53 protein-coding genes and 1 tRNA gene (2 of these 54 running past the window's edge) are annotated in these 57671 nt (G+C 40.5%); 19 read left to right on the top strand and 35 right to left on the bottom strand.

Annotated features, from left to right (window positions below):
* From BUC20_RS08365 to BUC20_RS08355, 3 genes are all read right to left on the bottom strand, one after another.
* On the bottom strand, window positions 1–114 hold the 5' portion of the coding sequence (locus tag BUC20_RS08365) for a FecR family protein (RefSeq protein WP_073229933.1). 879 nt of this gene lie to the left of the window's left edge; 114 of the gene's 993 nt are visible here — the first part of the coding sequence; its start codon is at window positions 112–114; its stop codon lies off the left edge, out of view.
* Window positions 115–207: 93 nt separating this feature from the next.
* Window positions 208–795: an RNA polymerase sigma factor gene (locus tag BUC20_RS08360; protein ID WP_073229931.1), complete on the bottom strand. Its 588-nt coding sequence runs from the start codon at window positions 793–795 to the stop codon at window positions 208–210.
* A gap of 208 nt (window positions 796–1003) precedes the next feature.
* Window positions 1004–1489 carry a hypothetical protein gene (locus BUC20_RS08355; protein WP_143166747.1) on the bottom strand — a complete coding sequence of 162 codons (486 nt, stop codon included), beginning with the start codon at window positions 1487–1489 and terminating at the stop codon, window positions 1004–1006.
* 327 nt (window positions 1490–1816) lie between these two features.
* On the opposite strand from BUC20_RS08355, the gene BUC20_RS08350 reads away from it, so the two are divergent.
* Window positions 1817–2194 carry a hypothetical protein gene (locus tag BUC20_RS08350; RefSeq protein ID WP_073229927.1) on the top strand — a complete coding sequence of 126 codons (378 nt, stop codon included), beginning with the start codon at window positions 1817–1819 and terminating at the stop codon, window positions 2192–2194.
* A complete protein-coding gene (locus tag BUC20_RS08345; protein WP_073229925.1) occupies window positions 2191–2718 on the top strand; it encodes a hypothetical protein in 528 nt (175 codons plus the stop codon). The genes BUC20_RS08350 and BUC20_RS08345 overlap by 4 nt, the downstream gene beginning before the upstream one ends.
* Before the next feature lie 180 nt (window positions 2719–2898).
* Here the strand turns inward: BUC20_RS08345 and BUC20_RS08340 are convergent.
* The 3 genes from BUC20_RS08340 to BUC20_RS08330 all read right to left on the bottom strand — a co-directional run bounded on the left by BUC20_RS08340 (window position 2899) and on the right by BUC20_RS08330 (window position 4465).
* Window positions 2899–2972: transfer RNA gene (locus BUC20_RS08340), tRNA-Arg, on the bottom strand.
* Window positions 2973–3080: 108 nt separating this feature from the next.
* Complete coding sequence (locus tag BUC20_RS08335; RefSeq protein WP_073229923.1) at window positions 3081–3545, bottom strand: redoxin domain-containing protein; 465 nt, start codon at window positions 3543–3545, stop codon at window positions 3081–3083.
* Between the two features lie 11 nt (window positions 3546–3556).
* Entirely contained in the window at window positions 3557–4465 is a 909-nt protein-coding gene (locus BUC20_RS08330) for an SDR family oxidoreductase (RefSeq protein ID WP_073231727.1), read from the bottom strand.
* A 240-nt stretch (window positions 4466–4705) separates the two neighbouring features.
* Between BUC20_RS08330 and atpD the strand changes: the two genes are divergently transcribed.
* Window positions 4706–6211: a F0F1 ATP synthase subunit beta gene (gene atpD, locus BUC20_RS08325; RefSeq protein WP_073229921.1), complete on the top strand. Its 1506-nt coding sequence runs from the start codon at window positions 4706–4708 to the stop codon at window positions 6209–6211.
* A 22-nt stretch (window positions 6212–6233) separates the two neighbouring features.
* On the top strand, window positions 6234–6476 hold the full coding sequence (atpC, locus tag BUC20_RS08320; protein WP_073229919.1) for an ATP synthase F1 subunit epsilon: 243 nt from the start codon (window positions 6234–6236) through the stop codon (window positions 6474–6476).
* 63 nt (window positions 6477–6539) lie between these two features.
* On the opposite strand, the gene BUC20_RS08315 is transcribed toward atpC, so the two are convergent.
* Together BUC20_RS08315 and BUC20_RS08310 are read right to left on the bottom strand one after the other, a co-directional pair.
* A complete protein-coding gene (locus BUC20_RS08315) occupies window positions 6540–7115 on the bottom strand; it encodes an outer membrane beta-barrel protein (protein WP_073229917.1) in 576 nt (191 codons plus the stop codon).
* A 157-nt stretch (window positions 7116–7272) separates the two neighbouring features.
* Complete coding sequence (locus BUC20_RS08310) at window positions 7273–7977, bottom strand: LytR/AlgR family response regulator transcription factor (protein WP_073229914.1); 705 nt, start codon at window positions 7975–7977, stop codon at window positions 7273–7275.
* 957 nt (window positions 7978–8934) lie between these two features.
* Between BUC20_RS08310 and BUC20_RS08305 the strand changes: the two genes are divergently transcribed.
* The 11 genes from BUC20_RS08305 to ilvA all read left to right on the top strand — a co-directional run bounded on the left by BUC20_RS08305 (window position 8935) and on the right by ilvA (window position 22978).
* A complete protein-coding gene (locus tag BUC20_RS08305; protein ID WP_073229913.1) occupies window positions 8935–9825 on the top strand; it encodes a branched-chain amino acid transaminase in 891 nt (296 codons plus the stop codon).
* Window position 9826: 1 nt separating this feature from the next.
* Entirely contained in the window at window positions 9827–11524 is a 1698-nt protein-coding gene (gene ilvD / locus BUC20_RS08300; RefSeq protein ID WP_073229911.1) for a dihydroxy-acid dehydratase, read from the top strand.
* 34 nt (window positions 11525–11558) lie between these two features.
* Window positions 11559–13298, top strand: coding sequence for a biosynthetic-type acetolactate synthase large subunit (gene ilvB, locus BUC20_RS08295; protein WP_073229910.1), 1740 nt, complete (start codon window positions 11559–11561; stop codon window positions 13296–13298).
* A 10-nt stretch (window positions 13299–13308) separates the two neighbouring features.
* Window positions 13309–13920: an acetolactate synthase small subunit gene (gene ilvN / locus BUC20_RS08290; protein ID WP_073229909.1), complete on the top strand. Its 612-nt coding sequence runs from the start codon at window positions 13309–13311 to the stop codon at window positions 13918–13920.
* 82 nt (window positions 13921–14002) lie between these two features.
* The gene (gene ilvC, locus BUC20_RS08285) at window positions 14003–15484 is read left to right on the top strand and encodes a ketol-acid reductoisomerase (protein ID WP_073229908.1); all 1482 of its coding nucleotides are present in this window, start codon (window positions 14003–14005) and stop codon (window positions 15482–15484) included.
* Between the two features lie 58 nt (window positions 15485–15542).
* Window positions 15543–16958 (top strand): 3-isopropylmalate dehydratase large subunit, encoded by a 1416-nt coding sequence (leuC, locus tag BUC20_RS08280; RefSeq protein ID WP_073229907.1) that lies wholly within the window; start codon window positions 15543–15545, stop codon window positions 16956–16958.
* Between the two features lie 100 nt (window positions 16959–17058).
* Window positions 17059–17643 (top strand): 3-isopropylmalate dehydratase small subunit, encoded by a 585-nt coding sequence (leuD, locus tag BUC20_RS08275; RefSeq protein WP_073229906.1) that lies wholly within the window; start codon window positions 17059–17061, stop codon window positions 17641–17643.
* Window positions 17643–19112 (top strand): ATP-binding cassette domain-containing protein, encoded by a 1470-nt coding sequence (locus BUC20_RS08270; protein WP_200800911.1) that lies wholly within the window; start codon window positions 17643–17645, stop codon window positions 19110–19112. The genes leuD and BUC20_RS08270 overlap by 1 nt, the downstream gene beginning before the upstream one ends.
* A 4-nt stretch (window positions 19113–19116) precedes the next feature.
* Window positions 19117–20205, top strand: coding sequence for a 3-isopropylmalate dehydrogenase (gene leuB / locus BUC20_RS08265; protein ID WP_073229904.1), 1089 nt, complete (start codon window positions 19117–19119; stop codon window positions 20203–20205).
* A 12-nt stretch (window positions 20206–20217) separates the two neighbouring features.
* Window positions 20218–21726 (top strand): 2-isopropylmalate synthase, encoded by a 1509-nt coding sequence (locus BUC20_RS08260; RefSeq protein WP_073229903.1) that lies wholly within the window; start codon window positions 20218–20220, stop codon window positions 21724–21726.
* Between the two features lies 1 nt (window position 21727).
* Window positions 21728–22978, top strand: coding sequence for a threonine ammonia-lyase IlvA (gene ilvA / locus BUC20_RS08255; RefSeq protein ID WP_073229902.1), 1251 nt, complete (start codon window positions 21728–21730; stop codon window positions 22976–22978).
* A 78-nt stretch (window positions 22979–23056) separates the two neighbouring features.
* Here the strand turns inward: ilvA and BUC20_RS08250 are convergent, their stop codons facing one another.
* Window positions 23057–24196: a hypothetical protein gene (locus tag BUC20_RS08250; RefSeq protein WP_143166746.1), complete on the bottom strand. Its 1140-nt coding sequence runs from the start codon at window positions 24194–24196 to the stop codon at window positions 23057–23059.
* Between the two features lie 354 nt (window positions 24197–24550).
* Between BUC20_RS08250 and BUC20_RS08245 the strand changes: the two genes are divergently transcribed.
* Window positions 24551–25042: a YdeI/OmpD-associated family protein gene (locus BUC20_RS08245; protein ID WP_073229900.1), complete on the top strand. Its 492-nt coding sequence runs from the start codon at window positions 24551–24553 to the stop codon at window positions 25040–25042.
* Window positions 25043–25114: 72 nt separating this feature from the next.
* Here BUC20_RS08245 and BUC20_RS08240 read toward each other — a convergent pair whose 3' ends face one another.
* From BUC20_RS08240 to BUC20_RS08210, 7 genes are all read right to left on the bottom strand, one after another.
* Window positions 25115–26059 (bottom strand): glycerophosphodiester phosphodiesterase family protein, encoded by a 945-nt coding sequence (locus BUC20_RS08240; protein WP_073229899.1) that lies wholly within the window; start codon window positions 26057–26059, stop codon window positions 25115–25117.
* Window positions 26060–26072: 13 nt separating this feature from the next.
* Entirely contained in the window at window positions 26073–26957 is an 885-nt protein-coding gene (locus BUC20_RS08235; protein ID WP_073229898.1) for a glycerophosphodiester phosphodiesterase family protein, read from the bottom strand.
* An 18-nt stretch (window positions 26958–26975) separates the two neighbouring features.
* On the bottom strand, window positions 26976–28400 hold the full coding sequence (locus BUC20_RS08230; RefSeq protein WP_084528693.1) for a RagB/SusD family nutrient uptake outer membrane protein: 1425 nt from the start codon (window positions 28398–28400) through the stop codon (window positions 26976–26978).
* A gap of 4 nt (window positions 28401–28404) precedes the next feature.
* Complete coding sequence (locus tag BUC20_RS08225) at window positions 28405–31857, bottom strand: SusC/RagA family TonB-linked outer membrane protein (protein ID WP_159441071.1); 3453 nt, start codon at window positions 31855–31857, stop codon at window positions 28405–28407.
* Window positions 31858–31966: 109 nt separating this feature from the next.
* Window positions 31967–32812 carry a FecR family protein gene (locus BUC20_RS08220; RefSeq protein WP_073229897.1) on the bottom strand — a complete coding sequence of 282 codons (846 nt, stop codon included), beginning with the start codon at window positions 32810–32812 and terminating at the stop codon, window positions 31967–31969.
* A 102-nt stretch (window positions 32813–32914) separates the two neighbouring features.
* Window positions 32915–33448 carry an RNA polymerase sigma factor gene (locus BUC20_RS08215; protein ID WP_073229895.1) on the bottom strand — a complete coding sequence of 178 codons (534 nt, stop codon included), beginning with the start codon at window positions 33446–33448 and terminating at the stop codon, window positions 32915–32917.
* A gap of 189 nt (window positions 33449–33637) precedes the next feature.
* Window positions 33638–34519: a DUF6694 family lipoprotein gene (locus BUC20_RS08210; protein ID WP_073229893.1), complete on the bottom strand. Its 882-nt coding sequence runs from the start codon at window positions 34517–34519 to the stop codon at window positions 33638–33640.
* 218 nt (window positions 34520–34737) lie between these two features.
* Here BUC20_RS08210 and BUC20_RS08205 point away from each other — a divergent pair, with 218 nt between their 5' ends.
* The 3 genes from BUC20_RS08205 to BUC20_RS08195 all read left to right on the top strand — a co-directional run bounded on the left by BUC20_RS08205 (window position 34738) and on the right by BUC20_RS08195 (window position 37405).
* Window positions 34738–35316, top strand: a complete 579-nt coding sequence (locus BUC20_RS08205; protein ID WP_073229891.1) for a hypothetical protein — start codon at window positions 34738–34740, stop codon at window positions 35314–35316.
* Window positions 35317–35621: 305 nt separating this feature from the next.
* Complete coding sequence (locus BUC20_RS08200) at window positions 35622–36665, top strand: GNAT family N-acetyltransferase (protein ID WP_073229889.1); 1044 nt, start codon at window positions 35622–35624, stop codon at window positions 36663–36665.
* Between the two features lie 326 nt (window positions 36666–36991).
* The gene (locus BUC20_RS08195; RefSeq protein WP_073229888.1) at window positions 36992–37405 is read left to right on the top strand and encodes a hypothetical protein; all 414 of its coding nucleotides are present in this window, start codon (window positions 36992–36994) and stop codon (window positions 37403–37405) included.
* Between the two features lie 19 nt (window positions 37406–37424).
* Here the strand turns inward: BUC20_RS08195 and BUC20_RS08190 are convergent, their stop codons facing one another.
* The 19 genes from BUC20_RS08190 to hemC form a co-directional block, all read right to left on the bottom strand.
* Window positions 37425–38417 (bottom strand): ABC transporter ATP-binding protein, encoded by a 993-nt coding sequence (locus tag BUC20_RS08190; RefSeq protein ID WP_073229886.1) that lies wholly within the window; start codon window positions 38415–38417, stop codon window positions 37425–37427.
* Between the two features lie 42 nt (window positions 38418–38459).
* Window positions 38460–39638 (bottom strand): TlpA family protein disulfide reductase, encoded by a 1179-nt coding sequence (locus BUC20_RS08185; protein ID WP_073229884.1) that lies wholly within the window; start codon window positions 39636–39638, stop codon window positions 38460–38462.
* A gap of 1 nt (window position 39639) precedes the next feature.
* A complete protein-coding gene (locus BUC20_RS08180) occupies window positions 39640–41040 on the bottom strand; it encodes a PKD-like family lipoprotein (protein WP_159441070.1) in 1401 nt (466 codons plus the stop codon).
* 20 nt (window positions 41041–41060) lie between these two features.
* Window positions 41061–41768, bottom strand: coding sequence for a DUF4843 domain-containing protein (locus BUC20_RS08175; protein WP_159441069.1), 708 nt, complete (start codon window positions 41766–41768; stop codon window positions 41061–41063).
* 4 nt (window positions 41769–41772) lie between these two features.
* A complete protein-coding gene (locus BUC20_RS08170) occupies window positions 41773–43206 on the bottom strand; it encodes a RagB/SusD family nutrient uptake outer membrane protein (RefSeq protein WP_073229878.1) in 1434 nt (477 codons plus the stop codon).
* Between the two features lie 12 nt (window positions 43207–43218).
* Window positions 43219–46521: a SusC/RagA family TonB-linked outer membrane protein gene (locus tag BUC20_RS08165; protein ID WP_073231724.1), complete on the bottom strand. Its 3303-nt coding sequence runs from the start codon at window positions 46519–46521 to the stop codon at window positions 43219–43221.
* Between the two features lie 264 nt (window positions 46522–46785).
* Entirely contained in the window at window positions 46786–47961 is a 1176-nt protein-coding gene (locus BUC20_RS08160; RefSeq protein ID WP_073229876.1) for a FecR family protein, read from the bottom strand.
* Between the two features lie 76 nt (window positions 47962–48037).
* Window positions 48038–48634, bottom strand: a complete 597-nt coding sequence (locus BUC20_RS08155) for an RNA polymerase sigma-70 factor (protein ID WP_073229874.1) — start codon at window positions 48632–48634, stop codon at window positions 48038–48040.
* A gap of 117 nt (window positions 48635–48751) precedes the next feature.
* The gene (locus BUC20_RS08150) at window positions 48752–49558 is read right to left on the bottom strand and encodes an outer membrane beta-barrel protein (RefSeq protein ID WP_073229873.1); all 807 of its coding nucleotides are present in this window, start codon (window positions 49556–49558) and stop codon (window positions 48752–48754) included.
* 29 nt (window positions 49559–49587) lie between these two features.
* Window positions 49588–50310, bottom strand: a complete 723-nt coding sequence (locus BUC20_RS08145) for a hypothetical protein (RefSeq protein ID WP_143166745.1) — start codon at window positions 50308–50310, stop codon at window positions 49588–49590.
* The gene (locus BUC20_RS08140; RefSeq protein ID WP_073231723.1) at window positions 50291–50857 is read right to left on the bottom strand and encodes an RNA polymerase sigma factor; all 567 of its coding nucleotides are present in this window, start codon (window positions 50855–50857) and stop codon (window positions 50291–50293) included. The genes BUC20_RS08145 and BUC20_RS08140 overlap by 20 nt, the downstream gene beginning before the upstream one ends.
* Window positions 50858–50939: 82 nt before the next feature.
* Window positions 50940–51485, bottom strand: coding sequence for a CopD family protein (locus BUC20_RS08135; RefSeq protein WP_073229869.1), 546 nt, complete (start codon window positions 51483–51485; stop codon window positions 50940–50942).
* 65 nt (window positions 51486–51550) lie between these two features.
* Window positions 51551–52573, bottom strand: coding sequence for a uroporphyrinogen decarboxylase (hemE, locus tag BUC20_RS08130; protein WP_073229867.1), 1023 nt, complete (start codon window positions 52571–52573; stop codon window positions 51551–51553).
* A 15-nt stretch (window positions 52574–52588) separates the two neighbouring features.
* Window positions 52589–53104 (bottom strand): hypothetical protein, encoded by a 516-nt coding sequence (locus BUC20_RS08125; protein ID WP_073229866.1) that lies wholly within the window; start codon window positions 53102–53104, stop codon window positions 52589–52591.
* On the bottom strand, window positions 53104–53808 hold the full coding sequence (locus BUC20_RS08120; protein ID WP_073229864.1) for a response regulator transcription factor: 705 nt from the start codon (window positions 53806–53808) through the stop codon (window positions 53104–53106). Before BUC20_RS08120 ends, BUC20_RS08125 begins: the two co-directional genes overlap by 1 nt.
* A 5-nt stretch (window positions 53809–53813) precedes the next feature.
* Window positions 53814–54680, bottom strand: a complete 867-nt coding sequence (locus BUC20_RS08115; RefSeq protein ID WP_073229862.1) for a sensor histidine kinase — start codon at window positions 54678–54680, stop codon at window positions 53814–53816.
* Between the two features lie 38 nt (window positions 54681–54718).
* Window positions 54719–56092, bottom strand: coding sequence for a glutamate-1-semialdehyde 2,1-aminomutase (gene hemL / locus BUC20_RS08110; protein WP_073229861.1), 1374 nt, complete (start codon window positions 56090–56092; stop codon window positions 54719–54721).
* A 12-nt stretch (window positions 56093–56104) separates the two neighbouring features.
* Entirely contained in the window at window positions 56105–57073 is a 969-nt protein-coding gene (gene hemB, locus BUC20_RS08105) for a porphobilinogen synthase (protein WP_073229859.1), read from the bottom strand.
* Between the two features lie 11 nt (window positions 57074–57084).
* A protein-coding gene (gene hemC, locus BUC20_RS08100) for a hydroxymethylbilane synthase (RefSeq protein ID WP_200800910.1) crosses the window boundary here: on the bottom strand, window positions 57085–57671 show its end. It continues 994 nt past the right edge of the window; only the last 587 of its 1581 coding nucleotides appear in the window; its start codon lies off the right edge, out of view; the stop codon is at window positions 57085–57087.

Genomic DNA, 57671 nt, shown 5'->3' with positions numbered 1-57671 from the left:
TGCAGCTACGCTTTGAGGCTGGCCTATGATGTCCATAAGCTCCTTCTTTTCTTCAACGCTCAACCTGTCATCTATATAAGCAGAGAAGAGCTCGCTTAACCTTTGTTGTTCCATTACCTGTATGACAAATCCGAAACAGGTTTTGTCTACACGCTTACATTAAGCTTACGTTAAGTTTCATTCACAGTAATTTAATACGGTATTTAGCTAGCGAAGCAAGCTCAGCAGGATCACTACACACAGCTGATCGGAGACATTTGCTCTCAATAATTGATAGGATTTTGCCAGCTGACTGCGTACAGTACTCGGAGAAAGGTTCAATTTTGCAGCAATTTCGACGGTCGTTAATCCCTGCTCCACTTTCATGCGGTAAATGACCCTGCGCTGAGGAGAAAGCTGATCGATGAGTGCAGCAGCAATTCTTTTCAGGTCATTATATTGTACTTCTGCTTCCCCATCCAGGCTCTCCTCCTGTGCTGCCGCATATTTTTCTTCATGTGCATACCGGCGCGCAATTTCTCTAAGACTATTTAGCGACTGGTTTTTAGCCAGGGAGAATAACCAGGCAGGCAATGACTCAATCGCATTTAATGAGGCTCTTTTCTCCCATATCTTAAGAAATACATCCTGTGAGATTTCCTGGGCAAGTTCGGGAGACTTAACGATCTTTAAGGCAAACTGAAAAATGCGGGGTTCATGCCTGCGCATGAGTTCTTCGAAGGCAGATGTTGTTCCTGCTGCCATTTCCCCTAATAGTTCAGCATCCGTTTGTAGCGCAACCCTTATTTTATCCATCGTTTGCTGCAAAAATAAAGGGCCCAATGTTATGGTAATATTAAGATTGGCAATTAAAAAACAGAATAGTGGGGGGGGGGGAACAATTATCTGCTTACGTTGATATACTAGCAAAACAAGTATTAATTTTTTTTTATATGAGCCCCTTAGTAGAGATTTCAAACTTAAGAATTATAAACCTAGCCTATACCCCCTGTTACAATAATCATTATTTTGTATCAATATATCCCTCTCGTTCCACAAAAGGAATTTCATTTATTTTATAGCTAATGATATATGGAACTCCCGAAGATTTAACTTTATTTTTCTGAAAATCGCTGATGGTATATTCCTGCCCTTTTAGATTAAAAACAATTTTATCATTATTATACAATGAGTCTTTCTTATTGAGATGAATTTGAACATCGATTTTGTTTCCGCTTGTAGAATAAAGATCTAACCTACCAGTATCAATCGTGACATTATTTCTTTTTAAATAGATAGGGGTTTGCTTTATTTCTGTCTCTCTGGCATTCATTATTACGATCGGTGGAAACTCAGTTGAAAAAACCCAATTCTGATCTTTCACAGTCTTACACTGCACCAATAAAAGCATACAAATTCCAGTAATGCTATTTTTTAAACTTAATTTACCCATAATAATTGGTGTTGAAAACTTTTGATCCAAATGAGATATTCCTAAATAATTATACATACACTATGATTGATCTTAAAATTTACAGGAACTTCATGCTTCTCAAAGCTAAATCAATATGATCGCCGGAAAAATGTTTTTCATGATAAAGGAAAATATTTGGTTACAGACATTCAGTAAAAGTAGCCTGATAGTTACCCTACAAATTCAATTCCATTTTTTCCTAAATCAATAAGCATCTCCGCTTTAGATCGAAATTAAGTATGTTTGAGTAAATTGGATTGATAATGAAAGATGAGCTAACCAGCCACATCATGTTCCCGGGAAATTCCCAATATATAAACAGCTGAGGGCGTTCATCATTAATTCAGCATATGTTTTATTGAAATGAAAAAGCAAAACATTCAAAATTCAAGTTATTTACAAAGAGAAAGAAATTTTCTTAGCACAATTACTTCTGAGGACACTTTCCAGGTAATTATTGGAAACGATGGTAGTAGTACCTTACTATTATGGCAAGATGAGTATTATATGGAATCATATTTAAATTCCTGTAAAACGCCAATAAGATTGAATAAGGTTGATACTGTGTATTTTTTAAAATGGATGAAAGAAAATCATCAAGAGATGAATTATGCTATTCATCCGGCATTTGGGCAAGAATCTCCTAAGTTGTCTACAAAAGAACTGAGCGAAAAAATTATAGAAAAAATGGAAAGTGATGGTGACTTCTATGATACACTAAGAGCAAACAATTTATTATGAGAACAATAGAAGGGAATAAGATAGCTTCAAAGTTGTTTCGTGAGGATATAAGAAGCAAAGATTTCAATAAAGAATTTGAAAGGATATTTGAAATTAAGATTGAAGATTTCTTGTCTGACTATGAATATGATGAAATTGATGAATTTCCTATTGAAATTGAGAACAGGGGTATTATGATTGGCTTTATTGCTAAGACTATTAAAGTACCACCGCAAATAGCATATATTGATTTAGATGTTTATAATCATCCTCAACATATTGGTTATTTAGCAAAAAAAATCCCTGTTCCTTCTGCTTTTAAAAAGTCAGCAGATATTGACAAGCATTTAACTCCCTTTGATAATCTTAGACTTTATTACTCCCTTTATAACCCAGAACAAATAGACAGGATCATATTTCACTATGAAAATTTGCGATATGAATTATCATTAACGGGAGATCATGTTGTTTCCAGAATAAGAGTTTGTCTTGCTGAAAATGAATCAACTATAAACATGAGTACCTACTATCTTTTTGATAATTGATCATAGGTAACAGCGGGTTCTGAGACAAAAAGAGTAATTGTGGATTCGGTTTATCTTGAAAAGTGTCTTTTAACGGAAAAAATATCTAAGCCATGAAGTTAATGAAGCCGCTCTGTTTATCTCGATATAGAAAAGTATGTAAACGCAAAAAGCCTTAGATTTCTCTAAGGCTTTCTTCTGTGCACTTGTAGGGATTCGAACCCCAAACCTTCTCATCCGTAGTGAGATGCTCTATCCAATTGAGCTACAAATGCATTTCCGTTTTCGTTGTTTCGTTAACGGACTGCAAAAGTAGTGTTTGAAATTGATTTTACAAATTTTATTTGAAAAAAATCAAGATACTCAATCAGACAAAGGGCCTCTTATGCTTCTATTGAACGCTTAATCGCATCAAAGTCAGGCATATTACCTGCATCTTCCAACACTTCTGAGTGAATAATTTTTCCTTCTTCATCAATTACAAAAGCAGATCTTTTAGAGATTCCTTTCATATTGAAAGCAAAATCTTCGTACAAAGCACCGAATGCTTTAGACGTTTCTTTGTTAAAATCAGACAACAAAGGGAACTGATAGCTTTGTTCTTCTTTGAATTTAGCCAGCGTAAAAGGCGAATCTACTGAGATCCCTACTACATCTGCATTCATTCCCTGATAATAGCCAAAGCTATCTCTCATCGTGCACAGCTGTGCAGTACACACACCTGTAAAGGCCAATGGGAAGAAATGAACAACCAGTTTTCTACCTTTATAATCAGATAGAGACACTTCTTTCAGGTCTGAGCTGAATAATTTAAAATCCGGGGCTTGATCGCCAACTTGTAATGCCATAGTATTTATATTTAATTTCTTTCTTTTAATTGCTGATTCAATATCGCCAATCCTTCCTGAAAACTCCGCGGCTGATAGCCAAGATCACGAATTGTCTTATCTAAGATGAATCCTGTTCTTACCGGGCGTTTAGCCGTCTGGTTTAACGTTGCTGCGCTGATCTCTTTGATCAGGCTTTTATCCAGGCTCCAGTAATCGGCTACCTTTCCTACCAGTTCAGAGATGCTCATCATGTCCTTTCCGGAGGCGTTATAAACACCTTGCGCATTTTTCTCCACCGCAAGCAAACAGCAATCGGCGAGATCTTCTGCCAGGGTAGGCATACGCCACTGGTCATTGACTACATTAATAGGTTCTCCTTTTTCCAAAGCACCTTTTGCCCATAGTACAATATTACTACGGCTCATGTCACTGACTATACCATATACAATGATGGTTCTCAGGATTGCCCATTTTCCACCTGCTGCGATGATCGCATTTTCGGCATCTAATTTTGTTTGTCCGTAATAACTCAAAGGGCTTGGCGGAGCAAGTTCATCGTAAGGTCCGTTTGCACCATCAAAAATAAAGTCTGTAGACAAATGGATGAGTTGTATATCGAACTGTTTACAGACCTGAATTAAGGTCTCCACAGCACCTACATTCAGCTCACGTGCCAGCTCTTTTTGCGACTCGCAAGTATCCACATTGGTCATTGCTGCCGTGTGAATGATCGCATCCGGTTTATATTTCGCTACCACTTCCACTACATTTGCCGGATTCAGGATGTCCATTTCGGCATAAATATATCCTTCTTTAACAGGGAAGCGGTTCTCCCCTTTTGAGGTTGCAATCAGGTTAAAATCTTTTGTTCTCAGTACGCTTTCTGTGATCTTTTGCCCTGTAAGGCCGTTACTTCCTGTTACTAATATAGTTTTCATCAATTATTCTTTCTTTTTTATACGATCATCCGGCACTCAAAAAACTCGCTTTTTACCATCAAAAAGCCACTGTCTGAACCTCGATTTATACCTGCTAAATTATTCATTTAAAAACTGTGGAAAAACTTTTTATTTATATATGTAATTTATGTTGGAAAATCTTAACTTTGCAAACCGAATTGTGGGCTTGTAAAACAGCCTTTAACAAATTGATATTTATAATTTTACCCAAAACAATATATGCCTAACATTGGAAAAATAGCGCAGATTATAGGACCGGTAGTTGACGTGAGTTTTGCTGACGATGCTCATTTACCTCAAATTTTCTCTGCATTAGAGATTGAAAAAGAAAACGGCCAGAAGATCGTTTTAGAAGTTCAACAACATCTTGGTGAAGACCGCGTACGTGCAATTGCAATGGACTCGACCGATGGTTTAGTTCGTGGCATGAAAGCATTAGATACTGGTGCGCCTATCAAAATGCCTGTTGGTGATCAGATTAAAGGTCGTCTATTCAATGTTGTTGGTGAGGCTATCGACGGAATCAACGTAGTTGATAAAACCGGCGGAAGACCAATCCACAATGCTCCTCCTAAATTCGACGAGCTATCAACTGAATCAGAGGTACTATTTACAGGTATCAAAGTAATCGACTTATTAGAGCCTTATGCTAAAGGTGGTAAAATCGGTTTGTTCGGTGGTGCGGGTGTAGGTAAAACTGTATTGATCATGGAATTGGTAAACAACATCGCGAAAGCGTATGCTGGTTTATCAGTATTTGCCGGTGTAGGTGAGCGTACTCGTGAAGGTAATGACCTTTTACGTGAGTTTATCGAATCTGGTGTAATCAACTATGGTGAAGAGTTCCTTCATTCAATGGAAAAAGGTGGATGGGATTTAAGCAAGGTTGATACAGAAAAATTAAAAGATTCTAAAGCAACATTGGTATTCGGTCAGATGAATGAGCCTCCTGGAGCACGTGCTCGTGTGGCTTTATCAGGACTAACCGTTGCTGAATATTTCCGTGATGGTGATGGCGAAGGCGCTGGAAAAGACATCCTTTTCTTCGTTGATAACATCTTCCGTTTCACTCAGGCAGGTTCTGAAGTATCGGCACTTTTAGGTCGTATGCCTTCTGCAGTAGGTTACCAACCAACTTTGGCAACAGAGATGGGTTTAATGCAGGAACGTATTACTTCAACTAAACGTGGATCAATTACATCTGTACAGGCGGTTTATGTACCTGCGGATGATTTAACGGATCCGGCTCCGGCTACAACGTTTGCCCACTTAGATGCAACAACTGTATTGTCACGTAAAATTTCTGAGCTTGGTATTTATCCAGCGGTGGATCCATTGGATTCAACTTCAAGGATCTTATCTCCGGCAATCTTAGGTGATGAGCACTACAACACTGCTCAACGCGTAAAAGAAATCTTACAACGTTATAAAGAACTTCAGGATATCATCGCGATTCTTGGTATGGACGAGTTATCTGAAGAGGATAAACTGATCGTTCACCGTGCGCGTCGTGTTCAACGTTTCTTATCTCAACCTTTCCACGTAGCTGAGCAATTTACAGGCTTAAAAGGTGTACTTGTTGACATTAAAGATACCATCAAAGCATTCAACATGATTATGGATGGTGAAGTTGACGAATATCCAGAGGCTGCATTTAACTTAGTAGGTGGTATCGAAGATGCAATCGAAAAAGGTAAGAAACTATTAGCGGAAGCAAACGCTTAATTAAAGCGCTTATACTTTGAATATGACACTAGAAATATTAACACCAGATAAAAAAGTCTTTGAAGGCGAAGTAACAGCGGTTACGGTACCAGGTACTATGGGCTCTTTCCAAATTTTAAGAGACCATGCTCCTATTATCTCAACCTTAGAAGATGGACCAGTAATTATTAAAAGCAAAACCGGTGAAGAGACCTTTGTAATTAAAGGTGGTGTGGTTGAGGTTTTGAAAAACAAAATTATTGTCCTTGCCGAAGGGGTTGCTTAATATTTAAAGCATAATATAAAAAAGGATGTCTGAAACAGACATCCTTTTTTTTTGCCTTTTGATTTATTTTTTCATGAAGGATCGCTGAATCCCAAACTCCCAGCGGTTGATCTTGCCATGTTGGCCATCAGAAATATTTTCGAAACGCTGTATTCCCCTGTTCATCCTGAGGTACAGGCGTAAGGAACTACTCACTTTAACCTGAGCATCCAGCACAACAGACATAAAGTTTTTAAACGCTTCCTGGTCGCCATTCAGCCGGTATTTATACCGGTTGGTATGAAAATTCAATTGCGGACCTGCACCCAAACGCAGAAAAGGCAAAGCCTTAACCTGAAAAAGTACCGGCAGGGACCAATAGCCCATTCCTTTCATCCCGGTCTTCAGTCCATCAACCACTTCCGTATTTTGTACCCTTGTCCGGTTATACATAATTTCAGTTTGCACGCTAAACAGTGGTAGTGCATCAAAATTCAGGTATAACCCAAACTGGTAACTCAAGCGGTTCTTGTCTGAAAAATTGGAGTTACCACTCACATTTGTGGTCACAGCACCAAGCTTAGTGCCAATATCTATTTGAGCAACGGCGGAAAAATTAAAGAGGGCGGTTAATGTCAATAAAGCTAGTGTCTTTCTCATTTGTATATCGTATAATATTTATAGCGTTGACTTTGAATAAATCAAAGCAACTACACATAGTATACAACTGTAAATCAGAATAGGACTAGTTGAAAAAGAAAATAAATTGAGAAATTAACTATTTTATTCACTTATTTAACATAAAACCCTGATGGGTTTATTTAATTCTCTCCATAAAAGCACTTTTATAAGTGATGCCAATAGGAATGGCTCCCTTTACATTTTTCAGGCGCACCACATTCCCTTCGATCATCTGGATAATGGAGATCCTGATGATATAAGAATTATGCACACGAACAAACTGTGTAGCGGGAAGCAAGGTCTCCAGATCCTTCATATTCATTAAAGCAGGTACCAGCTCGCCATTTTTGTAAATGCCCACATAGTTTCGCATTCCCTCTACATAGTCAATTTCGTCAAAATTGATCTTGATCAGCTTTCCTTTCTGCTCCGTCTTCACAAAAATATAATCTTTACGCTCCTCTTCCACCTTTGTCTTATCCAGCCCAGACAATAAGACCATTGCCTTCTGTGCACTTTTCAGAAAGCGGGGAAAAATAATGGGCTTCAATAGAAAGTCGATCACATCATGATCAAAACCCTGCATTGCAAATTCACTATAGGCCGTGGTAAAAACCACAAGATGCTTGCCTCCTAAGGCTCTGGTAAATTCAAGCCCCGACAACTCCGGCATTTCAATATCAGAAAAAATAAGGTCAACCTCAGCCGTATTCAAAAATGCCAGTGCCTCCAGGGGATCAGTAGAACTATAAGCCAACTCCAGAAAAGGAGTCCTTTTAATATAAGACACAAGAAGGTCTACCGCATATTGCTCATCATCAAGCACTAAACATCTAATCATACAACAAGTTTATTATTCTGTAATTGGCAATCCCTATCCCCAGCTATTTGGGTTTGTTTATTAGTCGGCTAATTTCCTACTTTGTTACGCATAAAAGTTGTAAAACTTTCTTTCTCTATCAATAAAGAAATCTGAATAATTCTGGTTTGAATCAGTACATCAGCACATTAGCTGTAATTTACGGTCTTTCAGGGGATATAAACACACTCATCCTACTTATTTTGTTACAAAAGAATAATAAATCGGTACCTACAATAAGCCAATCAATGTATAAAATATGTGCGAAATAATTCAATAATTTAAATTTAATCATCAGCAACAATGGATAATCCCCCAAATCACATTGTTAGGGAGCTGATACTACAAAAAGAAATAGATTAATAACAATAATTGAAAGATAAGACAACCCCCCTAAAGTTGTTTTTATAGCCCTGTTTCAGTTCCCCCCCGGCTGAATGCAGGGCTTCTTTTTTACAGCCGGTTTTTCATTCCAATCCAATAAATTTTCAGCAATTTTTTCAGCGTTTTCCACATTTCAGGAAGAAAATCACCAAAATTACAATGCTAGCATAACACCCATACCGAATACCGATTTCATATTTGGTATAGTAGCGACCACTTAAAGATATTAAAAAGCTATAATTTGAAGAATTATATTTGTATATTACAAAATATTAAAGAATAATATTTTTTTTCATTTATTTTTAGCTGGCTATTGATAGTATAAAAGCCAAAGCCTAAATTGGATTTATAAAGTAACAACAAATAAAGAACTAAAATGAACCTTATTAGCACCGCCTTAATTATTGTCATTATTAATGTGATTCTTCTGCTGATTCTTCAGAGGGATAAGGCGCTGTAAATGAATATTTAATACAAAAATATACGCAAGCGCCCCCCAAAAGTGGCGCTTTTTTAATGAACCGATAAAAAACAAAACAACAATCTATAACCAAAATGAAATACTTTAATTCAAATACAGTGTTATACTTAGACGGCAAGTTCCAGAAAGCCGCCAACACAACCGCCGATATCTACGGGCAATCGCTCCATTATGGCTACGCTGTATTTGAAGGGATCAGGGCTTATCATACCCATAACGGAACCCGTGTATTTAAGATCAGGGAACATTTCGAAAGGTTAAAAAAATCTGCAGAACTGGTAAATATGCCCTTTCCATGGGACATCAACAACCTGATCAAACAAACCTATAAATTACTGGAATTAAACAATTTAAAGGACGCATACATTCGTCCATTGGTATATGCTGCGCCAAATATGTCGCTGGTAGCTGCAACCGATGTTTCGATCATGATCTGTGCATGGGAATGGGGAGCTTACCTTGGCAACCAACAACTAAAAGTTTGCATTTCCAGCTATGAACGCCCGAATCCGAAATCCACGCCTATTGAAGCAAAAGTAAGCGGCAACTATGTAAACTCCATCCTTGCCACTACTGAAGCAAAACGTAAAGGATTTGATGAGGCACTCTTATTAGATATGAACGGCAACATCGCCGAAGCTCCCGGAGCAAATATTTTCATCGAGAAAAACGGAAGATTATACACCCCTCCTCTTGGTAATATCCTGGCCGGAATCACCCGTGCGACAGTGATAGAACTATGCCGCATTCTGGATATAGAATTAATAGAAAAACACCTGACGGTAAACGATTTGAAACATGCAGACAGTGCTTTCTTCTGTGGAACAGCAACAGAAATTGCAGGGATTGCAACTATCGATGAATATCAATTCCCGGTAAGATGGAACGACAGTGTTGGTGCCACGATACAACGCACTTATAAATGTTTGGTATTAGAAAAACAAAACTACGAAGTAATCATATAATATGTCACAATCACCAGAATTAAACCGCTACAGTAAAGTATTCACGCAGGACCCAACCCAACCTGCAGCACAAGCCATGCTATATGGAATTGGTCTGACCAAGGAAGATATGGATAAAGCACAGGTCGGTGTTGCCAGTATGGGATACGATGGAAATACCTGCAACATGCACCTCAATGATTTAGCAAAAATTGTTAAAGATGGTGTCTGGGATAATGGAATGGTCGGTTTAACCTTCAGCACCATCGGCGTAAGCGATGGCATGTCAAACGGAACAGACGGAATGCGTTATTCACTGGTTTCCAGAGATGTAATTGCAGACTCTATTGAAACCATTTGCGGTGGACAATATTACGATGGCGTAATTGCTTTGCCAGGTTGTGATAAAAATATGCCGGGTTCTATCATGGCAATGGGACGCTTAAACCGTCCTTCAATCATGGTATACGGTGGCAGTATCCACTCCGGAAAATATAAAGGAAAATCATTGAATATCGTATCTGCTTTTGAAGCCCTGGGCGAGAAGTTGGCAGGCACCTTAAATGAAGAAGATTATCAGGGCATCATTCGCCACACTTGTCCGGGAGCCGGTGCTTGTGGTGGAATGTATACCGCAAATACCATGGCTTCGGCAATCGAAGCATTAGGCATGAGTTTGCCTTACAGTTCTTCTTATCCAGCATTGAGCGAGGAAAAAAGAAAAGAATGTTTAGATGCCGGTAAAGCAATCCGCGTGTTGTTGGAAAGAAACATCCTTCCTTCAGACATCATGACCGAAAAAGCATTCCATAATGCAATTGTAACAGTAATGGTTTTAGGTGGTTCGACCAATGCGGTACTCCACTTAATTGCCATGGCAAAATCAGTTGGATTAACCTTAAAATTAGCAGACTTCCAGGCGGTTAGCGACAGCACTCCGGTATTGGCCGATTTGAAACCAAGCGGACAATACTTAATGGAAGATGTTCATGAAATCGGTGGTGTTCCGGCGGTTTTAAAATACCTTTTGAAAGTAGGTTTAATTCATGGCGACTGCCTAACAGTAACCGGAAAAACACTTGCTGAAAATGTAGCTGAGGCAGCTGATCTGGATTTCGATGCACAGAAAGTAATCCTTCCGGTAACCAATCCGGTAAAAGCAACAGGCCATTTACAAATGTTATATGGCAACATCGCCGAAAAAGGTGCAGTAGCCAAAATCAGCGGTAAAGAAGGAGAAAGATTTGAAGGTCCGGCAAGGGTATTTGAAGGAGAAAAATCATTGATCGCCGGAATCCAGAGCGGAAAAGTAAAAAAAGGTGATGTGGTGGTGATCAGACAGGTAGGCCCTAAAGGCGCACCGGGAATGCCGGAAATGCTGAAACCAACCTCAGCCATTATTGGTGCAGGACTGGGCAAATCAGTAGCCCTGATCACAGACGGACGTTTCTCAGGAGGTACACATGGTTTTGTAGTTGGACACATCACTCCGGAAGCATGGGACGGCGGAAATATCGCTTTTGTACATGACAACGATACCATCATCATTGATGCGGTAAACAACACTTTACACCTGGACATTACTGAAGAAGAAATGGAAAAACGTAAAGCGGTTTGGAAACAGTTACCACCACCCGTCAAAGGCGGCGTCCTTTACAAGTACCTGAAACAGGTAAGCGATGCCAGTGAGGGTTGCGTTACCGATGCCTACACTCACTAATTAACCCGAAACCCCTATACCTAAAAATAAAACAATGAACACTGCACAAGAGGAAACAGCCACCTTAACGGAACCGAAGAAAACAGTAAATGTTTCTGGTTCTGTAGCTATATTGGAAGGATTAATAGCGGAAGGTACCGATACCATTTTTGGATATCCCGGTGGTGCCATCATGCCTATTTATGATGCGTTATACGATTACAAAGACAAGTTAAAACATATATTGGTTCGTCATGAGCAAGGCGGCACACATGCCGGCCAGGGCTATGCACGTTCTTCAGGCAAAGTTGGCGTGGTATTCGCCACCAGTGGTCCGGGTGCAACCAACCTGGTAACAGGATTGGCAGATGCCCAGATTGACAGTACCCCTATGGTTTGCATCACCGGTCAGGTTTACGCACACCTTTTAGGAACTGATGCTTTCCAGGAAACGGATGTAATTAACATTACTACTCCGGTAACGAAATGGAATTACCAGATCACTGATGCGACCGAAATCCCAGGTGTATTGGCGAAAGCTTTTTACATCGCCCGCAGCGGCCGGCCAGGTCCGGTATTGATCGACATCACCAAAAATGCACAATTGCAAATGTTCGATTACGAAGGTTATACTCCTTGCGACCATATCCGCAGTTACCGCCCGAAACCAAATGTCCGTAAGGAATATATTGAACAGGCAGCAGCATTGATCAATTCTGCCAAAAAACCTTTCATCCTCTTCGGACAAGGAGTTTCTTTAGGAAATGCAGAACAGGAGTTTAAAGCTTTTGTAGAAAAAACAGGAATTCCGGCTGCATGGACCATTATGGGTGCAGGTGCGATTCCTACAGATCACCCTTTAAATGTGGGAATGTTAGGAATGCATGGCAACTATGGCCCGAATGTACAAACCAATTCATGTGATGTAATGATCGCTATTGGCATGCGTTTCGACGACCGTGTAACGGGACGTTTAGATAAATATGCAAAACAGGCAAAAGTAATCCACCTGGATATTGACCCTGCAGAGATCGATAAAAACGTAAAAGCTGATGTTCCGGTATGGGGAGATTGTAAAGAAACACTACCGCTTTTAACTGCTCTGGTAGATCAGAAAGAACATAAAGAATGGTTGGCTGAATTCAGGGCCTTTGATAAAACAGAGCTGGAGACTGTCATTCATGATGAGTTAAATCCTCAAAGCGGAGAACTGACCATGGGTGAAGTGATCAACCAGTTAAATGAACTGACCAAAGGTGAGGCAATCATCGTAACCGACGTGGGCCAGCACCAGATGGTGGCTTGTCGTTATGCGAAGTTTAACCATACCAGAAGCAACATCACCAGTGGTGGATTAGGCACAATGGGCTTCGGCTTACCTGCTGCGATTGGCGCTAAATTCGGAGCACCAGACCGTACCGTAGTTGCGGTAATCGGTGATGGTGGTTTCCAGATGACGCTTCAGGAATTGGGTACGATCATGCAAAGTGGAATTGATGTGAAGATCATGATCCTGAACAACAGGTTCCTGGGCATGGTTCGCCAATGGCAGCAATTGTTTCATGAGAAACGCTACTCTTTTGTAGACATCACCAGTCCTGATTTCGTGAAACTTGCTGATTCTTACTATATCGCAGGCAAAAAGGTTTCTGAACGTGAAGACTTAGTCAGCTCATTGGAAGAAATGTTAAACCACAAAGGTTCTTACCTTTTAGAGGTAATGGTAGCCAAAGAACACAATGTATTCCCAATGGTTCCGCAAGGAAGCAGTGTAAGTGAAATCAGACTTAAATAATTAGCAGATCATGAGCAGTTCTCAAGAAATAAACGAAAAACAGGAATTTACGATAACGGTATACACAGAAAATCAAATCGGATTACTGAACCGTATTGCCATTATTTTTTCAAGAAGAAAAATCAATATAGAAAGCTTAAACACTTCTCCATCGGAGATTGAGCACATCCACCGCTTCAATATCGTGATTCACGAAACGGAAGAAGTGGTGCGCAAACTGGCCCGTCAGATTGAAAAACAGGTAGAAGTATTAAAAGTATACTTCAATACCAATGAGGATATCATCTGGCAGGAAATGGCGCTTTATAAAGTGCCTACAGACACGATCGCTGAGCTGGTATCGGTAGAACGTCTGCTTCGTGAAAACGGCGCAAGAGCGGTAGTGATCCGTAAAGATTATACGGTATTCGAAACTACCGGCCATAGGGAAGAAACAGATAAACTGATCGAAGTTTTACAACCTTACGGGCTGATCGAATTTGTCAGAAGTGCAAGGGTAGCGATCATCAAGGACAGCGATGGCTTTAACCGCAAACTAAGAGAGTTTGAGCGTAGAGAACCAGGACAGGATGTGATCGAAAACGAATTCCTTGACAAAGAGAAAAACGTATTCAGCATGTAATTTTCAAGAGCCGGATGCGCTCAGCAAAACAAGAACAAATAAATATTAAAGAATTAGAACCTATAAATAACCATTAAAAACGATGTCAAACTATTTTAACACACTACCTCTTAGAGAAAAATTAAACCAATTGGGTGTATGCGATTTCATGGACAGCTCAGAATTTCTTGACGGCGTAAATGCCCTTAAAGGAAAAAAACTGGTGATCATTGGTTGCGGTGCTCAGGGATTGAACCAGGGTTTAAATTTAAGAGATAGCGGTTTAGATGTTTCTTATACCTTGCGTAAAGAAGCAATTGAAGGTAAAAGAGATTCCTGGAAAAATGCGACAGAGAATAACTTTACAGTAGGTACTTACGAAGAATTGATCCCTACAGCTGATGTATTGATCAACCTGACTCCTGATAAACAACATACTTCAGTAGTTACTGCAGTAATGCCTTTAATGAAAAAAGGAGCGACTTTATCTTACTCACATGGTTTCAACATTGTGGAAGAAGGCATGCAGGTCCGTAAAGACATTACCGTAATCATGGTGGCTCCTAAATGCCCGGGTAGTGAAGTAAGAGCAGAATATGTACGTGGTTTTGGTGTACCTACTTTAATCGCGGTTCACCCTGAAAACGATCCTGAAGGAAAAGGTCTGGATCAGGCTAAAGCCTATTGTGTAGGAACAGGTGGCCACAAAGCGGGTGTATTAAAATCATCTTTTGTAGCGGAAGTAAAATCAGATTTAATGGGCGAGCAAACGATCCTTTGCGGATTGTTGCAAACAGGCTCTATCCTTTCATTTGATAAAATGATTGAAAAAGGAATTGATGCAGGTTACGCTTCTAAATTGGTTCAATACGGTGTGGAAGTGATCACTGAAGCCTTAAAACAAGGTGGTATCACTGCGATGATGGACAGATTGAGCAACGTCGCTAAAATCAAAGCGTTTGAGGTTTCTGAAGAATTGAAAACGATCATGCGTCCTTTATTCCAAAAACATCAGGATGACATCATGAGCGGTGAGTTCAGCCGTGTAATGATGGAAGACTGGGCTGCTGGTGATAAAAACTTATTGTCATGGCGCGCTGCAACAGGCGAAACTGCTTTCGAAAAAACTCCTGCCGGTAACGTTAAAATCGGCGAACAGGAATATTTCGACAATGCATTGCTAATGGTTGCTTTTGTAAGAGCAGGTGTGGAATTGGCTTTCGAAACGATGGTAGAGGCTGGAATTAAACCAGAGTCTGCTTACTACGAGTCATTACACGAAACTCCACTGATTGCAAACACAATTGCCCGTAAAAAATTATTCGAAATGAACAGGGTGATTTCTGATACTGCAGAATATGGTTGTTACTTATTTGACCACGCTTGTAAACCACTACTGGCAGATTTCATGACTAAAGTTGATACTGACCTGATCGGTAAAAACTTCAACGATGGTAAAGATGGTGCTGTGGATAACAGAGCATTGATCGCCGTAAATGAAGTGATCCGTTCACATCAGGTGGAAGTTGTAGGCGCTGAACTAAGAAAAGCGATGACTGCAATGAAATCTATTAAAACTGCCTAATCATAAAATTAAAGGATTCAGGTTTTAAAGATCTGAATCCTTTACAAAGCAATAAAAAATGTCAAAAACATTAGTAGAAAAAATTTGGGATGCCCATGTGGTAAAGAGTGAAGTCGGATTTCCGGATATTTTATATATCGATACGCACTTAATACATGAGGTGACCTCCCCTCAGGCTTTCGATGGTCTACGCAAAAGAGGCTTGCCTGTTTTCCGTCCACAGCAAACTGTGGCTACGGCAGATCATAATGTGCCTACCTTAAATCAGCTGCAACCCATTAAAGAAGAACTTTCCCGTTACCAGGTAGACATGTTAACCAAAAACTGTGCAGAATTTGGCATTGAGCTATATGGTTTAGGTCATCCTTTCCAGGGAATTGTACATGTGATCGGTCCGGAGTTAGGGATTACCTTACCAGGAAAAACGATGGTGTGCGGAGATAGTCATACTTCAACACATGGCGCTTTTGGTGCCATTGCATTCGGTATCGGCACTTCTCAGGTGGAGCAGGTTTTTGCCACGCAATGTTTGTTGCAGCAGAAACCAAAAACCATGAAAATTGAGGTGAATGGTGCCCTTGGACAAGGCGTCACTGCTAAAGACATTATTCTATACATCATCTCTAAAATATCTGCTGCCGGTGGTACAGGTTATTTTATTGAATATGCAGGTTCTACCATTGAGGCTTTAAGTATGGAAGCGAGAATGACGATCTGTAATATGAGCATTGAAATGGGTGCCAGAGGCGGATTAATTGCCCCTGACCAGATTACTTTCGACTACATTAAAGGAAGAGAGTTTGCACCTGCAGGTGAAGAGTGGGACAAATCACTGGCCTACTGGAAAACATTATACAGCGATGCTGATGCCACATTCGACAGCGTTTTAACTTTCGATGCAGCAGACATCAGCCCAATGATCACTTACGGAACAAATCCGGGAATGGGAATGGGAATCGCAGAACATATTCCTTCTACTGCCAGTCAGGTTGCTTCGGAGCAGGCTTCTTTCCAGAAAGCATTGGATTATATGGGCATCGAGCAGGATACTGAATTGGTAGGTAAAGCTATTGATTACGTATTTATCGGCAGCTGTACCAATTCCAGAATGGAAGATTTACGTGAAGTGGCGGAGTTTGTAAAAGGCCGTCAGAAAGCAGAAAATGTAACGGTATGGATCGTACCTGGTTCCAAACAAATCGAACAACAGGCAATTGCCGAAGGATTGGATAAAATCTTTGAAGCTGCAGGATTCCAGTTGCGCGAGCCTGGATGCAGTGCTTGTTTAGGAATGAACGAAGATAAGATCCCTGCAGGAAAATACTGTGTTTCTACTTCCAACAGAAACTTCGAAGGAAGACAAGGACCGGATTCCCGCACCTTCTTAGCCAGTCCGCTTACCGCAGCTGCTGCTGCAATTACCGGAAGGGTTACGGATGTAAGAACTTTATTGAACGAACCTGCACACGCTTAAATAGAAGTACAATGAAACCATCATGATCTTACAGATTACAAAACAATCAAAAACAAGATCATGATAGCTTCATAACCACTAAAAAGCAAATAATAAACAAATGAAAAAATTTGAAAAATTGACCTCGGCGATTGTGCCTTTAAATATAGAGAACATTGATACCGACCAGATCATTCCTGCCAGGTTTCTAAAGGCAACCACGCGTGAAGGTTTCGGTGAAAACTTATTCCGTGACTGGCGTTATAATGGTGACAATACCCTAAAAACAGATTTCGTGTTAAACAACCCTGCTTTTAAAGGCAGAATTCTGGTTGCAGGAAAGAACTTTGGTTGCGGTAGTAGTCGCGAGCACGCCGCATGGGCCATTCAGGATGCAGGTTTTGATGTAGTAATCAGCAGTTTCTTTGCAGACATTTTTAAAGGAAATGCATTGAACAATGGTTTATTACCTATTCAGGTAAGCGATGAGTTCTTAGCAGAGATCTTTAGCACAGTAGGGAAAGACAATTCGGCACAATTAGATGTGGATTTGGAAACACAAACAGTAACGAATGTAGTGACCGGATCTAAAACTGATTTCGAGATTAATCCTTATAAAAAATCCTGCCTGATCAATGGTTATGATGACATCGATTTCATCTTAAACCAAAAACAATTAGTTGAAGAATTTGAACAAAACAGATAATGTCACAACCCGTCGTCCATATCGCCCACTTTAATCTAAAGTACCACCAACAACTGGTGTTACAGGATTTGAGCTGGGCAATAAACCGCAATGACAACTGGTTGTTGTGTGGATCGAGTGGCACTGGAAAAACCTCGTTGGCCAAAGCAATTGCTGGCCTGATCCCGGTTCATGACGGGGATATTAAGATCAGTTTCGATCCGGAAAGCGCATTACCGGCAACGGTACATTATGTAGCCAACTGGTACCAGTTTAAAGACCTTGAAGGCGCTTCAAACTTCTACTATCAGCAACGTTACAACAGCTCGGTAACTGTGACTACCGCTACGGTAATCGCCGAATTGGAAATTTATGGTAAAGAATACCAGCTTCAATTTGATGAACTTGAGCGGATCTTAGCCGCTTTAGGTTTTTCAGCATTAAAAAATTCTCCACTGATCCAGTTGTCCAGCGGAGAACATAAAAAATTACAATTGGTAAAAGCCTTATGGTTAAAACCTCAATTGTTAATATTAGACCAACCCTATAATGGACTGGATACCCTTTCCCGCAAAAACCTAAATGGCTTGCTGGAAGAAATCTCTGCAGCCGGAACACAGTTGATTTTAATCAGCAATGAGACAGAATTACCAGCTGTGATCAATCGCTTTGCAGAGATCAGAGAAGGTGTGTTGACAGAAATCTCCTTTGAAGACCGGACTGTGGATCTTGTAGAAGAAATCCTTAAACCTGTTCCTGAATTTTTAAATAATGCCTCGGTTTCCACAACCTCAGATCACATCATCAAAATGATCGATGTCAATATCAGTTACAGTGGAAAACAAGTATTGAAAAACATCAACTGGGAAGTAAATTCCGGAGAGAAATGGCTTTTACAAGGCTATAACGGCTCGGGAAAATCAACTTTGTTGAGTTTAATTGCAGGTGACCATCCTCAGGCTTATACCAATAATTTTTACCTGTTCGGTAATAAAAGAGGAACAGGCGAAAGCATCTGGGAGATCAAGGAACGCATAGGCCTGATCTCACCCGAACTACACTGGTATTTTGACGCTTCTGCTACGGTATGGCAAAGCATTGCTTCCGGATTTTATGACAGCTCAGGCTTGTTCTGCAATCCGGGTGCCACCAAACATAAGCAGGTAGACGAACTGATCAGTTATTTCGGATTAACGGAATATAAAAACAGGTTGATGAATGAGCTTCCTTTGGGCAAGCAAAGGTTAACCTTACTGGCCCGGACCATTATCAAAAATCCGGAAATATTAATACTTGATGAACCATGCCAGGGCCTGGATCAGCAACAAACACAACATTTTAACAAGCTGGTGGATGAATTGTGTAAAAATGGGACAACCTTAATTTATGTTGGCCATTTTGAATCTCAACTACCAGACTGTTTAGAGAAAAGAATTTTATTAGAAAACGGAGAAGTAAAATCCGTAGAACCGATGTTACAAAGTATCTAGAACTATGAAGAAAAATATATTAGTTATTCCCGGCGACGGAATCGGACCTGAGGTGACCACCTGGGGTAAAGCAGTATTGGAAGAAATCGCAAAAGGTTTCGGACATGATTTCAGTTATGATGAGGCACTGATGGGCCACGCTGCAATTGAAGCAACAGGCAATCCACTACCCGATGAAACGCTCGAGAAAGCTAAAAAAAGTGATGCCATTCTTTTTGGTGCAGTTGGTCATGCGAAGTACGACAATGACCCTTCATTAAAAGTACGTCCTGAGCAGGGATTACTTAAAATCCGTAAGGAACTTGGTTTATATGCCAACCTCCGCCCTATTTTATTGTTCGACGAATTGTTAAATGCTTCGAGCATTAAACCTGCGATATTAAAAGGTACTGATATCCTGTTTTTCAGAGAGCTGACAGGTGATGTTTACTTCGGAGAGAAAACCCGTTCTGAAGATAGAAACACCGCTTCTGATTTAATGATCTACCACCGCTATGAGGTAGAAAGAATTGCCCGTAAAGCATTCGAAGCTGCCATGCAACGTAGAAAAAGATTGTGTTCTGTAGATAAAGCAAACGTATTGGAAAGCTCCAGATTATGGAGAGAAACGGTACAACAGATCGCTAAAGAATACCCTGAAGTACAAACGGAACACATGTTCATTGACAATGCAGCCATGCAGCTGATCAAAGATCCTAAACAGTTTGACGTGGTATTAACGGCAAACCTTTTTGGCGATATCCTTACCGATGAGGCTTCACAGATTGCAGGTTCTATGGGGATGCTGGCTTCAGCTTCTGTAGGCGAAAGCACAGGCTTCTTTGAACCGATTCACGGCTCTGCCCATGACATCACCGGAAAAAACCTGGCTAACCCGCTGGCTTCTATCCTGTCGGTATCCCTGATGCTGGAAATCGGCTTCGGACTGAAAGATGAAGCTAAGATCATCATCGATGCAGTAGATCAGGTGCTGAAAGAAGGTTTCAGAACAAATGACATTGCCGACGATACGACCAACCCTTACAAAGTTCTTGGAACTAAAGAAATGGGACAATTGGTCTTGAAATATATTACACAGAAAACTAATCCCTAATCTCCCAGAATTATGTTACACGATCCTAATAGAGTCTATGTGTTTGACACCACCTTACGTGATGGTGAGCAAGTACCGGGTTGCCAGTTGGCGACTCCAGAAAAAATTGAAATTGCAAAAGCACTGGAAGCGCTTGGAGTGGATGTAATCGAGGCCGGCTTTCCCATTTCCAGCCCTGGTGATTTTCAAAGTGTAGTAGAGCTGTCTAAAGCAGTACGTGAACCGATTATCTGTGCCTTAACCCGTGCCAACAGAAAAGATATTGATTCGGCCGTTGCCGCTTTACAATATGCCAAAAGACCAAGAATCCATACCGGAATTGGTTCTTCTGACATGCACATCAAATATAAATTCAACAGCACCAGAGAAGATATTCTTCAAAGAGCAGTTGAAGCGGTAAAATATGCGAAACAGTTTGTGGAGGATATTGAGTTCTTTGCAGAAGACGCAGGTCGGGCAGACAATGTGTTTTTAGCACAAATGATCGAAGCCGTCATTGCTGCCGGAGCTACAGTGGTAAACATTCCGGATACAAATGGATATTGCCTTCCGGATCAGTATGGTGCAAAGATCCTTTATCTGAAAGAAAACGTTAAAAATATAGATCAGGCAATTATCTCTGTACACTGCCATAATGATTTGGGTCTCGCAACGGCTAATAGCCTTGCAGGATTGATCAACGGTGCCCGCCAGGTAGAATGTACCATCAACGGAATTGGCGAGCGTGCAGGGAACACAGCGCTGGAAGAAGTGACCATGGTTTTAAAGACACACCATGCACTGAATTTGAAAACCAATATCAACAGCAAACATTTCACAGAGATCAGCTCAATGGTGAGCCGCATGATGCACATGCCGGTACAACCGAATAAAGCAATTATTGGCCAGAATGCATTTGCACACAGTTCTGGTATTCATCAGGATGGATTTTTGAAACATAGAGAAAACTATGAGATCATCAATCCGGAAGATGTGGGCCTAAATTCAGCAGATATCATTTTAACTGCACGTAGTGGCCGTCATGCCTTAAAGCATCACTTAGAGCGCTTGGGTTATGAGATCGACAGATTAAACCTGGATCAGGTATATGAACGCTTCCTGATTATGGCTGATGAAAAGAAAACGATCGGTGACGATGATATTCTTTATCTGATGAGCGATACAGAAGAAGGTGCGGTAAAAAACGGTTACAAACTGAACCTGTTACAGGTACTTTGTGGTGATCCTTTGAGCCCTACGGCCAGCATCAGATTAGAATATGATGGCGTAGAGACAGAAGCGATGGCTACCGGAAACGGACCGGTAAATGCAACGATCAAAGCGATTCAGCATATTGTTGGAAAAGACATCCTTTTAAAGGAGTTTACCATCCAGGCCATGCATGGCGGAAGTGACGATGTGAGTAAAGTAAACATGAAGGTTTCTTATGAAGGGAAATCTTATGTAGGCTATGGTTTTAGTACAGATATCGTAAAGGCTTCGGCCAATGCCTATCTGGATGCAATGAATAAATTTATCTAAGATGAGTGTAGAAAAAGAAGTTGTACTGGATTTTCTGGCGGCAGCAGAACGATTGAAAGGTACGGTAAAACGTACCCCTTTGGAATATAATGCAGGACTTTCTAAAACATACCAGGCAAATATTTATCTGAAAAGAGAAGATCTGCAATTGGTACGCTCCTATAAATTAAGAGGTGCTTACAACATGATCAGCACACTGGAGCCAGAGCAAATGGCACAGGGTGTGGTCTGTGCAAGCGCAGGAAATCATGCACAGGGTGTCGCACATTCCTGTAAAAAACTGAACATCAAAGGGGTTATTTTTATGCCGGAAATTACCCCCAGGCAAAAGGTGAAACAAACAGAAATGTTTGGTGGAGACCATATTGAAATTGTACTGGTAGGTGATACTTTTGACGATTGTTTAAAAGAAGCACTGGCCTATACCGCAGCAAACGGAATGACCTTCATCCCTCCTTTTGATAACACAAAAGTGATTGAAGGACAGGGAACAGTTGGAGTGGAAATCTTTGAAGACCTGCCTGAACTGGATATGGTGATCATGCCTATTGGTGGTGGCGGACTTGCTTCTGGTGTGGGCAGTTACTTAAGAAACCTGAAACCAGGGATTGAGCTGATTGGGGTAGAACCCGAAGGTGCTCCTTCCATGAAACAGGCCCTGAACAGTGGTGCTCCTGTCCTACTGGGCGACATCGATCGTTTTGTAGATGGTGCAGCAGTGAAAAGAGTGGGTAACCTCACTTTTGAATATTGCAGGGAGCTCCTGGATCAGATGTTATTGATCCCTGAAGGGAAAATCTGTACGACGATCCTCAAACTCTATAATGAAGATGCCATTGTAGTAGAACCAGCAGGTGCTTTAGCAGTAGCTTCTTTAGATCAGATCAAAGATCAGATCATAGGAAAAACAGTGGTTTGTATTGTGAGTGGTGGCAACAATGACATTGAAAGAATGCAGGAGATCAAAGAGAAATCTTTACTCTTTGAAGGATTGAAACATTATTTCATTGTCCGCTTTCCACAAAGACCGGGTGCACTAAAATTATTTGTGAATAATGTATTAGGTCCTCAGGACGATATTACCCGTTTTGAATTTATTAAAAAAACCAATAGGGAAAATGGTCCTGCGCTGGTAGGTATTGAGTTGGCAAAACCAACGGATTATGAATCCTTGTTACAAAGAATGAAAGAGTTTAAATTTGAGATCATTGAACTGAATAATGATCAGACACTTTTCGAATATCTGGTATAACAACAATAGATATAATCACCCTAAGGCTGTATCATAAATTTATGATACAGCCTTTTTTTGTATTTGAAGTTTTTTTAATCAGAGATCAAACTTTTTGGAGTATATATACGTCCCTCCTGTAAGCAGTTTTTTATCCTTAAGAGATTTTACTCTAAAGTAGGTAGGTTGGTCTGCCCATTGCGTGGCGTTAGGCAGATTATTTTTAGCAATATTAAGGAAATTCGCCAGGCTTTCGACCCCAGTGCTACCAATTGAGAAAAGATTGCCTAAACTATAATAAGCTCGTATAGTTGAAGTATTCACAATTTTTTTCTGCAGCTCAGTCATGGAAGTGGTGTCTTTTAAGGCTGCATTTAACGCTCCTTTTATCTGATCGTTAGAATAGAGATCCGACTCCATAGCGAACAAGCCATAACGGCCAAAAGTTACTTCAGACATATAAGCTGGCGTGTTATCGGCAAACAAGGACGGATCTATTTCTTTATCGTACAGCTTCCAGTCGGGGGCACTGTCATCCAGGAGAGCAGTGTAACTATCCTGCCGGTAAAAAAGATAAACACCAGATAGGAAGCCAATAGATTGATTATCCGGAATAAGATTATGAATGCTTTTTATCTCTTTAGACTCCATATTATACCTCAATCCGTATTTGTAATTGTTAAACAAAACTTCATTTTTAATATCCTCATACTTATTAAAAGTGGATATGGTATATTTTATCTCCCCTTTTTTCTTACTTAGCTCTTTACTTCCCCCTACAGATTCACGTGCCTCGGCTATTTGGACGCGCATACTGCTTAAGGCGAGCCTGGATATTGTTGTTTTATTTAAGATCTCTCCATTCCCACCTTTGATTATTACAATCTGATTCTCATTTTGAGGGATTTTTGGATTGAAGTAATTCAGTTGATTTTTTTCAAGAAGTTCACGGCCATTAATAGAGAATCCGTAATAATAATCTCCTGAAGAGGAATCATTTAAAATACCAAATTCAGCTGCTCCAGAAGCAGTATTTTCATAATTAAAAATTACAGATGTGCTGTCCTTGCTTAGCTCAAAAGACGTTATTTTGAAATTCTGCTCAACCAGAGATTGCTTTATTGAGTCTATTTTTTTGCTGATTATGAGCTTTTTTTTATCCTCAGCGGACCCCACAAACGGCGGATCAGGCCGGACATCCGGAGCCTTTTTACATCCATTAAAAAAAACGGAAACCAATACCGCTGAGATATAACACAATTTAACAAACTTTCTATGCTGCATAACGCTAAGGGGGATAATTTTACACCATGTACTTTTCTAATCAGACACCATATCCTACAATTCGTTACAAAATAAAGGCGAAATTTATTATTTAATTACAATAATTCACACAAAAAAAGAATATAACCGATATGATTTTCTATTATATGATATAATTATACAAATATTTTTCCAGAATGTATGTTTACTAAACATCAGAAAATAAACACCACTCCTTATAGAAATTATAATGAATCTGGCGCAGATGGGCATAGTTTTCTTTAATTTTATCCTTCATTAGCGTTTCAACAAGAAAAGCTTTGGAATAACATGGAACAACAGCACTTGATCAATGAGGACATACTTCTGGAAAAATTTCCAGGTAAGGGAGGCTGGACCTTTGCACGTCTTCCGGGTATATCAAAAGATAAACACAGACCTTTCGGAACCAGGAAAGTAAAAGGTTTCATTGATAGTTATGAAGTAAAAGATACTGCGCTGATGCCGATGAAAGAAATGTTATTCATTACCGTAAGGGCAGAAATACGCAAGCAAATTGGTAAACAGGCAGGGGATTATGTACGCATCGTATTATATGATGACGGTGATCCTGTTTCTGAGATCGTTCCTGAAGATTTTATCGAATGTTTAAAAGATGAACCGGCTGCCTGGGCTTCTTTTCAGAAACTGAGCAAGACGCGACAAGAAGAATGTTTTCAATGGTTAATGGAATCTCCGGTTGTTCAGACCAGAGTCCAGCGCATGGCAGATGCCATTACCAATTTAGCTTCAGGATTGCCTTTTCATGCGACAAAAAGATAATATCCTGAAAATATAAAAAAGGCATAAGGTCCGGACTCCTTATGCCTTCTGACATTTAGTGTTTTCTATCTGTTACCTCAATCCCTTTTTTTCCAGATACCGGATCAGTTCGGCAGGTCGGTCTGTTTGCATTACATTCGCTCCATGAGCAATTACCCAACCCCAATGTGCGTCTGCATCATCCATTGCATTTTCATCATCATGACCCGCACACAGTTCCGGCCATAGGGTATTTACCCATACTGTAACTTTCTTTTCCTGCATGAGTTTTATCGCTTCTAATACCGGCGAATCTTCGGCATTGTAAATCACTTCAAACGCAATGGGTTTAAATTCCTTGATGTACTCTTTGGTAAAAGTAACCGGTCCCTCAGTCTCTGCAGCCTTATAGATATTATAATTAACAGGCCAAACCATCGGCATGTAGATAATGCTGTCGGCCAGTTTACCTATTGCAGAACGAAGCTCCTTAAAAGACCTGTTTCCCTTAAAAATCGCCTGATTCACCGTATTTGTTTCTTTCAGAATCCGGTAAGTTTCCGGGATATAGTCCCAGGCTTTATCCAGGTTTACAAGAACAGGTTTTCCTTTTACAGCGAGCATCATTTCTTTCAGGGTAGCCATGTGATACCTGGTAGGCATTCCGGCACCGTTTCTCAGCTTTACCTTTCTAATTGAATCTAATAATAGCTCGCTCACCTTTCCTTTTCCTGTAGTGGTCCTGTCGATCGTTTTATCATGTATAATGACCAACTCACTATCCTTTGTCTTTTGCACATCAATCTCTACAATGTCGACACCCATTGCGATGGCATATTCAACCGCTTTAATGGAATTTTCAGGAGCATTTCTCCAGTCTCCCCGATGGGCAACCACCAAAATATGATCGTTTGAAGGATGCTTGAACTTCGTTAATATACTTTCCGCAGTTTTAGGTGCATGCTGACCAAAAGCATAACTGAGTGAAAGCAACAGCATAGTTAATACTGCTACCTTAAATTTTATAAATCTTTTCATATACGCTAGTTAATTATTGATGTTGACCATTCTTTTTTAAAAACCGCAGCAATTCCTGAGGCCGGTCGGTCTGAATGATATTGACTTTTTTATCTAAGAACCATTGATAAACATTTTGATTTTCCAGTACCAGGTCATCATTATGGCCAGCATTATGCTGTGGCCATAATGAGTTTACCCAAACATGATATCCTTGTTTCCTCAATGCTCCAAAGTCTATCAGATGATCTTCATTTTCTCCGACAGTAAACTCAAAGCCAAAGGGTTTATAATTCTTTGTAAAATCCAGAACTGCTTCCATTCCTTCTCCTTTATGTAACCGGATAATTGGCATATAATAGATGGAATCTAATACAGCTCCCAGCTTTCCCCTGGTCTGTTGGTAATTTTGAGCCCCTTTAAACAAAACCTGATCGGTCATCTTCCTTGCTTTGACCATTGGATACACCATTTTGATATAATCAAATCCTTTATCCAGGTTAAGCATTGCCTGATCTTTAGCAAGATCCAATGCCTGTTCCAGTGTTGGTATTGGCATCTGTGTAGGAACCCCAAGGCCATCTTTCAGGTAGAAAGCTTTCAATTCCGTATAGGTAAAATCACCAGGACGGCCTTTACCAGTCGTTGTCCGATCAATGGTACTATCGTGCATCAGAATCAAAACACTGTCTTTAGTCATTGCCAGATCTATTTCCACCATGTCTACTCCCATTGCTATGGCTTTACGAATTGCCCAAAGAGAATTCTCAGGTGCATTCCGCCAATCCCCACGATGAGAAACGACCATTACTCCCTTTCGTTCTCTACTTAAAGTCTGTTTTCCTGCCGACGTTTTTTTTACCATACAGCTGCTGAACAACACAACCGGCAGGATAAAAATTAGTAAACTCTTTTTCATCTTGATTGATTTCAGGTCTTAATTATATCCTTTATTTTGTTTGATGGCCGGATCAGTATTGACCTGGCTTTGAGGGATCGGTTGTACAAGCTGGTCCTCATTAATGCTAATGCCCTGATACCCTGGAGTAACTTTAAAATAGGCATTCATGACCTCTATCGCTTTTCCAGTCCTGATCAGGTCAAACCAGCGGCTTCCTTCTCCAACAAATTCCCATTGTCTTTCCTGAGCAATCACAGGTCTGAGGCTATTTTGATCCAGACCTGTTACTTTATCCAGTCCGGCGCGTTCCCTTACTTCATTCAGTAAGTCCATTCCTTTACCCGGATTTCCGGTTTCATTATAACATTCTGCCAGCATCAGCAAGACATCCGCATAGCGTAATACCACCACATTGCTTCCCCCATCCTCTATTGTAGAAGAGGTTTGTACCAGTTTTTTTGTAAAAGGAACCCCACCGGAAGTGATGCCCAGGTAAGCCGCTTTTCTTCGGTCTTTGGCAGTAAAGGAATTGTAGACCATACGAGTAGGTAAATTATGGCCTTTTGCACCACCTACTGATCCTGACGGGCTAAATAATTGAAATCCCCTGCTTCCTTCTTTATTCCCGTTAATACCTGAAGCAAACTGTACATCAAAAATGATCTCTTCACTGTTTTCAAATAAGGGGTCAAAAATCCTGGCAGGATCTGTAAGCAATTTATATCCCAATGGACCAACCTGAGCCAGCTGAGCGATCGCAAGATCATATTTATGGAGCGTCAGGTAAACTTTCCCTAACAAAGCCAGCGCAGAACCCTGTGTAGCTTTTCCCTTTAATGAGCGCGCCTTAGGCAGCAAAAGAATCGCCGCTTTTAAATCCTGCTCAATCTGGGTATATACTTCTGCTTTCGATGTACGCCCCTGACCGAAATAATCGTTCACATTGGTCGTCTCTTTAGTCACTAATGGAACGTCTCCAAAAATCCTGACCAGATTGAAATAAGAGAGCGCTCTGATAAATAACATCTCTCCTTTCAGGTAATCTCTGTTCTGTGCAGACATTTCAATCGCATCAATCCTGTTTAAGATGACATTCGTTTGCTGAATACCAATGTATGCAGCCTCCCAGGTATCTTTAACAAGGTCATTCAAGGCAATTGCACTAAAAAGATCCAGTTGTCCATAGTTTCCTCCGTCATTGGCAGGCACCTCATCAAAAGTATTATCAGAAGGGATTTCTCCAAATACCATATAATTGGCACCATACTGACCTTCCTTTTGCAGCATTCCATAAGCAGCATTCACACCTTCATTGATTTGTGCTTCATTTTTATAAAAGTTGGTCAGCATTTTTTCTGTTGTGGGCACAGTATCGAGTCTGCTTTTGGAACAGCTCATTACCGATCCTGCAAACAGTAACAGACCTAATGTATTTTTGAGTATAGTTTTATGACTGATCATGATCTTAAAAATTTAAGTTTAACCCCAGGACATAGGATTTGGCGACAGGATAATTGGCATTATCATAGCCTTGTGTCAACGGGTCTTCAGAGTTTTCACCCGTCTTCAATAAGTTTGGATCTGTTTTTAACGACGTTGCATCAATACTAAATCCTTTGTAAGGAGTAATCGTAAACAAGTTATTGCTGGACAGGTAAACCTGTAGTCCTGACAATCCAATGCGTTTTACAAAACTCGTTGGCAACTGATAAGCGAGGCGCAGGGTTCGTAAGCGCAGATAAGATGCATTATCGAAGAATATATTGGAAGCTCTGGTCTCTTTCCTGTTGTTTGAAAAGTTACCCATGTTCGGCGTAGCATAACGACCATCAGGATTATTTACCGGATGAAAACGGTGGTCAAAATATTCTTTGGAAGCGACAGCAAAGCCTTCACCAGAACCAAACACAGTAGAAACAGGTCTGCTATAAATCTTTTTCCCCAACTCTCCGCTCAATACGAAACTCAGATCAAAGCCTTTATAACTCAGTGAACTTGAAAAGCCAAAACTTATTTCAGGTGCCGCAGTACCGAAGCCCATTTTATCTTTGGAATCAATGATTCCATCTCCGTTTAAATCCGCAATGATGTAATCACCAACCAGCGTTCCCGCCATCTTTGGAGAATTATTCAGTTCTTCAGCTGTGCGGTAAACGCCGGTTACCTTATAACCGTACATTTCGGCTATCGGTCCGCCAACTCTTGTTCTGGCAAAGCTATTGGTTCCTGTGAGGATCTCATTCTGTCCGTTTCCAAGCGCCAGCACTTTATTTTTATTGGTAGAGAAATTTACAGAGGGCCTCCACTTAAACTCGCCCATCATGATGGCCTTGTTAAGTCCCAATTGCAATTCAAAACCCCAGTTTCTGATCTTTCCGATATTTTGGATCGAGGTGCTGTAACCAGATTGAAGCGGGACAGGCACATTTAAGAGCAGGTCGTTGGTATTCGACACGTAATAATCCGCCGAGAGGCTAAAATAATTATTGATCAGACTCATGTCCAAACCCAGGTTGATCGATTCTGCAACCTCCCATGAAAGGTTTGGATTTGGAGCAGTATTGATGCGATACCCTCCGCCGAGCACTCCATTGTTCACGTAATTCTCTTCGAATAACAAGGACTTTGCTCCATAGTTGGGGATCTGGTTATTACCCGTTCTGCCCCAACCAGCTCTTAATTTCAGATAGTTCAGATAAGGATTACTTTTATTAAAGAACGTTTCCTCACTCAAAAGCCATCCAAGAGAAACGGCCGGGAAAAGACTCCATTTGGAATTGTCCCCAAACCTGGAAGATCCGTCTCTTCTTACAGAAGCGGCAAGCAAATACCGGTTGTCGTAGTTATAGTTTACCCTTGAAAAGTAAGAGATCAATGTCCATTCTTCCTGCCTTTCCCTTGCTGAGAAACTGGTTCCACCGGAAATGTTTCTAACCTGATCATCCGGAAAATCAAAGGCATTTGTTTCATTTGACTGAATGTATTCGTATTGAAATGATTGCCCTGCAATGACATCCAGCGTATGTTTACCCAGACTTTTATTAAAAGATAGTACATTTTCATTCAGGTAGTTCTTTCTGAAAATAATCCTTCTGGTCGCTTCCGTTTTGTCCGGAGCTGCCTGACGGTAGCGCCCAACATCTGAAGGATCGAACCTGTTGGCATTATAAGAAGAAAAATCTCCGCCTAAAGAGGTTTTGAAAGTAAAATCCTTCAAAAAATTAACTGAGAGATAGGAATTTCCAAACATCTTAAACTCATTGGTTTTATTGTCGATCATCCTCATCATTGCTATTGGATTTTCAGACAGTGCTCCGTCAGTGGGCAGGTTTGTCTTGATCTGATCGGAAATATTAAGTTCACCTTTCGAATTATACACCGAAAAAAACGGATAACTGATCATTGCAATAGCCAGAGGATCAGTAGACCAGTCGCCCGTATTATCAAAAATATTTCTTTTGCTATAAGAGGGGTTTAAGGTGATCCCAAACTTAATCTTATCCGTTAAAGCAGAAGTAATGTTGATATTAGAGGAATAACGTTCGAAATTTGAACCAATCACAATTCCATCCTGTTTAAAGTAATTCCCCGTTACGGAATATTTACTTTTAAGGTCACCACCTGATACATTCAGGGTATGACTCATCATCGGTGCATTTTTGAAAACCTCATCCAGCCAATTGGTATTTTGTAAACCGGGTTGTTTTTGAAGGTAAGGCAGGATATAATCAGGAATCAACTCTCTTTTTGAAGCTCCGTTTTTTAACCTGACACTGGCATCATCAGACTCTTTTCTGTTTAACGGATCTTTGGAGACGTAACCTGTATTTCTTGCTTCCAGCATGAATTGCGCCATCTCATAAGCATCTACCAGTTTTACATTGTCTGCACGCTGCTGTATCCCATAATAGGAATTGAAGCTTACTGATGTTTTGCCTTCTTTCCCTTGTTTGGTTTCTACCATGATCACCCCATTTGCTCCTCTGGAGCCATAAATGGCAGTAGAAGCGGCATCCTTCAGAATCTCAATAGACTTAATGACGTTAGGATCAAGTGCGCTCAGGCTGCTACCCTCCGTTAATGGAAAACCATCTACCACCACCAATGGGGCTGTTCCGGCAGTTAAAGTTCCCGTACCACGAATTTTGATCTGACTTCCGGCACCCGGACTTGCAGAGTTTTGAACAATCTGTACCCCTGCAGCTTTCCCGACCACAGCTTCAGCAAGTGTGCCACCTGCGTAACCCGTCAGATCTTCAGCTTTTAAAGAAGAGATGGAGCCGGTAACACTGGATTTTTTTTGCGTACCATAGCCTACCACCACCACATCACTTAAGGTATTGACATTCTCTTTCATTTGAACATTCAATACTGAGGTACTCGCTGAAAAAGATTTTTCAAGGGTATTGTAACCGATATAAGAAAAGATCAATACACCTTCTGCCTGATCAGTGCTGATCTTAAAGTTACCTCTGGCATCGGTTACCGCAGCACTTTTAGTTCCCTTTTCTTTGACTGATATCCCTGGAATCCCTTCCCCCTTCTCATCGGTTACGAGTCCTTTTACACTTGTTTGTTCTTGCTTTTTTTGTTGTACAACCACAGCAACACTTCTATTGCTGACTTTAAAAGCTACAGGAAAACGGTTCTCTAAATACTTTAAGGCAGCATTCAGTTCCAGCTGATTGATTTTAAGCTCATCAGCATAGAAATCTTTGATCAGCTGTTCAGAAAAGATGAAGGAATAGCCGGATTGTTTGGCCATTTCATTAAAAATAGCGGTCAGACTTATTCTTTTCCCCGATACAATGGTAATCGCTTTTTGTTGGTTTTGTACTTGTTGATAAGAGTTGCCTGCCTGTGCAGTACCAAACATAAATGCATAGCAGAGCAACCCAATTGTACAATATTTTTTCATACTTTTGGTAATTGAAATCAGTTTCATAATTGATATAGGCATTTCGTCGATGCGTATATTGAAAAACACTTCGGAGCACCACACTATGTGGTGCTTCCGTATTTAAGGGCTACTCTATTTCATAGTTGTCTTTATTTATTGTTTTAACCACTAAACCGAATGGGAATCCCATTTCTTCCAGACTCTCTCTGGCAGAAGAATAATACAATGTTCCTGTAATTTTCAGCCCCTCTTTCACACTTTTTGCTGTCGTGATTTTCACACCATACATCATAGAAATCTGCTGCAATACTTCTGACAGGTCAGTATTTTTGAAATCCAGTTTTAAGTTTTTACGCTGGATGCTTTCGTCGTGACTCATTTTAAGTTGTTTTGTCTTCATGGTGTACCACCATTCATCGCCAGGTTTTAAAATCGTCGGATCTCCTTCCTGGTAACTCACCTGTACCTTCCCTTCGAAAAGCGCCACTTTAGCTTCCGTATTTCCAGGTAACATGGTCACCTTAAAGAAGGTTCCTAAAACTTTTGTTTTTACGCCTCCGGAATTTACAGTAAAAGATTTCCCATTATGTCTGACTTTAAAAGTGGCATTTCCTTCCAGAAATACATCTCTGTCTGAGGAACCAAACGCTGCAGGATATCTCAATTTACTATACTGCCCAAGGATAATCTCGGTACTGTCTTTTAGTCTGATGATTTTAGAAGAGGCATGGGTAGCTACCTCCAGATAGTCGGCCTGATTGTAGTATTTCAACCAGGAGAAGGTAGCAGCACTTAATAAAACAATCGCTATGGAGGCAGCAAACCAATAAAACGACCGCTGTTTTGGTCTTTCTGTTTTATGATCAATGTTTTGCCATATACGGCTCTTCTGCACCGGATCAAGTTCCCCATGATCGGGTATTTCGTTCCAGATGCGGTCAAATTCATTAGGATCTATATTTTTTTGTTTCAATGCTTTTCCTTTTTTTAACCTATTACGTTTAGGAAAATGAAAACACCACCTCTATATTTAATTATATAGATGATTTAATACAGTGTTAACTTAATTTTAACATTAAAGCAGGGATTTGGAGAGTTTTGCCTGTTCCCGAAGGTAAGCAAGGGCAAGGCCGATTTGATTTTCGACGGCACTTTTAGAGATTTCAAGATGTTGGGCGATCTCCTGACAAGTCAGGCCATCAAAACGATGGAGCATAAATATTTCTCTTCTTCGGTCCGGTAACTTATCCAGAAGTTTATAGAGGTAATCTTTTTGTAGTTCTGCTAAATGAGGATCCTCAGTATCCTCTTCCTCAGCAATCATCGCGTCGTCTTCAATCCGCTCTTCCTGATTCTTTAATGATCTGTACCAGTTAGATATCTCCTGCTTTGCTGTTTTAAAAAGAATGGCCTCTACAGGGGTCTGTTCGTTAAGTTTAGCCCTGTTGTTCCAGATATGGATAAAAATATTCTGTACAATATCTTCTGCAGTATCCCGGTCGTTGGTAAAACGATAACAAAATTGGTATAATTTATAGTGACAGGATTCAAACAGCGATTTGAATGCCTGATGATCACCATGTTTTATTTTAACCAAGATTATATTCATATCCCACACCTGATTAGGTTTTCAAAAGTACAAAAAAGGGAATGGCAGATCTCCCATTGAGGCAAAACTTAACCTTGCCTTAACACCCTTTAATCTATTTGGTTTTATGCTGTTTAATATCAAGTGTAAACTAAAAAACTAAACCTGTTTACCAGGAAACTCGGCTTTCAGCTTTTAGAGAAATTAACATTATTTGCTGAGCTCGAGGCTATCAAGCGTTGGTTTTTGGGCTTCCCGTTTTTTGATTAAAGTTGTCATCTTCAGGAAATTTTGTTCATCCCAGTAATCCCATTTCACTGAAGACAGGTCGTGTTCCTGTTCATACATGCGCAATTGCTTGGTCATTCCACCGGCAACCAGATGATACTGGCTTAGATCTTTAACCGGATATTTCATAGTTTTCCATGGAACATGAGGATAATCCCGCATGATGAGCTGTCCTATCCCTGCCGTGGCAATAAAGGTATCATTGGGATTTACAGTTCCGATAGCACTTGTTTTTCCTGTATGTGAATTGGACGAAGAAGAAGTCAGGAATTTTCCGGAATCTGTTTTTAAGAATACCGAACAGGTAAATCGATAGAGTGTATCCTTTGATAAGTTTTTAAATTCAGCAAAAATGGTAGGCTCTCCGTTTACCAGGTCAATTTTAACCAGGGTTCCTTTCAACATATCCAACTGCTTTTTTACCGCAACTTCCTGAGCCTTTCTGCCGGCAAGATCGGCCATATCTTTTTTCAAACCAGCAATTTCCAGTTTATGGCTCTCTGCCAGGTATTGTTCTGCCATGTCAACCATGTTATTGTAACTTTTACCATTCACCATCTGCATGATAATTTGATTAAAAGATTTGTTTTTATCTTCCTCCGGATGATCAAATTTATGTTTCATAGCTGAAGCGGTGATGACCCTCAAAGCGACTTCAAATCTATTTTGATCCTCTTCACTAAGCTTACTTTTTATTTTTTCAGCAGAAGCTTTGAACTTTTCTTCAGAACTACCGTCAATTTTTTCTGAACAGCTGGATAAAAATAAGAGCAGAATACTGCTGATTATCATTAATTTCTTCATTAGGTGCAATTTTATCTTTTAAGCGTTTATCTTTTTTAAAGATCTGTTTTTTTGTTTAAAAATAACCTATTGGATGAATTTATCAGGGTCAATTCCATCCTAAATCTTTAGGTCGCAAAAGGACTATGTTAATTAATGTTAATTAGTACTGCTTAATGTTAAAACACACTCATTAATAGAAAATCATATTACCTTTATACTTAAATCAAACAAAACCAATGAGAAACCTTCAAAAACAAATTTATTCGATAGCACTATTTTTCCTGTTTTTCGTCATCACTCAAAAATCCATCGCGCAAGATACCGTCACTATAGCTAAGCCTCTTCAAAGTCTAAATAAAATTAAATTGATCATACCTGGAATATTCTTTGAACATGAACACCTTATTTCCCCTTCAACAACAGTTTATGGTGGGATTGGTATTGGCGCAGGTGTCGCTTATTCTTACAGCAATTGGGGTGGTAGTAATTGGGCTTTTAGCATGTCTCCAACTGCGTACCTTGGTCTCAGAAATTACTATAATCTGGAAAAAAGGGCTAAAAAGGGGCGCCAAACAAGAAATAATGCCGCTAACTTTTTTGGGGTTGAGATTGGTGGTTCCACAAAAGCAATCGTAGAAAAAAACACATACGGAAATGATGGTGGCATGGCATTAGATATCTTTTGGGGGATTCAGCGTAGCCTTGGTCGCAAAATCAATTTTGAAATGCAGTTAGGCCCTTCTTTGGGTACTGATTTTGAAGAATTTAAACTACACACTGTTTCAGGAAAAATAGGTTTTTCTTATATCCTTTAGGCGTTATAAAAAAGCTGATTAACTTTCAAATCAATGTAAGAGGATCCCGCTCTCGTCAAATAACTGACACTTGTCTTTTTCATTAATGTTTCCGGTTGAAATGTGTTGCATATCCGTTTTCCTCCAATTGACCTTCATTTAGCCAATAACAGGAGGTTGATAGGTTCATAATTGGTCTGTCAGACCTTTTAACGATGTTTCCGAAATCAAATGACCCTTTATTTTAGGATAGCACATATGAATAGGATATGAAAAACATTTCGTAAATTGTTTTTAATCAATTCACTTACTTAAATAAATTAAAAATGGGAACATTAATAAATGGGTTATTTGGCGGATTCCATGGTAGGGTCGGCAACCTGGTAGGTTATACCTTAAAAGGTAAACATGTCATCAGAATGATAGGCAGAAGTAGTAAACCGCTTACTCCGGCAAGGAAAGCAAATTGCCAGAAGATGACGGTGGTCAATGAGATCCTCAAGCCTTCAATTCATGCGATCCGTATAGGGTTTCGCCTTGCGGTTGCCGGAACGGACAGAAACGAGTACAATGAAGCCGTTTCTTACAATAAAAAGAATGCGCTTCAGGGAACATATCCAAACATCAGTCTGGACTATACCAAAGTATTACTAAGCATGGGGACTCTTCCTGTGGCTGTCAATACTTCTATCAGCCAGGCAGAGGAGAAAATCACCTTTAATTGGGATGTATCGGACATCCCGATGAGCCAGTATCATAATGATCGGGCCATGCTGGTGATCTATTTTCCTGATTTAAAAGAGACCTCTTACCAATTAATCGGGGCAAAAAGAGTTGAGGGTAAAGATGTACTTTCTATCGATCCTTCACATGTAAATGCACGTATGGAAGCCTATATCTCTTTTGCCAGACAGGATGGCAGAGAAGTCTCCAATAGCGTACACGTGGGCTCTCTAAACTTAGATCGCAAAACAGAAACTGCAGGCGATAATACGTCAGAAATTAAAGATATCCCTGAATTTGTTCATTTGCTGCAGGACGAGCTTAGCCAAAAAGTAAGTGGAGACTGCGAGCTAAAACTCAGTCAATATGATGGCCGCATTGCAGAACTAAACATCAACTCCTCTCTTGGCGAACAAGTGGATATAAAAGAATCCCTGTCTTCAACACTGTTTCTTTTATTTAAAAAAGCTAAGATCAACCGTGTTGTCCTGAAGATAAACGCAGACCATGAGCAAATGATCGGTTTATTAGAAGAGCTTGGTTTAAAAAAGGAAGGTCATTTTATTGAAAATCGGTTTGTAGATGGCAAATGGATCAATGAATATCAATTTGCCATTTTAAAATCGGAATGGGATCTGTTGAACTAGCTCTTTAGCAAAGAGCACTTTGATTGATTTGTTTAGGTTTTAATATACTGGAAGATTTGAGTATCTATCCCAGCAGGGAATTCCTTTGCATTGACTGTAATAAAGAACCAATCAGATGTTTTCTAAGAAGCCTTTTAATCTTGCCCAGTACATTGTGGGGCGAGGTATTTCTGGATCAAAAACCAAACTATCAGGCGATAAATTGGCAACAAACCTATTGATCGCAATATAGTTCTGTATAACATTTTAATTACAGCATAAATAAATACAAAATTGTATTTTTATGGCAACAGATTTGCTGTAAGAACATCAAACACACAAATCATATGAAAAGAATCTTATTACTACTCATCGCAACTGCCACGCTGGGCCTGGCATCCTGCAAAAAGGATAACGTTATACAGGAGAATGTTCCTAACAAAACAATTATTTTTACGATTCAACCTGGCGATTGGAAAGCAACCACAGATAAGTCTGCTTTCTTTGCTGAGTATTCAATTCCTGCAATAGACCAACTTAATGTAGACGAGGAAGGAATTTTAGTTTACTTCGATCACCCTGTTAAGAATACAAGTTTTATTCAATTGCCTTACACTTTTGAAGGTGCAAGCTATAGTTATGAGCATTTTGATGGTGGACTTTCTTTTGATCTTCAAAGGGCAAATTTCGTAAATGAAGATCCGAAACAACCAACTGTGCCAATTAAGGTTAAAGTTATTCTAATCCCTTCAATGAGATAAGGTAAGGTATAAAAGCCGATTAAAACTTTAAAAAACGACCAATGTTCGCTTGAACGTGGTCGTTTTTTTTATGCTCTCCCCTGTTCAGCTGAATCGCCCTGATCGTTACTCCATTTCTTTCCAGCAACAGTTCTTCATAAAAACCTTTATAATACACATCCTTTACTTCAAAACGCCTGCTGGTCCAGGAATTGCTCAATTCCACCCATTCCGGATAAAACACCGCATTCCCTTCTTTAATTTCCAGGCCAAGCTTTTTTGCCTCCTCCGTATTCAATACCACTGCATTCCCAAGCATTCTCGCCGTATAAATATGATTTGGATGGTTATAAATTTCCGCAGGTTTCCCTTGTTGCATCAGATGTCCGTCCTTCAGGATCAACAACTCATCTGCTAAAAACAATCCATCTGCGGGATCATGAGAAACCATAATTACTGTTACTCCGGTTTCCGCAGCAATACGCTTAATATCCGCTCTCAATTGGTTCTTCAACAACGCGTCAACCTGACTAAAAGGTTCATCCAGCAACAATACAGAAGTATCACTGACCAATGCTTTTGCAATGGCCACCCTTTGTTGCTCTCCACCGCTCAGCTGTGTAATCTTTTTATCTTTCAGGTGGTCAATATGCAAATGAAGCATCATCTCCGTTGTTTTCTCATGCTTATAATGCACATCGGTATTGGCCAGCATGGAAGCAATATTATCATATACTTTCGCATAGATGTTCAGGGAGAAATCCTGAGTCACCATTTTCATCTCCTTATGACCTGGAATCAATTGTTCATTTGGCCCAAGGATTCGTTCTCCTTTAAAAGTAACCTCCCCCTCATCAACGCTCAGCAAGCCATAAATACATTTCAACAGGGTCGATTTCCCGCTTCCGCTTTCACCAATAATGGCAATGATCTCTCCTTTATGAATATCAAAACTGATATTTTGAACACCTGAAGCCTGTTCCTGCTGATATTGTTTGCTGATGTTTTTAACGCTGATGATTTGTTCCTTCACCCTGTAAAGATAAATATTTAATACAGCTGAAGCTCAAGGGAATTAAAAATGTCCCATCTTACTATACCTTTCCAGCGCCAGGTCAAGATCGTTGGTCGCATTGGCAGTGAGGCGTAAAACTACCTTACCATTTTTATCCAATAGAATTTTGGTGGGAAATCCGGTAATGTTATACGCTTTGATGACATCGATATCCGTATCATCTTTATTTAACAAATTGATCCAGTCTATACCATCTTTCCACATTGCTCCAACTGATGCGGCTCTTCGTTCTTCTTTTGTTTTAGGATGTTCATTGCTAATGCCAACAATTTCAAAGTCCATATTTTTGTACTTGGCACTTAGCATTTTCAGGTGCGGGTTCCCTGCCCTGCAAGGAATACACCAGCTTCCCCAAAAATCCAGCAAAATCAATTTGCCTCTTTTAGCGGCGAGTTCAAAGGCTTGTCCATTTTGGTCTGTCCCCTTAAAATTTAAAGCCATTGTTCCCGCAGCTGTTGACTTCAACGACGCGACTTTGTTGGTCACCTTTTTTGCAATACCGGTGTTCCGGTATTTGGCAGATAATAAAGAAGCACAGGCGATGTACTGATCAGCAGTATAAAAATTAGGCATTCGTCCCAACAGGTACCAACTCAATAATGCATCCGGATAAGTAGCAATAAAAGTTTTCTGTTTAGCGATAATTTTCATAGAAACGGCCTGTCCTTTATTGATCAGAGCTTTCAGCAATAAACTATCTGATTTAGGCAAAGACATCATCTGCTTTCTTAAGTTAAGGTCTTCTGTGATCAGTGGCTGGGCAGTACTCCTAAAGATCATAAACCCTTCATTTTCTACATCGCCTTGAATGCTGATCCCTTCAAATTCATTGATAGCTCCAGAAATCTGAAGATCAGATTTGAAGATAAAAAGATCAGTTCCGGATACGATTTTGGAAGATTGACCAGCAGACTGCTCATTTGTGCCAGACTGCCCATTTGCCAAAGCGTTTAATTGTAGCCAGGCAAGCACTGGCTCCGCCTGACGTTTTATTTTAAAACTGAATTTCCCTCCAATGAGATCCTGACTATAATTTTCCTTCTTTTCGGATTGGAAAGAGAGGGCCAGCCTGTGGCTGCCCTCTCCTTTTAATGTTCCGCTGATTACGATGCTGTCTTGCTGTGCAAAGGATTGCAAAGCAATTAACAAAAAGATAAGTCCAAGCTGAATGTGCTTCATATTATTGCGGTTTATAAACCATATCAATGATGTTCCCTAAACCGCTGATCTTTTTTGTATTGGAAGATACATTACCTGTTGGCGCGAGGTCAAAGTAATAAAGTGCTCCTTCTGCTCCTTCATTAACACCTGCCACGAGTGCGCCTTTAAGCATTCTAAGGGCTACAATATGCGCAGCAGCATCCGGAATCTCATAAACCTTACGTGCAGCGTTCATTTCTACATCATACACATAGATCTTTTGATCAACCGCATAATAGATCAGCGGTAAGGTAGAAGCGATCGTAAAAGTGCTGGCACGGCCGATATCAGGAACATTTGCCATAGGCTGATACTTTACAGCCGGATTGGTCCCATTAGAATTGATGGTATAAAAGTGAAAACTCTGGTTTCTGGGGTCCTTAAATAACGCATAGAAGTGATCCAGTACTGGTGCAGGCTGCATAAAAACCAAGGTCTTGTTGATCTTGTTCATATCAAAAGCAGCGCCTTCCACAAGTGGAAAAGCAGTCAATTCAGACTTATTTGCCGGAAGGGACAGAAATCCCCCATTTTTTTCATCATAAATAATCCCCGGATATTTAGAACCCACAGCCATGAAGTTAGCGGCCTTGTAATCACCAGGAATCCTGGCTCCAAAACGTGTAGGAGGAGGTACATTTGTGGCCATCACATACAATAATCCATCATTAATGATAAACTCCCTATCTCCCCCATTTTTTAGAAAATACAACTCTGGTTTACCTGGGGAAGGTTGCTCATAGAACAAAGAATTATAGTTTTGAATTTGTATAAAATCGTTTCCTTTCAATTGGAGGAGATCCGATGCAGTTTGCACAAAGACCTTCTGTTCCTGTTGTCCGTAATAGGTATAAACCCTGTTTGCTCCATCCGGGATTGCGTTTCCATTACTCAGTTTATAAACATCAGAGAATACTTTCCCTGCTGGATTAACCATGTCTATATCGACATCGTTCCCTTTGCGGTTCAACACCATCCATCCTTCAGAATATGGCGTAATCACCTTTAAGTTAAAAGATTTGAATTCACTGATTCCTGTAGTCTGATCTGTAACCTTGAACAGCAGTTCATAAGCATCTGTAATTGGCTCTTCGGTGATCACCACTGCAAGGTTCTTTTCTTTGGACAGGGTTTTTGTTTTCCCGGTCTTGGGGGAATAAATTTTCCATTCATAGCTTAATATGTGACCACTTTCGGATTGATTGACCTCCGGTGAAATCTTTAGAGAATCGAATTTCATCAGGCTGAAATCGGAAATGGAATCTATTTTTACGTCGTTTAGTTTGGTGTACTCATAATTCCCATGGTCTTTTGCACAACTGCTCAGCATCAGCAAGACCGCAAAAAGGAAATGCATATAGGCGGTATATTTTTTCATCATCTTCATAATTTTAAACCATTCTAATTGGGAAAGGTTACCCTGTTTCCAAATTCATCCATCATCAAACCGTTAATTTTCTCATCTTCAGCAAGCGCATTTTTCAACTTTATTTTCAGATAAGTCATCTGACTATAGGGAACCTGTTCAGGATAAGCAAAGGTCGACATGCCCAGGGTTTTAAAAATAAAAGCAAATTTCACTTCACTAAAAACCCCAAAAAAGACCGCAAGCCGCTGATCCCAGTTGTCGGGTTTAGAAAAGAAATCATTGATCTTAATTTTGTAGCCCAGTTGTTTGGTGATGCCCGGCATAAAATCCTTTGAAGCCACCACATTTAATTCCAGAAACACTTCTTTTTTTTCCAGATCCGGACTGCGCAATACCACTACCGGCAGACTCATTTTGAAAGAATCGGCAGGCATCACATAAGGAAGTAACTTATAATGCTGCCCGGCAATGGCTGTACTTTTTCCGGACGGCTCCAGGATGATCTCCCGGGGAGAATTTGCAGCCTTCCCCATGATACGTACCTTTACATAAACCGTATCCTGCAGAATCTCAGCTTTTTTAACAGCGAAAGAATAAGAAGTACTGTCTTTACTCACATCAGATGCTACTTTTTCGATATAAAGATGTGCCTCATCTTTATACATAATGAGTTTATCTTTCACACAGGAACTGAGCATCATTGCTCCAATAGCCAGACACATTGCGGCTGTGATTTTCATCGTTTTATTTATTTCTAAACTCATATTCATTATCAGGAACAGGTAAAACATAGACTTTATCATTGGCTACAACTGTAGAGCCGGGAACTTTTGGATAGCTAAATCTTTTATAGTAGTAAAAGAGTTGTCCTTCACTAAAAAATTCCTTTTTATACTCTTTCATGATTTCTTCTTTTACGCCATCTAAACTCAAAGTAGTTGCCAGGGCTGCGACTCCCCGATGCAGACGGATTTCGTTCAGGTAGCCAATAGCAGTAACCGGATTTGCCTCACATTCAGCCAGGATATAGAACATTTCTGAAATTCTGATCAGGGGCATCAGCTTAGTATACATCCCCCCATCCACAGTCGCTTCTGAATATTCCTGCCAGAATTTGGAATGGTATTTTACGGACTGGTCAATCTCCCATAAATAGATATATCGAAAATCTGTAGAGCCACCGGCAGAGATCTCAAATACTGTTTTAATATTGCTTTCCGAATGGTTAAGTTCTGTGGCATCAATTCCCGCAAGGTGGAATTTAAAGTATTCTGAAACCGGCTCGTTTAATTTAGATATATACAGGGAGAAAATATGCTCAGTAGAGAAGGTCCGGTCCTTTCTTATTCCGGTAAGGCTTGCACTTTTAATAAACGGATGTTTTTTAGCATCAACCACCTGCCTGGCACAGAGGGCTGCATTTATTTTATCGCCCTTGTAGAGGTAAACGCGAGCTAAGATGGCCTTTACGGCAAAATAGTTCATCCGGTTTGTCCTGAATTTAGACAAATCATCACCACTTACCGGAGCCCCGTTAATGGGATCGTTTTTTTCCAGTAAGGCTTCTGCTTCCTTAAGGTCAGCAAGGATATACCCTATTGTTTCATCGATGGTAGAAAGAGAAGCGGCACTAGTACTTAACTTGCTCACATAGGGTATACCGGCAAGATTTCCTCCTTTGCTATAAGCCGGGGCAAAAAGACGCAGCAGGTCAAAATGCATAAAAGCACGGAGGGCGAGGCTTTCTCCTTTGATCAGGTCGAAATTACTTCCGGTGAAAACACCTTTCTTCTCTTCGATATGTCCCAGAATGTTATTGACATTTGCGATTGTATTGTACATCTCGTTCCAGATCGCATCAATCCTTGGTCTTATTTTTATATTCAGGTAATCATATCGCTGTGCAAAATATAACTTGTGGCCCGTATTGTTAACCGCATAACGTTGCGCAAGTACATCCAGAAAGCCCATGGTCAGGTTATCTGAATACAGTTCCCGGGCCGACATCTTAGAATATACCCCCAACAGGGCATCTTTAAATCCAAGTTCATTCTCAAACAATTCTGCTTCTTTGATTTGAGAAGAAGGGCGGACATCCAGCCATTTTTTACAGCTCCCCAGGCTTCCTGTGAGGAAAACAAGGAGCATGCCTGTGATCAGTATTTTAAAGTCTTTCATAATTTTTGAAGGTTATAGGGTGGTTCTAAGAGAGAAAGAAACAGAGCGTGCAAAAGGATAATTCAATCCTCTTTCCTGTTTTACAGTTGATATTCTAAAAATATCATTCATATAAAGTGATAAGCGGAGGTTCTGCAGCTTTATTTTATTCAGGAATTTTTGTTCAAAATCATAAGATAAGGAAGCCGATTGCAAGGCAAATACACTTTCATTCTGAATGAACCTCGATGAGGTTTTAGTGATGGATTTATCCTTTACGTCCTTAAAAAAAGTGAGGTCACCCGGAGATTTCCACCTTTCTTCATATACCCTTCTATCGGTATTAAATGCAGGATCAACATTTTCTACACGTTGAATTAATGTAGAATTGTATATCTGATTCCCAAATTTATAGGAGAAAATCACATTGAGGTTAAATCCCTTGTACCCGGCAAATGTTCCGAAACGACCTTCCAGGTCGGGTTCCAGAGTCCCCATAGCCTGTTTATCTGCAGGATCCCAGATATTGGTCAGACTGCCATCTTTCTTCACAAAAACCTCCTTACCATTACTTGGGTCAATTCCTTTTGAAGGCACAGCCCAAATGGTATTTACAGAGTAACCTTCTTCCAAACGGACTTTTGGTGTCGTCTGATCACCTTTATCCTGATCTGCATTCAGCTTCTTAAAAATTGCCCCCACATTCTGGATCTTATTTCTATTCTGAATCCCTGATGCGCTGATGCCCAGGTAGAAGTCTTTTGCTGAATTTTGTTTCAGAATCACAAATCTGGACGTAATTTCAAAGCCATTGTTTACCAGCTCTCCAAAGTTCGCTTTGTAACTGCCAAATCCTACCGATGGAGGTGTAGTAATGTCTGCCAGGGCATTCTGAGTCAGGTCATGATAATAGTTCATGGAAACATCCAGACGCTCGTTGAACAAGAGCAAATCTGCACCAATATTCGTAGACAGCTTATTTTGCCATTTTAAATTCTCATCCCCAAGAGCCAGCAAAAAGGCCCCTACCCCAACGCGATAATTTAAATTGGTAAAATAACTATAGGTGGTCATTGCCTGGTATGCAGGGACGTTTAACCCTCCTTGTGAACCATAACTAGCCCTGATTTTCAGTTTATTGACAAACTTAAGGTCACTCATAAATGCCTCTTTATGTACATTCCAGCCAGTTCCTACAGACCAGAACTTCCCGAAGCGGTTCTTTGCCCCAAACTGGGAAGAACCATCCATTCTGAAGGAAGCATCAAGGAGATATTTCTCCATATAAGCATAGTTTGCATTGGAGAAAAAACCTATCCGCCTGCTCACCTCTTCCAGACCGGAGGGCTTTCCATTCAATTCATATTGTTTGGCAAAGGTGATGTCAGCAAGCCTGTCGTTGGGAAATCCTTCGGCAGTAAACTGGTTGAAATCAGTCGAATTATCTGCGATATTGACCCCACCAGCAGCATAAAGGGTATGTTTACCAAATGACTTTCCAAAATTAAAAGCCAGATTCCCCTCGTAATTGAGCATTTTACCATTTCTAATGGTATAGGACCCTCTTCTGAAGAAATCTGCCTCCGGATAGTTGGCAAATTTGCTGTGTTGAGCAGAATAGAATTCCTCCGAATTGGTACTTTGCTTGGTTAAGCTCAAATTGGCAACAAAGCGCAGCGCCCTGCTCACAAACCATTCGGCAGAAAAATTATTGACAAACTCCTGATAAGAACTAAAATCTTTGGACCTTAAAGTAGTATTATAAATAGGGTTAGCGAATACTGAGGGTCTCCGGTAGACATCAAAATAACCTTCGTCAAGATTTGTTTTCATCCTTCCTTCATCGTCATAAATGCTCCAGTATGGATTTAGCAAGGTATACTGTGCAAAATTACCATAAGGAGAGTTATTCGCCTTATTGGTGTTTATGGTCAGGGAATTTCTAAATTTAAATTGCTCAAACTGATAAGAAATAGAAAACTCTCCGGAGTAATTGGTACGGTCGGATCCTTTCATGACACCTCGCTCTGTACCTTTCGTAAATTGCAATCCATAACGCACGAAATCATCTCCACCTTCCGCATACAAGGTATTTCTGTCGGAATATCCGGTACGGACAGGTTGCGCCATCCAATCGGTATTTACTCCTCTGGTTACCGCTTTCAGACGTATACTGTACTGCTCGTCATATACCTGATTATACTCCCCGCCTTCTGCACCAAATAGTCCGGCACTCTTTTCCAGGGCCAGTTTACCTTTAGCATCCAGGAGGTTATAATCCGATAAATCAGGCATGGACAGCTTGAAATCATTGTTATAGGTAATACTTAATTTTCCTCGTTTCGGTTTAATTGTTTCAATGACCATTACGCCATTTGCGCCTCTCGATCCATAAATTGCAGTTGCCGCAGCATCTTTTAAAAGAGAAACTGAAGCGATCCTGTTCATGTCCAGATCAAAGACCCGCTGTAAAGGCACTTCAAAGCCATCCATGATAAACAAAGGCTGATTTGGCTTTCCTGTATAACTGCCCTTAATATCCGGAAAGCCGGAACCTCCCCTGATCTGTATGTCGGGAAGCGCATTTATGTTTGAACCGATCGTATTGTTCTCAATGATATGGAAGGAAGGATCCATTGCCGAAACTGCCGACAACACATTCTGGGCACTCACCTTTTTCAGGTCTGCAGCAGAAAGCGTGGTAATTGCACCGGTATAAATTTCTTTAGGTCGTTCGGAAATTCCATTGATCACCACTTCTGTCAACGCTTTTTTCTCTGGCTCCAACCTGACTACAAATTCCCGTTTGGCACCAATCTCGACTTCCTTATTCTGATATCCTACGTACCGAAACACCAATACTTTGGCATCTTCAGGAACGTTAAAGCTAAACTCTCCCTTGTCATTACTTTTAAAGACATCTGTTTTTCCTTTGATCAGGATACTGGCATTTGGCAAAGGGATTCCCATTTCATCCAGGATCTTTCCTTTCACCGGCACATCGGTAACCATGTGTTTTCTTTGCGAAGGCTGCTCTTCCTCTCTTCGGATGATGACCGTTTTATCTTTAATGATATACACCAGGCCCTGTCCGGCAAGAACCGATTTCAGGGCAGTTTCCAATGGCTGATTATGGAGGTCTATGTCCACTGATTTCAAGCCATTCAACTGATCCGGCTGCCATAGAAAATCGTATCCTGTCTGTTTTCGAAATTCAATAAAGACTTCTTCAAGTGCCATCTTCTTTTTATGAAGCAGCACCCGCTGAGCAAAGCCGGCTGCACTGACATGAGCCATCCCGGCGATCAGCAGTGCGGTAACTAAATTTATTCGCATCAGTATTTTCTTTTTATCTGTCCTCCGCAGAAATTTCATCGCGCAGGCGGGAAGCCTGCACCCCTTGTGTGTAGAATTTTTATACATTTGAACTGTTTAGGTTTCTATTTGTAATAGAATGGGTTAGTAACGCTATTTTTTGCAATGAACCTGAATATCTATCCAATGTCCGATGGCCGTCGGGCATTGGTTTTTCCAGATTTTAGCGCGCTCCTAAGGACATCGGGAATGTGTTCTTTTCATTTGTTAATTGGTTTAGTTGGTTTATAAAATTTCAGGCGATTCGACTTTGACTTGTTTACCCTTTATGGTAAACTTTACCGGAGCGGTTAATTCCAGTTTTTCCAGTAACTCAGAGATATTCTTAAAGCGGGAAACACTTCCGCTAAATACCTGATGTCTGGCAGATTCATCTTCATAACGGACATCGACGTCATACCAGCGACTGATTCTCCGCATGATACTCTCCAGGCTTTCTTTATTAAACACGAAATACCCATTGGTCCAGTCAATGGCATTCTCTGTATTTACCTGTTGTACTTTTATTCCTTTTGCGGCAATCAAAGACTGCTCCCCAGGTTTCAAAATCACGCTTTCTCTTATAGATGAAGCAGAGCCCTGCTCAATAAGGTTCACCTGTATACTTCCTTCTATCAGCGTTGTCCGGATATAAGGCTCTTCTATATAGCTATTGATGTTAAAATGTGTTCCAAGCACCTTTATCTCCTGAGTTCGGGTCTGAACAATAAAGGGGATCTGTTTACTTTTGGCGACCTCAAAATAAGCTTCACCAATCAGCTGCACCTTTCGCTCTTTTAAGCCGTTCAGCAAAACAGGGTATACCAGTTTAGAGGAGGCATTGAGCCAGACTCTGGTTCCATCAGGTAAACGGACCTGGTATTGTCCTCCCCTGGGCGTTTCAACAGTATTAAAGGCAGCAGCATTCGCCTCCTGATCACAGGAGGTACAGGCGGTATAGATCAATTGCCCATCAGTAGTTTTACTGATTCTGGTTCCTGCCTGTTCGGTCAGCGCACCGTTACCTGCATCTGTCAGACTGATTTTTTTGCCATTGGCGAGGGTAAGCATGGCCTTATTTCCCCCGGGTTGAATGACTACAACATCTGTTAAGGGAGTAGAACCGTACTGCTTCTGAAAAAAATACGCTCCGATACTCAATAGAACAAGCAATACTGCAGCTATCCGAATCAGTGATTTGTACCTGAAAACAAGACCGGCCTGATCTTTTCTTTGCTGAATACTTCCCAGTAACCTGGTCTGAAGCGCTTCTTCTGAATCGTCCTGTCCCATCCATATGATCGGCTCATCACTACTCATATCATACCAGTGATCCAGCAATTCGCGCTCTTCGGAACTAATCGTTCCTTTTAACCACTTATCCGCCAGTTCTCTTAATAGGGCCTTATCAGGTATGCTCATTCGGGTTGCTTTTCTTATATAGTGTATAAGATTCAGTCCTTACCCTTAGTCGGGTATAAAATAAATAATTAATTGGCTATGACCGATTGAGAACCAACCGGTTAAAACGAAAGAGTAATGCAGAAAAGCGCTGAATAGATTTCCTCAGCATGCGGAGGGCTTTACTGATATGTGCTTCGATCGTTTTTCTGGACAGCTCAAGTCTATCCGCGATTTGCTGATCCGTCAGGCCATCTTCACGGCTCATGCGGAATACCAGCTGACATTTTTCCGGCAAGGTCTGAATAGCCGCTTCAATCTCCAGCTGAAGGTCTGAGAAGTTCAGCCATTCCTGGGTAGAATTATCAACAACCATCATTTGATGGACATCGTTCACGCCCTGATGGCTCAGATTTTTATTGAGGGTCATTCTTGCCATGACCTTATATTTAACAACTGCCGCGATATAAGTATGAAAACCATGCTGGATCCGGATTCTGCGTCTGCTGTTCCAAAGGTCTATAAACGCATCCTGAACCACCTCTTCTGCATCGGTATGGGATTCCAGTTTCTGCAGGGCTTTATAGATGAGCCGCTTCCAATAACGTTGGTATAACAAAGTGAATGCATCTTCATTATCATCAGCTAACAAATCATACAATTCGTTATCACTTAAGTCATTATATTCATACATGATGATTAGTCCCCCCACGAATGTAGCAAATTAACAGAAAGCCACCTGAGAATCCATAAAAAAATCCTGTAACCAATAGGCTACAGGATCGATTATATTTGTGTGCGTGTGTTTCTTTTATAATCCCAATGTGATACCGAAGGACATATTTCTCAATCCATTTTGTGCGGTAGTGGTAAACATATCATTGAAATAATACTTGGTGAAGAAGCCGATTGCGCCATAACCAATACGAACAGTTCCTCCATAACGGAAAGGCTCAAAATTATAGTCGTCTTTAATCTTCTCTTTTCCTCTTTCTTTGCTGATCTGTTTCACTTTTCCATTTAACAAAAAGGCAACTTCAGGGCCAATTACAAAATAAAAGCGTTTTCCATTGGAGTTTTCTTTTGTACGGAATTCAAAATTCAGGGGGATGTGTACATAACTGCTCGATAACCTGTTTTTGGAGAAGTTGATCTCTTCTTCAGTATAAGCCATTGTCGGGCTGTTTTTAAGCAAAGTGATGTTCTTTTTCAGGCGGATCATTGTCCAGTCAAAACCTCCTGCCAGGTAGATTTTAAAATTAGGATTAAAACGATAACCAAACTGAAGGACATCAAAGGAAAAAGTACTTGATTTTCCGCCGGTATAATCCAGGAATTCATTGTCCTTCGATAAAGAAAAACTTCCGTTGTCTACCAGCCTGGTGAATCCCCAGTCTAACCTGGTAAAGGTGATCCCTCCGACAAAACGACCTTTCGCAGCCTTGGCTTTTTTAACGCTGTCGCTCTCCACCTTACCAACAGAAATGCTGGTTTCACTGCCTAAAGAGATGGTTACTTTACGTTTTGTACGGGTACTATCTTGTTGTGCAACTGCGCTTTGAGTCATGACCCCGGCAAGCCCGCTTACCAAAAGTGTCGTTAGTAATAATCTTTTCATATAATTGGTTTGATCTGTGTATCCTTATGTTATCTGTTCTTTTTTGAGTTGAACTTTAAAATCCCGATGTTGACTGCAATTAAAGAAGAGTTGTCATCATCGTCGGTTTTAAATTGTATAATTTTCTTTTCTCTTTTATCTAATTTATCCACTACAAAGTTGATCACATCTCCTACATTTCTGATGCCTTTACGTTCCCGTACTTCTGTCTCTGCGATCTGATTATTCTGCTCGCCTACTACCGGCGGATCTATTTTGGCAATCATGACCTCCTTTTCTAAAGTAGCGATCGGTTTGATCTCTTCTTTCTGTTCAGGAGCAATAACAACCTCTTTAACCTGTTGACGCTGTGCTTCCAGGTTTGGTTGCACCGCCACCTGATTATTTTTACGAACCAGGTTCTCCAGCTTTACTTTCGGTGCCAGTACCAATGGTGTACTTTCCGGAACTGCAACAACCGGTTCTTCAACCACCGTGTTCAGCTTAGGTGCTGCTACAGGAACCTTTTCTACCTTTGCGGTAGCTGCATTTCCCTGTAATTTCAAAGGCTCAGTTTTCTGAGAAAGCAAACCAATTGTCGTCGCAATGACCACTACTGCTGCTGCCGCCCAGTATACCGGGAATCCCTTTTTTTTCTTTGGTGCCAGTTCTTGTTCAATATTGCTCCATAAGTTGGAAGAAGGTTGAATCTCGGCCTCTTCAAACCTGTCTTTAAACAACTGATCAAAATCTTTATCCTGCATAGCTTGCATAATCTATACCCTCCATTTTTATAATCTCTTCTTTTAAGATCGCCCTTGCTCTCGACAACTGCGATTTACTTGCTCCCTCAGAAATGCCCAGTGTTGCGGCAATCTCCTTATGAGAATATCCTTCGATGGCGTACATATTGAACACCATCCTATATCCGTCTGAAAGCTTTTGTATCACTTTCAATAAGTCCTGCATGCCCAGCCGGCTAAAGTCAAATCCGGTAGAAGGTTGTTCGTAAGCATCTTCAATCGGAACCACATTTAAGGTCCTCAGGTTCTTACGGTAGCTTTCAATCGCGGTGTTCACCATTACCCTTCTCATCCAGCCTTCAAAAGAACCATCTCCTCTATACTCCGATACCTTTTGAAAGATCTTGATGTACCCCAGCTGCAATACATCTTCTGCCTCCATCCGGTCTTTTGCATAACGCATGCAAACCGCCAGCATTTTGGACGCAGTTTGCTGATAAAGCGCTTCCTGCATCTTCCGCTTACCGGCTTTACAGCCTTCCATGAGTTCCTCTATCTTATACTGCGTCAAAATCATTGTTTGTTTGGTATATAGAAGATGCACATCACAACGGAAAGGTTGCATGCAAAAGAAAATAAAATGAATAATAATGAAGGAGTTAGCTTTCGTGCTTTTTCCTGTAGTGTTTGTACCATTTTACAGCAAGCATAATGACCACAGCAAATATAATCAGACCTGCAAGACCATAAATCCAGTCTATGGCATTTTTCAGGATCACTGTAAAGACAATAGCCACCAGGAGGATGGTAGCGACTTCATTCCATAAACGAAGCTTAAAAGAGCTCGTTTTGCATTTGCCCAGCTTCAGCTGATACATCATGTTCTGACAAATGAAATGATAGATGAGTAACAATGCGACAAAGCCCAGTTTTACATGAAACCAGGAGGTCTGCAATAACAGAGGGTTCAGACAAACCATGCTGACTCCGGCAACTACGGTGAGCACCATTGCCGGGGTGGTAATGATGTGCCAGAGTTTGGCTTCTATACGCTCATATTCTTTTTGCAGAATATTACGCTCTATTTCTGGTTTATCCTCTGCTTCTACATGATAGATAAACAAGCGAACACTATAAAACAATCCCGCCATCCAGCTTACCATAAAGATGATATGAACAGAGAGTATGTAACGATAGTATTCCATTGATGTTTGTATTTATTTTAAAATTAAAAGAGGCCATTTAGCAATAAACAGCCTCTTTATCATATTTAGTATCTGAATTCTTTAACCACTTCAATCGCATATTTTACGTTGTCAAACGGAATATCCGGCATGATCCCATGACCGAGATTAAAGATAAATCCGTTCTCTCCACGCATACGTTCAAACAGTTGAAGGATATGTTTTTTGATCACCGGTTTATCCGCATACAAAATATGTGGATCCAGGTTACCCTGAACGGCAATACCTGCAGGCAGTGCTTGTTTAATGTTTAATAAATCTGCATTCCAGTCTACCGAAATCACATCAGGATTTGCCTGAGCCATGATTGGTGCAAATACAGAGCTTCCTTTACAGAAGGAAATGACAGGAACGTCTTTTCTGTTTAGGTTAGCAATGATTTCCTGAATATAACGGTGTGAGAATTCCTGATAATCGTTCCATGATAAAGCCAGTGCCCAGCTATCAAAGATCTGGATGGCATTTACGCCTGCAGCAATCTGAAGGTTCAGGTAATCTGCCGTAACTTTAGCAATTTTCGCCAGTAAGCGGTGTGCCAGTTCCGGATGGTTGTGCATCAGGAGTTTCGTCAGTTTAAAATCTTTTGAAGAACCGCCTTCAACAAGGTAGCTCATTACGGTAAATGGTGCACCAGCAAAACCGATCAATGGAATGCTGCCATTTAAACGCTGCTGAATTACTTTAATCGCATCAGCAACATACTCCAGCTTGTCCAGCACATCTACATTCAGGTTGTCAATATCCTGAGCATTACGTACCGGGTTTGCAAATTTAGGGCCTACACCCTGAGTAAAACTAAGGTCTCCGCCCATTGCCTCACCTGTTACCAAAATATCACAGAAAAGGATGGCTGCATCGATACCCAACAAATCAACAGGTAACATCGTTACATCCGCAGCAATTTCAGGCGTTTTGCACATCTCCAGGAAAGAGTATTTGTTTTTGATTTCCCAGTACTCAGGCATAAAACGACCTGCCTGGCGCATCATCCATACCGGTGGACGTTCTGTTTGCTTTGAAAGTGCGGCATCTAAAAATAACGTATTCATGTTTTATTTGTTTGTTTATAAGCGATTTGCTTCTTGCTCTATTTTATTAATTATCTCTTGTGCCTTTGGGGTTACTGCCAGCTCTTTTGCCTTTTCGATATATGCTTTTGTTCTGACTGCATCTTTTTTTCTGAGTGCCAGATTGGCCAGATGGATCAGTACAAAAGCCTTATCATTTTTCCCTCCCAGAGGGAAGCGGCTGGCAATTTGAAAATGATGTTCTGCAACATCATATTCTTCTCTTTTCAGTGCGATATTGGCACGCATAAACTCATAATACCCTCTCCTGTTCCGGGCTAACCGGTCGGGATTAGGTACTTCTGCCAAAATCTTTTCTGTTTTTTCATAATCTCCATTCTTAAAATGTTTGGAGGCCAGTAAAATGGAGCTGTGTTTGAAGTGGCTCCAGATCACAAAGGCAAAGAAAAAACCGGCCAAAACAGCCAGTTGAATCTGATCGTAGAAAAGGCATACTCCTGCCGCAATCACGAAGATTGCCATCAGGGCATACCTGCCTTTTGCGTTATACATTAATGAATATCCGTGAATTTATAACCTACACCTCTGATGGAATGGAAATACACCGGGTTTTTCTGATCTGGTTCGAAATACTTACGGAAAGTCAGGATAAAATTATCAATTGTACGTGTAGATGGGTATACATCATAGTTCCATACCGTTTCCAGGATCTGCTCACGTGATACTGCTTCGTTCTTACGTTCGATCAGCAATTTCAGCAACATCGTCTCTTTCTTCGTCAGGGGAACAATCAGGCCATCGTCTTGTTTCAATTCAAAAGAGTTGAAATAGATCGTTTTATCGCCAATTTTATAAGAGTTGATTTCTTTAAGGTCGTCCGCTTTCATGCTGCGTTTTACCAAAATCCCAACCCTTAGAATCAGTTCTTCCAGGTTAAACGGTTTTACCAGGTAATCATCAGCTCCTTTTTTCAATCCCATTACACGGTCTTCACTGGTGTTTTTGGCTGTTAGGAAAAGGATAGGAACTTCTGTATTTTCCAGTCTGATCGTTTCACATACCTGGAATCCATCCATCTCAGGAAGCATGACATCCAGAATGATCAGGTTAAAACGTTCTTCTTTAAAAACTTTTAAAGCCGTTTTACCGTCTTTTACTGCATGAACTTTGTATCCTTCAAGTTCAAGGTTTAATTTTATAGCATCTAATAAGTGGTCTTCATCTTCAACCAGTAGTATTCTTAATTTCTGTTGCATAATTATCAACTAAATGTGATTTCAAAAATAGCACCTTGCGGTACGTTATCTCTAACGCTGATATCAGCGTCGTGCATTTGTAATACTTCCTTAACAATAAACAGGCCCAATCCTGTGCCTTTTGATTTTCTTACATTCTCATTACCTACGCGATAGAATTTATCAAAAATCAACATTTTTTCTGCATCAGGAATACCCGGGCCCTTATCTGAGACTCTTAAAAATGCATGTCCATCTTTTTCCGCCAATTCGACATCTATATGCATACAGGGACCTGAATATTTGACAGCATTTTCGACCAGGTTCGTCACTACTGATGACAAAGAGAGCTGATCTCCAACTACCTTTATACCAGGCTTTACCGACAAGCTGATGACCTGCTCACATCCACAGGAGTGAATTTGTAAGCGGTCTGTAATTTTAGTCACCATTTCTGAAAAGTCGAACTCTTCTTTAAAGAAAGAATAAGAACCATTTTCCATTTTTGTGGCCAGCAACATGTTTTCCACCAAATCATCCAGGCGCTCAATATCCTTAAGGGAATTGTTTAGCAGGGAAGTTTGTCTGGCTTTATCCAGGTCGCGCTTAACGATGGTTTGTATAGATAATTTTATAGCAGCCAGCGGCGATTTCAGCTCATGTGTTACAGAAAGCAAAAAGTTCTGCTGCTGTTCTCTTAAACGGTCTTCTTTTTTGATCGACTGATGTAAAAAGTAGGCACCTACACACAGGAGGAATAAAAATACAGATCCCTCTCCCATCACCATCGCCATCCTTGCAGGCTCCAGTTTTACGACAAGCGTTCCCCAGGAGATCAGCTGTACCAAAGAGTACAGCAACATGAAATAAAATATAACGATTGATTTCTTCAAGGTGACTGGCTTTATATACTATAAATATACTTTTTAATTTACTTATTCCTGAACACCACGTCAAGACTCTCCAGGATCGCTCTTTTCGCTTTCTCCAGTTCGATCTTGGTATGTGCTGCAGAAACAAAACCTACTTCATATCCTGACGGACCGATATAGATTCCTCTGTTTAGCAATTCTCTGTGTAATACTTTAAATTTCTCCATGCTTGCCGGATCAATATCATCCGCCGACTGGATCTTGTCTTTATCTGTAAAGGCCATCCAGAAAATAGATCCCACATGGAATACTTTTAATTTGTAGTTCCTTGCCGTGGCAAAACGCTGAATGCTTTCTGCAAACTCAGAAGCTTTATTGTTCAGCTCTTTGTAGAAACCTGAACGCAATAATTCTGTCAGTTGAGCGATACCTGCAGCCATTGCTACCGGATTGCCCGACAATGTACCTGCCTGATAAACGCCACCATCAGGAGAAATATGTCCCATGATTTCAGCCGAAGCGCCATACATCCCTACAGGTAATCCACCACCGATGATTTTACCATAAGTTACGATATCAGGTTTAACACCATAATGTGCCGCAGCACCTTCAAAGCCCAATCTGAATCCGGTGATCACCTCATCAAAAATCAATAAAGCTTTATTTTCTTTACAGATATTTTCTAAGTATTTGATGTATTCTACATCCTGCATCAACAAGCCGTTGTTTGCCGGAATACCTTCAATGATTACCGCTGCAACCTGATCTTTAAACTGATCAAAAGCGGCTTTAATCGCCTCTCTGTCGTTCAAAGGAATCACAATCGTTTCCGCAGCAAATGATTTAGGCACACCAGCAGATGAAGTCTCTCCAAAAGTAACCAGGCCTGAACCTGCTTTTACCAATAGAGAATCGGTATGTCCATGATAACAACCTTCAAACTTGATGATTTTATCTTTTCCCGTATACCCACGTGCCAGTCTGATTGCCGACATGACAGCCTCAGTACCAGAACTGGTGAAACGGATTTTTTCTACAAATTTGTTGTTTTTGATGATCAGCTCTGCCAGCTCATTTTCTAAAGCTGTAGGTGCGCCGAAGCTCATCCCGTTCTGCATTACCTCTGTCACCTTATCCCTAACCTTTGGATGGTTATGGCCCAGGATTAACGGACCCCAGCTACCGCAAAAATCTATAAATTGATTTCCATCGGCATCCCATACAAAACAGCCATCTCCCTTTTGAATAAACAAAGGAGTGCCATATACTGATTTAAAAGCCCTTACCGGAGAATTTACTCCTCCCGGAAAATAGTTTTTAGCCTTTTCATACAGTTCTGCCGACTTTTCTCTTGAAATATCAGGTTTACTGCCCGTACTTACCGGCATGTCGCCTTCATTTCCTGAAAACATTTTTTTTAAAGATTCTAACATATTTTTATTTCCTTACAACCAATTCTTTTCAACCATATCCCTGATGTGATAAGTGGTAATAATGCTCGCTCCTGCACGCGCAAAGGCATGCATGGTTTCCATTACTACTTTTTGCTCATCAATCCATCCTCTTTCTGCAGCAGCCTTCACCATAGAATATTCACCGGAAACATTGTAACATGCAATCGGTAAATCTGTATGTTGTTTCAGGTTATGCATCACATCCAGGTAAGCCAAAGCAGGCTTCACCATCAATACATCTGCCCCTTCACTCTCATCCAGCAAAGCTTCTCTCAAAGCCTCGTTTCCATTTCTGAAATCCATCTGGTAAGCTTTTCTATCGCCCTTACTCGGTGCACAATCTGCTGCCTCACGGAAAGGACCGTAATATGCAGAAGCAAATTTTGTAGCGTGCGACATGATCGCTGTGTTTACAAAACCCTGTCCATCGAGCAACTGACGCATTGCCCCAATCCTTCCATCCATCATATCTGAGGGTGCAAGCATATCAGCACCCGCCTGCGCATGTGTCAGTCCCATTTTAGCAATCACCTCTACGGTAGGGTCATTCTGAACGTAATCGTCTTTTAATATTCCGCAATGTCCGTGAGTGGTATAAGAACAAACGCAAACATCGGTCACAATGTATAAGTCTTCTCCAAAGTTTTTCTTTAACAGGCGAACTGCCGAAGGAACAAGGGAATGGTCATGATATGCAGAAGCCGCATCTTCCGACTTCTCATCACCTACACCAAAAAGCATGATCTTGTTTACACCAAGTTTCAAACCTTTCTCCACATCGCTCAATAAAGTATCCTCAGAAAAGTGGCTGATACCCGGCATCGCTTCTAAAGGATGAATTACATTTTTACCCGGCACGATGAAATACGGATAAATGAACATGTCTTTAGATAACCTCGTTTCAGCTACCATTTCCCTCACTACAGGATTTTTTCTCAATCTACGCGGACGGTGCACCATATCAATTTTATTTATTTTATATCTATTCCGAAAACAGCCTCCGCCAATCCGATCTCATCAGGAGAATAAGGCTGGATGTATTTTACACCCATCTCATCAAATTTCTTCCCTGTAGAGTTTCCGATCGCAATCACCTGCTGTCCGGGTTCTAATAAGTTTTCTACAAAATAAGCGTCAACATTAGAAGGGCTGGTAAAAATCAGAACTTCCGCATAAGTCTGGTCTACGTCCTCTTCAATTACAGTCTCATATATCGGCAGGTCTACTACCTTCGTATCTGGTTTTAATGCTTTCTGAATGCTCAGTAAAGAGTCTTGTGCCCTTGGGAACAACACCGTTTTTCCAGCTACCAGCTCTGCAAAAAGTTCAGCTACCTCATCAATATCACCACCTTCGCCAACGTAATCAGCAAGGTGTCCTGCTTTTCTCAAAGAATCTTCAGAACCTCTTCCTGCTACACCAAACTTCATGTGTTTGGACAACAAGGGCTTCAGGTTGAAGAAATACTCCACACTGTTGCGGCTGCTGAAAAAGATCCAGTCTATATGTTTCAGGTAGAAAGGGTCCAGCACATTCACAATCGGGAATGTACGGATCA

The sequence above is a fragment of the Pedobacter caeni genome, assembly GCF_900129215.1.
In the GTDB taxonomy this organism is placed as follows: Bacteria; Bacteroidota; Bacteroidia; order Sphingobacteriales; family Sphingobacteriaceae; genus Pedobacter; species Pedobacter caeni.
Note: the sequence above shows the minus strand (reverse complement) of the source record. Positions and strands in the feature narration are given on the sequence as shown.

Coding starts and splice junctions, on each gene's coding strand:
- BUC20_RS08360 (WP_073229931.1), bottom strand. CDS start 795: ATGGATAAAATAAGGGTTGCGCTACAAACGGATGCTGAACTATTAGGG.
- BUC20_RS08355 (WP_143166747.1), bottom strand. CDS start 1,489: ATGTATAATTATTTAGGAATATCTCATTTGGATCAAAAGTTTTCAACA.
- BUC20_RS08350 (WP_073229927.1), top strand. CDS start 1,817: ATGAAAAAGCAAAACATTCAAAATTCAAGTTATTTACAAAGAGAAAGA.
- BUC20_RS08345 (WP_073229925.1), top strand. CDS start 2,191: ATGAGAACAATAGAAGGGAATAAGATAGCTTCAAAGTTGTTTCGTGAG.
- BUC20_RS08335 (WP_073229923.1), bottom strand. CDS start 3,545: ATGGCATTACAAGTTGGCGATCAAGCCCCGGATTTTAAATTATTCAGC.
- BUC20_RS08330 (WP_073231727.1), bottom strand. CDS start 4,465: ATGAAAACTATATTAGTAACAGGAAGTAACGGCCTTACAGGGCAAAAG.
- atpD (WP_073229921.1), top strand. CDS start 4,706: ATGCCTAACATTGGAAAAATAGCGCAGATTATAGGACCGGTAGTTGAC.
- atpC (WP_073229919.1), top strand. CDS start 6,234: ATGACACTAGAAATATTAACACCAGATAAAAAAGTCTTTGAAGGCGAA.
- BUC20_RS08315 (WP_073229917.1), bottom strand. CDS start 7,115: ATGAGAAAGACACTAGCTTTATTGACATTAACCGCCCTCTTTAATTTT.
- BUC20_RS08310 (WP_073229914.1), bottom strand. CDS start 7,977: ATGATTAGATGTTTAGTGCTTGATGATGAGCAATATGCGGTAGACCTT.
- BUC20_RS08305 (WP_073229913.1), top strand. CDS start 8,935: ATGAAATACTTTAATTCAAATACAGTGTTATACTTAGACGGCAAGTTC.
- ilvD (WP_073229911.1), top strand. CDS start 9,827: ATGTCACAATCACCAGAATTAAACCGCTACAGTAAAGTATTCACGCAG.
- ilvB (WP_073229910.1), top strand. CDS start 11,559: ATGAACACTGCACAAGAGGAAACAGCCACCTTAACGGAACCGAAGAAA.
- ilvN (WP_073229909.1), top strand. CDS start 13,309: ATGAGCAGTTCTCAAGAAATAAACGAAAAACAGGAATTTACGATAACG.
- ilvC (WP_073229908.1), top strand. CDS start 14,003: ATGTCAAACTATTTTAACACACTACCTCTTAGAGAAAAATTAAACCAA.
- leuC (WP_073229907.1), top strand. CDS start 15,543: ATGTCAAAAACATTAGTAGAAAAAATTTGGGATGCCCATGTGGTAAAG.
- leuD (WP_073229906.1), top strand. CDS start 17,059: ATGAAAAAATTTGAAAAATTGACCTCGGCGATTGTGCCTTTAAATATA.
- BUC20_RS08270 (WP_200800911.1), top strand. CDS start 17,643: ATGTCACAACCCGTCGTCCATATCGCCCACTTTAATCTAAAGTACCAC.
- leuB (WP_073229904.1), top strand. CDS start 19,117: ATGAAGAAAAATATATTAGTTATTCCCGGCGACGGAATCGGACCTGAG.
- BUC20_RS08260 (WP_073229903.1), top strand. CDS start 20,218: ATGTTACACGATCCTAATAGAGTCTATGTGTTTGACACCACCTTACGT.
- ilvA (WP_073229902.1), top strand. CDS start 21,728: ATGAGTGTAGAAAAAGAAGTTGTACTGGATTTTCTGGCGGCAGCAGAA.
- BUC20_RS08245 (WP_073229900.1), top strand. CDS start 24,551: ATGGAACAACAGCACTTGATCAATGAGGACATACTTCTGGAAAAATTT.
- BUC20_RS08240 (WP_073229899.1), bottom strand. CDS start 26,059: ATGAAAAGATTTATAAAATTTAAGGTAGCAGTATTAACTATGCTGTTG.
- BUC20_RS08235 (WP_073229898.1), bottom strand. CDS start 26,957: ATGAAAAAGAGTTTACTAATTTTTATCCTGCCGGTTGTGTTGTTCAGC.
- BUC20_RS08230 (WP_084528693.1), bottom strand. CDS start 28,400: ATGATCAGTCATAAAACTATACTCAAAAATACATTAGGTCTGTTACTG.
- BUC20_RS08225 (WP_159441071.1), bottom strand. CDS start 31,857: ATGAAAAAATATTGTACAATTGGGTTGCTCTGCTATGCATTTATGTTT.
- BUC20_RS08215 (WP_073229895.1), bottom strand. CDS start 33,448: ATGAATATAATCTTGGTTAAAATAAAACATGGTGATCATCAGGCATTC.
- BUC20_RS08210 (WP_073229893.1), bottom strand. CDS start 34,519: ATGAAGAAATTAATGATAATCAGCAGTATTCTGCTCTTATTTTTATCC.
- BUC20_RS08205 (WP_073229891.1), top strand. CDS start 34,738: ATGAGAAACCTTCAAAAACAAATTTATTCGATAGCACTATTTTTCCTG.
- BUC20_RS08200 (WP_073229889.1), top strand. CDS start 35,622: ATGGGAACATTAATAAATGGGTTATTTGGCGGATTCCATGGTAGGGTC.
- BUC20_RS08195 (WP_073229888.1), top strand. CDS start 36,992: ATGAAAAGAATCTTATTACTACTCATCGCAACTGCCACGCTGGGCCTG.
- BUC20_RS08185 (WP_073229884.1), bottom strand. CDS start 39,638: ATGAAGCACATTCAGCTTGGACTTATCTTTTTGTTAATTGCTTTGCAA.
- BUC20_RS08180 (WP_159441070.1), bottom strand. CDS start 41,040: ATGATGAAAAAATATACCGCCTATATGCATTTCCTTTTTGCGGTCTTG.
- BUC20_RS08175 (WP_159441069.1), bottom strand. CDS start 41,768: ATGAAAATCACAGCCGCAATGTGTCTGGCTATTGGAGCAATGATGCTC.
- BUC20_RS08170 (WP_073229878.1), bottom strand. CDS start 43,206: ATGAAAGACTTTAAAATACTGATCACAGGCATGCTCCTTGTTTTCCTC.
- BUC20_RS08165 (WP_073231724.1), bottom strand. CDS start 46,521: ATGCGAATAAATTTAGTTACCGCACTGCTGATCGCCGGGATGGCTCAT.
- BUC20_RS08160 (WP_073229876.1), bottom strand. CDS start 47,961: ATGAGCATACCTGATAAGGCCCTATTAAGAGAACTGGCGGATAAGTGG.
- BUC20_RS08155 (WP_073229874.1), bottom strand. CDS start 48,634: ATGTATGAATATAATGACTTAAGTGATAACGAATTGTATGATTTGTTA.
- BUC20_RS08150 (WP_073229873.1), bottom strand. CDS start 49,558: ATGAAAAGATTATTACTAACGACACTTTTGGTAAGCGGGCTTGCCGGG.
- BUC20_RS08145 (WP_143166745.1), bottom strand. CDS start 50,310: ATGCAAGCTATGCAGGATAAAGATTTTGATCAGTTGTTTAAAGACAGG.
- BUC20_RS08140 (WP_073231723.1), bottom strand. CDS start 50,857: ATGATTTTGACGCAGTATAAGATAGAGGAACTCATGGAAGGCTGTAAA.
- BUC20_RS08135 (WP_073229869.1), bottom strand. CDS start 51,485: ATGGAATACTATCGTTACATACTCTCTGTTCATATCATCTTTATGGTA.
- hemE (WP_073229867.1), bottom strand. CDS start 52,573: ATGAATACGTTATTTTTAGATGCCGCACTTTCAAAGCAAACAGAACGT.
- BUC20_RS08125 (WP_073229866.1), bottom strand. CDS start 53,104: ATGTATAACGCAAAAGGCAGGTATGCCCTGATGGCAATCTTCGTGATT.
- BUC20_RS08120 (WP_073229864.1), bottom strand. CDS start 53,808: ATGCAACAGAAATTAAGAATACTACTGGTTGAAGATGAAGACCACTTA.
- hemL (WP_073229861.1), bottom strand. CDS start 56,092: ATGTTAGAATCTTTAAAAAAAATGTTTTCAGGAAATGAAGGCGACATG.
- hemB (WP_073229859.1), bottom strand. CDS start 57,073: ATGGTGCACCGTCCGCGTAGATTGAGAAAAAATCCTGTAGTGAGGGAA.